Consider the following 56403-nt stretch of genomic DNA (forward strand, 5'->3'; position numbering starts at 1 on the left):
AGATTGGCCCGATCAGCATCATAAAGATCGAAAATAAGGGGAAGCAGAACCGCCGCGTGGTGCTGGGCTTCCGGGATTAAGGGACAGTTTGCATTCCAATCGCCTATAAAGGACAGATGGATATTACGTTTCCTCCCTCTGTCCCGATAGGAACGAACATGGCCGTGCCCGCGCTGACCGATCCGCTGGTGTCCCCCCTCTGGCTGTTGGGGGTGCTGGGCCGGCCTGATGTGAAACTGGTGGATGCCTCCTGGCACATGCCGGCGGCCAAGCGCGATGCCAAGGCCGAATTTGCGGCCCAGCGCATTCCCGGTGCCGTGTTCTTCGATATTGACGGGATTTCCGATCCGGATACCGACCTGCCGCACATGCTGCCCAGCCCGCAGGGCTTCGCCAACGCCGTCTCGGCCCTGGGAATCGGCTCAGCGGATACGGTGGTGGTCTATGACAGCGCCGGCCTGTTCAGTGCGGCCCGCGCCTGGTGGATGTTCCGCGTCTTCGGCCATGATGCAGTCTATGTGCTGGATGGCGGCCTGCCCGGCTGGATCGCCGCCGGCGGCGAACTGGCCAGCGGGGAACCCGAAGCCCCCACCCCCACCACCTTCCGCGCCCAGTACCGGGCGGACATGGTGCGCAGCGCCGATGATCTGAAAACCAACCTGGAAACCGGGGCGGAACAGGTGCTGGATGCCAGGGCTGCCGCGCGCTTCACCGGCTCTGTGCCGGAACCGCGCGCCGGCCTGCGCAGCGGCCATATACCCGGTGCCCGCAACCTGCCCTTCAATGAGCTTTTGGTCAGTGAGACCCAGCAGATGCTGGAGGGGGAGGCGCTGCGCGCCCGCTATCTGGCCGCCGGGATCGACCTGTCGCGGCCCGTGGTCACCTCCTGCGGCAGCGGCGTCACCGCGGCCGTGCTGGCGCTGGGGCTGCACCGGCTGGGCGTCAGTGATGTGGCGCTTTACGACGGCTCCTGGACCGAATGGGGTGGACGCAACGATCTGCCGCTGGCAACGGGGGCGGCCGCATGAACAACGCCGCCCCCCTGGATGGCCCCGTACCGCCGGGCCGGATGCGCACCACCGTCACCTATCTGGAAATGACGGCCAAGCCAGCCCGCCGCCAGCGCCCGCATCCGCATGAAAAGCTGGCCCTGATGCGGGCGGAAAACTGCACGCTCTCCTTCTACCGCTATCTTTATGACCATGTCGGGCAGGACTGGCTGTGGTGGGCCCGCCGGGCCATGGATGACGCCACGCTGAATGCCATCATCAAAGACCCGGCGGTGGAAATCTATGTGCCCTATGTCAGCGGCGTGCCCGCCGGCTATGTGGAACTGGACCGTCGCACACCGGGGCAGTGTGAGATCAATTACCTGGGTCTGCTGCCGGATTTCATCGGCCATGGCATTGGCGGCTGGCTGCTGGATTGGGCGATTGAGGCGGCCTGGAATGCAGCTGGCATGGAAAAGCTGCTGGTGAATACCTGCACGCTGGACCATCCCCATGCCCTGATGACCTATCAGAAAGCCGGCTTCCACCCCGTGGGCCAGGTGGAGAAGGAAGAGGATGACCCCCGCGTCACCGGCCTGATCCCCCGCCATGCCGCCCCGCATGTTCCCCTGATCCTGCCGACCGAAGGCTGAGAGCGTTCCCGATGAGCACCGATAACAGCGCCAAGCAGACGACCCGCCTGATCCATGCCGGACGCCACCCGGAACGCCATGCCGGGGCGGTGAATGTGCCGCCCTTCCGCGTGTCCACCGTGCTGTTCCCCGATCTGGCGGCGTTGGATGATTACGATCCCTATTACCGCTCCATCCGCTATGGCCGTACCGGCAACCCCAGCAGCCACGCCTTTGAAGAGGCGGTGACGGTGCTGGAAGGCGGCCATGGCGCGGTTGCTTATGGTTCTGGCGTGCAGGCCATCAGCTCGGCCCTGCTGGCCTTCACCAAGGCCGGCGATCATATCCTGATGGTGGATACCGCCTATGGCCCCAGCCGAACCTTCTGCGACGGCATCCTGAAGCGGGCGGGGGTGGAGACGGAATATTATGATCCCGCCCTCAGCGCTGCGGACTTGAAGGCGCTGCTGCGCCCCAATACCAGCGTGCTGTTCATGGAATCGCCCGGTTCCCAGACATTTGAGCTGCAGGACGTGCCGGCCCTGGCCGCCGTGGCGCGCGAAGCCGGCATTGTCAGCATGATCGACAATACCTGGGCCGCCGGCATCCTGTTCCAGCCGCTGGCCCATGGGGTGGATATCTCCATCCAGTCGGCCACCAAATATATTGGCGGCCATGCCGATGCCAGCCTGGGCGTCACCGTCACCGCCAGCGAGGCCCATTGGCTGAAGCTGAAGAAGGCATCGGTGGAACTGGGCGCCGTGGCCGGGCCGGATGATCTGTTCATGGGGCTGCGCGGCCTGCGCACCCTGCCCACCCGGATGCGCCAGCATCAGGAAACCGGCCTGATCCTGGCCAGCTGGCTGGCCGAACAGCCAGAGGTGACGCGGATGCGCCATCCAGCCCTGCCCGGCTGCCCCGGTCACGCGATCTGGCAGCGGGATTTCAGCGGCGCCTGCGGTCTGTTCGCCTTTGAAATGAACCCGGTGCCGAGGGCGGCGCTCGCCGCCATGGTGGATGGGATGCGCCTGTTCGGCATGGGCTATAGCTGGGGTGGCTTTGAAAGCCTGATCCTGCCCTGCGACCCCAGCCGCATCCGCACGGCCACCCGCTGGCAGGGCGGCCAGCTGATCCGCATTCATGCCGGGCTGGAAGATCCGGCCGACCTGATCGCCGACATGAATGATGGTTTCAACCGCCTGCGCAAGGCCCTGTAATCATGACCACCGCTTTCACCCCTCTGCCCGACTCCGCCATCGATGCCGTGCTGGCCAAGGTGCGCTTCACCGCTGATGGGCTGGTGCCCGCCATCGCCCAGCAGCATGACAGTGGCGAGGTGCTGATGATGGCCTGGATGAACGCGGACACCATCCGCGAAACCCTGCGCAGCGGGCGGGCCTGTTACTGGTCCCGCTCCCGCCAGGCCTTCTGGCGCAAGGGCGACACCTCGGGCCAGGTGCAAAATCTGGTGGCGCTGCGGGTGGATTGTGATGGCGACACGCTGCTGCTGCTGGTCGACCAGCTGGGTGTCGCCTGCCATACTGGCCGGCGCTCCTGTTTTTACATCGAAGCGCAGGCAACGGGGCCGGAAACCATCGCCCCGGTGCTGATGGACCCCAACGCGCTATACGGCACCACCCCCAGCGGCAGCAGCTTCTGATATGTGCAAAAGGATAGGGTGAGAGCGGGGCCGGCCCTGGCAACTGGCGGCGAAGGGCCCGAGACCCTATGCTGTTTCCGCTACGACCATGCCCAGGTGTTGAGACCCGATGAAAGAGCTGCGCTGCATCCTGTTCACCGATCTGGAGGTGCTGGCGGCGATCCTGGACCGCCGCCGCAAGCTGAACGAGCCGCTGCCCGACGGGCAAGTGACCGGGCTGCGCCTGGAAATGAACCAGGGCACCCGCTGCACCTTGCTGGTCGATGGCGGCAAGCACAGCCTGACCATCCCGGAAGCAGAGCTTCAGGCCGCCTTGCTGGCCCATTGTATGACGAAGAAAGTGCCGCTGCCGGCAGAGGCCGATAAAAGCGTCTACCTGATCCGGGGGCGCGCTACCTTGATGATGACGATGAATTTCAACAAGAGTGCACGGCTGGTCAGCATGGTGGAAGAACGCGCCGACAGCCTTCCGCACTGACGGCCACCCTGACGCGGCCGATACCCCCTGATCAATCCCGCCCGCCGCCGGAAGGCCCCCGCCGCCGCCAGAGCCGGGGCAGCACGCTGATCAGCGCAATCGGCACCACGATCACCGCCCCTGTTGCCACATAGGGCCAGGCCCAACCAAACAGGTCGGCCAGCATCTCCGGCAGGGCGGCAACGGAATGCAGCGCACCGCGCAGCAGGTCGTACGGATCGATCCGCAGCCAGGCCAGCAACAGCCCCACCAGCAGGGACCAGATCAGGATATTGACGATCAGTCTCATGCCTTCGCTGTACCCCAAGGGCCGACGGACCGCAACAGCGCGGCGGGATCACCCCTTCCGAAATAGATCGAATTTTACTGTAATTTGCATTGCAGATTATTTTGCAAAAAGAAAGAGGCGGCGACCTTGCGGCCGCCGCCTCCCCCATCTTTCATAAACCGTGCGGCTGTTCTTAGAACAGACGCAGGATGGCCTGCTGCGACTGGTTGGCCAGCGAGAGGCTGATGGTGCCCAGCTGCTGACGCGTCTGCAACAGCAGCAGGTTTGCACCTTCCTCGTTCTGGTCGGCCTGGACCAGCTTGTTCCCACCTTCGGTCAGAACGTTGGAGAACTCGCTGGTGAAGTTCTCGCGGTTCTGGATGATGTTCAGGTTGGTGCTCAACCCCTGCGAAGCCGACCGCAGGGTCGCCGTGGCATAGGTCAGGCTTTCCACTGCCTTGTCGATGTCCGTCCGGTCGAGGAAGTTGTTCTGGGCATAGTCCAGACGCAAACCCTGGCCGTCGGTCTGCACATTCACCGACTGAACGGTGATGTTGTTGGTGTTGGATTCGTTCAGCTGAACGTTCAGGTCATTCTCGGTATTGGCATCGGTGCGCTGTACCGTGGTGATATTGGCCGAGTCCTGGCGCGCCGCAGACTGCATCAGCGTGGACGGATCAACATCGAAGCGAACCGTACCGGAGGCAAAGCTCAGCGCATTCTCACCGTCGGACAGCTTGGCGTTACCCCGGGCATTGCTGCCGGAGCGGCTGACCGTCACACCATTGAGGTTGGTCGCCGACACTTCGATATCGACATTCTTCTGAATGACCGATGTACCATTGGCAGCTGTTTCCAGCTTGTCCAGATCGGCCCGGTTCACGTTGAAGGAAACAACCGTACCCGAAGTGAAGCTGACAGAGATGGCCTTGTCCGCCGCGTTGGTCGTAGAAGCACCGACCTGGAAGCTGACGGCCGTGCCGGTGTTGACCACCCCGGTAATCGTAAAGCTGCCATTATCAGCCGAGGCATCAACGGTAAAGCGCGTCGAGTCAAGACCCGCCTGAACAGCAGCAGCCAGCTTGTTTGCCACAGACCGACGCCGGGCCTCCGGGCTCAAGTCCAGATTGGTGGCGCTGTCTACAACATCTTCTTGGGTTGCCTTGTAGGTGAAGGTCTGACCATTCACCGCTGTGGTGAAAGTATCACCCGCCTCAATCGCCCCATCAATCTTGATCTTGGAGACCTGAGGGTTACCCTCCGTCCCCGGCTTTTCGGTGCTTGCCGTTGCCGACTGGCTGTTATCAAAGAACCGAATGGTGCGGCTTTCAGAGCCTTCCGTGACCACCACGGTGCGTTCACGTCCCGCCTTGCCACGCATTTCCACCGAAACGTCGGCGAAGTTACCGGCGGTGCTGGACAGCTTGCCCGATACTTTCAGAGAGCTGAGGCCGCGCTTGTCTTCTGCGGTGGAAATATCGGCCAGATCGGCACTGATATTGCCGGTACCGCTGACCCGCACGGAATAGGTATCGGCGGAGATCACGTTGGTGACGCGGCTGGCCGACAGGCCGGCGATGGTATCGACCTGCTGGCGGCTGGTGGCCGTGCTGTCCAGCGTGCGACCATTGCCGACCAGCAGGTTCTTACCGGCATAACCGCTGTCGCGGGCGATCTTGTCGATCTGGTCCTTGATGGTGTTGAACTGGGTGGCCAGCGACTTGCGGGTGGCGATGGACTGCGGGTCGGTGCCCAGGCTGTTATAGGCAGAGGTGGTCAGACCTTTGGCCTGTTCGACCAGCTTTTCGATGGCAGTGATGCCCTTGTCGCCCGCCTGGATGGTGCTGATCGACTGGCCCATGCTTTCTTTCAGCTTGGTCAGGTCGCCCGCACGGGTGCTCAGGCTCTTGGCGGCAAAGAAGTTCGTGGGGCCATCCAGGGCGCTGTTGATCTTGTTGCCGGTGGACAACCGGGTCTGGATTTCCTGGACGCCCTTGTTGGTCTTCTGCAACAGCAGCAGGTTGTTGCGCATACCTGCGGTCAGCTGGACATCACTGCTCGACATGGTCATCTCCTTTTGAGCGCTACCGAGGGGCCGTTTAGGCCCCTAATCGATTCTCGTGGACACCGTAGGGCGCAGGGTGAGAGCCGTTACCGTGGAAGACGCCGGGTGCGATGCAGGACCGGCAGTTTCGGTGCGGATCGGGCTATCCGTCGTGCTGATCGCGGCAATCAGGCTTGGCACAGGCATTGCGCCTGGAGGCTGTTCCTGCACCGCTGTCCGCTCGACGCCATTGTCCAGAGTTACGGCTCTTCCTATGCTTTGGTGGACACGAAGGGTTCGCCCCGATCAAAGCAGGAAGCGTGCCAAGTGCCGAAGAGCCGGGATTTCCATACTTTTGGGTAGGGTTTCGGCCCAAAGCCGTCCCCAAACGGGGGAGAGGGGGAAAATGAGTCCCAGTTCCAGGCCCCCAGCCCAATGGGATTTTTCTGCCTAGCCCGGCATTTCCTGCCGGGGGGGCCAATGGAAACCGGGTCGCTTATGCCCAACAAAAAGGGCCCCGCCATCGGCTGATGGCGGGGCCCTTTTTGTTGGATGCGGAACGCTCAGCTGCCCAGCAACGTGTGAACAGCCTCCACCAGATTGCGCAGGCTCAGCAGCATGATGATGATCGCCACCAGGATCATCATCGGCTTATCGGGCAGCTTCTGCGTTACCATGGCGGCAAAGGGGGCGGCGATAACGCCGCCCAGGATCAGGCCCAGGATGGCCGGCCAGAGATCCAGACCGATGGTCAGGATGAAGGTGCAGGAAATCACCGTGGTGACAAAAAACTCCGCCAGATTGGTGGAGCCGATGGCATAGCGCGGCGTGGTGCCGGCCCCGATCAGGGTGCTGGCCACCATCGGCCCCCAGCCCCCGCCGCCCACGGCATCCAGAAAACCACCGCCCACGCCCAGCGCGCGCACCTTGTTGGCCGACAGCTCCGTCGCTGGCGGCGGGTGCAGCGCCTTCCACAGGATCAACCCGCCCATCCCCACCAGATAGATGGACACGATGGGGCGGATCAGTTCGCCCGACACGCCAGACAGCACATAGGCCCCCAGCCCCCCGCCAACCATGCCGGGAATCGCCAGACGCCAGACCAGTTCCGGGCGGATATTGCGGCGGCGCCAATGGGCAAAGCCCGACGCCCCGGTGGTGAACATCTCCGCCACATGCACGCTGGCGCTGGCGGTGGCGGGCGGAATGCCCAGGGACATCATCACACTGCTGGCGGTAACGCCATAGGCCATGCCAATGGCCCCATCCACCATCTGGGCAGCAAACCCCACGGCCATGAACAGCAGGATGTCTTCAATCATCAGAATGCGTTCCGCCTTGATTATCCGCCCAGGCCTGCCCCTGGCGCAACCAGCAGCGGCTATCCCTTAACAATCTTCGCCAAGGTCTGTGCCATATGCGGTGGCGGTTCCGCCACCGCCGATACAGGTGCCTCAGCGGAAAAGTTGAATTGAACGGCGCGGGCCAGCAGATGCAACCCGGTTTGCGGCGGCATCTGCGCCCCATAGATCGGGTCACCCAGCAGCGGCATTCCCATATAGGCGCAATGGGCGCGAATCTGGTGCATCCGGCCGGTGCGGGGATGCAGTTCCAACCAGGAAAGCCCGCCATGGCTGGCCAGCAGGCGCCAATCGGTCAAAGCCGGCTTGCCGGCAAGATCGACCACCACCTTCGATGTGCCGGGGATGCGTACCTTCAGCAGGGGCATATCGATGCTGCCGGTATCGCCCTTCGGCCGCCCCTCCACCACCGCCCAATAGGTCTTCGCCACCTTGCCGGCCAGGAACAGGTCACCGATGCGGGCGGCGGCGGCGGCATCGCGGGCCAGCACCAGACAACCCGCCGTATCCTTGTCCAGCCGGTGGGCCAGACGCGGCGGTTCGTCCCGATCATCGGTCAGATGCGGCAGGTACAGTTCCAGATGGTCGGTGGTTTTGGTCCCGTAATGCACCGGCAACCCATAGGGTTTGTCGATCACCAGCACATGATCGTCACGGTAAAGCACGCGGGCGCGCATATCCGCCGCTGTCAAAGCCATGGCTGCGGCACTCATTCCGTGGCCAGCCGCGCCTCGGCCATCTCGGCAAATTGCTGCAAGGCGGGGTCGCGCCAATGTTTGGTGCGGCGCAACTCCTCCATGGCCAGTTCCAGCACGGAACGGGCCAGCGCGGCCTCCCCGCCGGACAGCGGCTCCGGCTCCTTCAGCCGCTGGGCGACGGTACGGGTCAGGCCTGGATCCATCAGCCCCATCCAGCTGCCGGCCTCCGCCCCCAGCCGGTTGCCCAGCTGCGCCAGCCGAATGGCATGGGCCAGCCGCTGCGAGGCCGAGGCGTAACCATTGCGGGAGAAGCAGCCGCGATAGGCATCCCGCAGCCCGGCCACAACATTATCATGGAAGGAGGAAAAGCCGGTGCCCCAGAACAGGCTGCGCTTCAGCACCGCGCGCCAGCGGCTGCAAAAGGCCAGGGTCCAGTCCAGTGCCTCAAAATCGGGAATCGGGCGGCTGGCGCTGCGCCCTTCCATCAAGCAGCGCTCCTCCAGCATGGGATAAAGCTCCGCCTCCACCCGGCGGACCATGCGGTCCAGGAAATCACGCGCCAGGCTGCCATAGCGCATATGGTTGATCAGGTCCAAATCCTCAAACAAGGACAGGATCACATCCAGATTGCCCAGTTCCCGGTCCAGCAGATCGCGCCGCGCCAGCGGCAGCGACAGGCCCGGCCGCACCAGTTGGCCCACCCCCATGGCGCCCAGAATCTCCTCCGTCAGGGCAAAGCAGGTGCGGCCCAGATGACGGGTCAGGGCCATCACCGTCGGTTCCTGCCAGGGCTGTGGCCCATGCAGCAGGATCATCCGGCCAGCAATATAGTTGCGATCAACATGCAGCAGGGCCAGGGGCGCCAGCACCCCGACGCCCGGCACCAGGGCTGCCACCCGCCCGTCCAGCCCCTGCGCCGGGTTGCCCACCATGGCGGCCAGGGCATCCGGGTCGCGGGCGGCGCGGCGCAGCTGTTCATGCAGCTCCCCCATCGCCCGACCCTGTGCCAGCACCCCCTGCATCAGGCGCAAATCGTCAATGGTCAGCGGCCTTGGATCAAAGCCCAGGCGAGTCCGCTTGGCCTCCAGCCCGCGCCAGCGGTTGGTCTCCTCCAGAAAGGGGCGAACAGCGCCGGCCGTGCCCAGGGTGGCTGTCAGCACCTCTGCCGCGCGCTTGGCCAGGTCCGCCTGCAGGGCCACCACCTCCGGCAGGCCGAACACGGCGCGCAGCGGGCGGGACTGGGCGCGTTCGGCCAGCATGGCATCTGCCTGCCGGGCGAATGGCCCGATGGATTTATCGACCAGCCTGATCCACAAGGCCCCCACATCCAGCGGATGCAGGGTGCCGGGGCTGGCAAATTCCGGCCGCAGCAGGGTGGAATCACGGGTCATGTAGCGCTGAAACAGCTCTGTGAACAGGCGGCGGGCGTGCTGCTGGCGCAGGGCGTTCAGCTTGGCCACCAGGGCACGGCGCACCGCCTGCCGGCGGGCCGTATCCCCCTCCAGCTGTTCCAGTTCCTCGAACAGCCGGTCGGCCTCTTCCGTCGGCAGACGGGCGACCAGATCGTTAATGGTACTTTCAGAGACGTTCATGGCGCTTCTGGCAAAAGCCGTCCTGTTCATTATCTAGCGCGCTTTCGTGTATGCCACACCAACTTCCTGAACACCCTATGCAATTGCACCCATCGGGAAAATCGACAGGCCAAGGGGCCGGCACTCCTGCTGAGTTGCGGACAGCCCCATGCCCCTTGGTATGACCAATTTCCCTCAAGCGCCGGGCGCTGCCTCCGGCAGCTTGGCTTACGCGCCCATGGGGCACGGGCCGGCGGTCGCCGGCCTCCAAGGGGCATGGAACATGCCCCTTGGTATCAGATGGACAGGCACCGGCTTCACGCGGCATTCTGTCCCGCATGACAGCCGCGCCCGGTGCCCCCACCATGTCCACACCCGCCCCCGCCCCGTTCGTGTTCCGCTGGCGCGATGAGGCGGGCCAGTGGACAGAGGTAAATTGCTGGGCCGCCAGCCGGCGCGAGGCGGAAATCTATGCCAGCCGCGCCGGCTGGCCGGGTCATGATGGCACAAGGTTGGGCCGCTACCGCGCCTGGCTGGAACAGACGATCAAGGGCACGGAAGAAAACTAAAAAAGAGACTTGACGAAAGCAGCTGTTTTATCTACACAGCGGCTCCCGATCGGAATGGCGGTCGATGGCACTGTAGCTCAGCGGTAGAGCAGGGGACTCATAAGCCCTTGGTCGCGTGTTCAAATCACGCCAGTGCCACCATCCCTTCCCGACGACAGGATATACGCCGTATTTTCTACATCACGGCATTCGGCCCTCTGGGCCCGGGTTTCGGCACTGTAGCTCAGCGGTAGAGCAGGGGACTCATAAGCCCTTGGTCGCGTGTTCAAATCACGCCAGTGCCACCATTCAGTCGCCCCGCCGGCCCCAGTGCCCGGCGGGGCGTTTTGTTTTGGCCCCTCCCCCTCACCACCCCTTTGAATGATTTCCTCACCGAATGGATAGAGGGAACGCCGTTTGCACCGGCGGAAGGCTCGGTTAATTACGGGTAAACCTTCCCCTCGTGTGGCGGCCCGCGATCCCGGCGGTGGCGCTTCGTCCCCTGGAACCGCCCCCGGAGCATCACCCATGCTCAGCCTGCGCAGCATCATCGGCCTGTCTTTCCTGATTCTGACAGCGACGACCACAGCCCTGTGTGGCGCCTATATGGAGCGGGAGGCCCAGATCACCCTGCGACGGGAGGTGGGCAGCATGTTGGCCAGCATCGCCGATGGCATGGCCGACAAGATCAATGGCGATATGCGCCACCGGGCCAGCCAGGCCCTGCTGTTGACCCAGTTCGGTGGGCTGACCGATCCGGTCCATGCCCAGCGCACGGTGGATGAGATCGTCTCCCTGGACCCAACCGCCTCCTGGATCGGCATCACCGACGCGCAGGGCAATGTGATTGCCGGCAGCCGGGGCATCCTGACCGGCAAGAGCATCGCCAGCCGGCCGGTTTTTCTGGAAGGACGCAAGGGCCTGTTTCTCGGCGATGTGCATGATGCCGTCATGCTGGCTTCCCTGCTGCCCAACCCGACCGGGGAACCGATGAAATTCGTTGATGTCGCCGCGCCGATTCCGGGGCCGGATGGCGCAGTCGTCGGTGTGCTGGCCATGCATTACAGCTGGACCTGGGTGCGCGATCTGGCCCGCAACCTGCTGCGGCCTGTCTCCAACCATGAGGGGATGGAGGTGATTGTCGTCGCCCGCGAAGGCACTGTGCTGCTGGGGCCAGCGACGATGATCGGCCATCCGCTGGCCTTCACCCCCCGCCCCGGACAACGGGGGTGGGAGGAACGGCGTTGGCCGGATGATCATGCCTATCTCACAGGCTATTCCACCGGGGTGGAGGGGGCAATGGTCAAGGATCTGGGCTGGACGGTGATTGTCCGCCAGCCCATGGACAAGGCCATGCAGGCTGTCCAGCATATGCGGAACCGGGTCTATCTGGTGGGGATGCTGCTGGCCGCCCTGCTGGGCGGCATTGGCTGGCTGACCGCCGGCATCATCACCCGCCCCCTGCGCGCCATCACCAAGGCGGCGGAACGCATCCGCCAGGGTGACAAGGATGCCGCCATCCCCATGGTGGGCGGGGCCCACGAAACCCGCATCCTGTCGCAGACCCTGGGCGATCTGATCAATAATCTGGTGACCAGCAACGGTGCCCTGATCGCCTCCGAAAAGGCGCTGGCCCAGATGGAGGATATTGCCTATCAGGACAAGGTGACGGCCCTGCCCAACCGGCATTTTTTCGACCATTATCTGGGACTGGCGCTGGCCCGCGCCCAGGCCACAGATGAACAGCTGGTCGCCCTTTATATTGATCTGGACGGGTTCAAGCCAGTGAATGACCTATATGGTCATGATGCCGGCGATGCGGTGCTGTGGCAGGTGGGGGCACGGTTTTCCGCCGTGCTGCGCCAGAATGACCTGATCGCCCGCATCGGCGGCGACGAGTTCGCCGCCTTGCTGCCCTGTGACGGGGCGGATGGCCATGCGGAGGGGGCGGCGGTGGCCGCCCGCCTGCTGGCCGCCGTGGCACAGCCGGTCAGCATCCAGGATGGGGGTGTGACGGTGAACGTGGGCTGCAGTATCGGCATCGCCGTCTGGCCGCTGGACGGAGAGGATGCCGAGACATTGCTGAAACATGCCGATGCCGCACTTTATGAAGCCAAGAAGCGCGGTAAGAACCGGGCGGTGCATTATCCGGCCCTGGTGTCTGAACTGACGCTGGGCCCGCCCTGTCACGATTGAACTGGCGGGTCATCACCCCTACCATGGCGGGCATCGGAGGCGCCAAAGCCTTCCCCAGGGAGTGTCCCCATGGCCCGCAACCGCCGCCCGTCGCTTTACCTGATCCCCGCCATCCTGCTGGCCTTTGCCTTCGTGGTGGTGCCCGGCCTGCCCTTCGATTTCCTGCCCGATGGCGTGCGCAGCGTCTGGGACGGGCTGGTTGCCCCCCTTCGCACCCCCGTCACCCAATTCTGGTGGGGCTATATCCGGGGGGCAACGCAGCAGCCCTTGTTCAATCTGGTCAGCTATCTGACCCAGGTGGCGATTCTGGTCACACCCTGGGTCATCATCCGCCTTCTCTGGATCAGGCGGCAGCGCGCCGCTGGGCCGTTCCGCTGATCCAGCCACCGCCCAGCATCCGCTCCCCATCATAGAAAACGGCGGCCTGACCGGGGGAGATGCCATACTGCGCCTCCTCCAGATCCAAAGTGGCATTGCCGTCGCCATGCAGCAGCAGCACGGCCGGCGCCGGGTTCTGGGCGGAGCGCAGCTTCACCATCACCGGCATCGGTACGCCCACAGCCGGGTTACCCAGCCAATTGACCTCCCGCACCTGCACCCGGTCACGGGCGAGTGCGGCGCGCGGGCCGACAATCACCTGATTGGCCACGGGGTCGACACGCACGACATAGAGCGGATCAGCCTCGTCCCCGCCCTCCCCCTTGCGGCCGCCGATGCCAAGGCCCCGGCGCTGGCCGACAGTGTAGTTGATCACCCCGTCATGCCGGCCCATCAATGTGCCATCGACATGCACAATCTCCCCCGGCCGCACGGCACCGGGGCGCAGCTTTTCCACCACCTTGGCGTAACCGCCGGTGGGCACGAAGCAGATATCCTGGCTGTCCGGCTTGTCCGCCACGGCCAGACCCAGCTCATCCGCGATGGCGCGGGTTTCCGTCTTCGGCTTCATGCCCAGGGGGAAGCGCAGGAAATCCAGCTGTTCCTGGGTGGTGGCAAACAGGAAATAAGACTGGTCGCGGCTATGGTCCGCCCCGCGCAGCATCTGCGCCTTGCCATCATCGCCCACAAAGCGGCGGGCATAATGGCCGGTGGCCATGCAGTCGGCCCCCAGTTCGCGCGCCTGATCCAGCAGATCCTTGAACTTGACCGTCTGGTTGCAGCGCACGCAGGGGATGGGGGTTTCGCCCTTCAGATAGGTATCGACGAAATCATCCATCACCGAATTGCGAAACCGGCTTTCGTAATCCAGCACATAATGCGGGATCTCGATCTGGTCGGCCACGCGGCGGGCATCATAGATATCTTGGCCCGCACAGCAGGCCCCCTTTTTGCCCACCGTCATCCCGTAATCATAAAGCTGCAGGGTGATGCCGACGACATCATAGCCCTCCCGCTTCAACATGGCGGCGGCAACGGAACTGTCGACGCCGCCGGACATGGCGACGACGACGCGGGTGTCGGCGGGCGACTTATCGAGACCAAGGCTGTTCATGGGCGCAAATATAGGCCGCCCCCCGCCCCGCCGCCACGGGGATGCAAAGCAAAGCGGCTATGAAGGGGCGGTGGGGGACATGCGCCTTGGAGGCCAGCGACCGCTGGCCCGCGCCCGCATGGGCGCGTAAGCCAAGGCGGCGGATGCCGCCGCCCGGCGTCTGCATGATCCATAGCTTCAGGGATTACTGCCAGATATTGATCTGGCCGCCGCTGCAGCGATAGTTCCAGCGCTGGCCTTCCCACCAGATGTTGCCCTCATACTCATTGCCGGTGAAGCGCGAACTGCCGCTCAAGCCATAGCGCTGGATGAAGGCTTTCTGCACCTCCCGCTGGCAGCTGTTGGTGGGGTTGGGATTGGCATCCCACGGGTCGCCCCGATCCTTGTTGCCGCGATTATCCCAGATGATCCCATCATCATCGGCGCGCCGATCTGGCCGGCGATTATCCTCCCACGGGTCGCGCTGGCCCCAGCCCGGCCGGCGATCATCCTCCCACCGCCGGTTATCCCAGCGCCGGTCATCCCAATCGCGGTCGCGCCCGTCGCGCCAGTTATCCTGCACCTCCCGCAGGGAGCTGATGCCACCGCGCAGGTTCTTCACCTCCGCCGTATTGGCGATGCGGGCGCCGCCGGCGAAGGTCTGGCAATGATCGTAGCGCTTATCCTTGCAGATTTCCCAGACACCCGAATGCACGATGACGGAGCGGGCCCGGTCATTCCAAGGCGGAATCTTGGCCAGCGAATCGACATCATCGCGGATGGTGATGCGATCCCCCCGGAAGTCCGGTTCGGCATAAAGCGTCACCGCCCCGGCCAGGGCCGCCCCCGACCAAGCCATGCTTGCCAACCCAAGGGTGATCGCACCGATCTTCTTCATCTTCTGTCCAAGGGGCCAACCTACCCACCATGGGCCGCCTGCCCCCCTCCCATCCTGCTGTCTTCCGGCCATCGCCGGACAGATCATCAATGTCACGTGGCTTTATGGCGCAGCAAGGGCACAGGCGCGGCACAATTTCGGTGTGGATTGAGGATGGACAGAGGGCACCTGACCAGACAGTCTGTGCCGCCGATTGCGCAGACCGGGAGATAGTGCAACCCCCATGACCAACATCACACGGCGCAGCATTATGGGCGGCGGCCTGTCCCTGGGGCTGGCCCTTGGCCTGCCAGGGACGGCCAGTCTGGCGGCAACGCCAACGATCCTGAATATCGGCCTTGGCCCCGATATCGACACGGCCGACCCGCACCGTTCCACCACCATTGTGGCCGGTGCCTTGTTCGTGGAACTCTGGGAGGGGCTGACCAGCTTCGACGCCGCTGGCAATGTGGTTGCCGGTGTCGCCACCTCCTGGGAAACCAGCGCTGACGGGCTGCGCTGGAATTTCACCCTGCGCCAGGATGCTAAATGGTCTGATGGCAGCCCGGTGACAGCCGATGATTTTGTGTTCGCCTGGCGCCGCGCCGTGACGCCTGCCACCCGGCTGGGCCTGCCGGAATGGATCGCCCCCATCCGCAACGCCATGCCGATCATGCGGGGGGAAAAGCCGCCGGCGGAACTGGGCGTGCGGGCTGTCGGTCCCTATCAGCTGGAAGTACTGCTGGAACATCCCAAGCCGGATCTGACCGTCTATACCGCCTATTGGGTGCTGAGCCCCCTGCACCGCGCCTCGGTGGAAAAGCATGGCGACAGCTTCCCCCAGCCGGGCAAGCTGGTGGGCAATGGCCCCTTTATCCTGGATGCCGCCATCCCGCAGAGCCATTATGCCCTGAAGCGCAACCCGCATTACCATGGCGCGGCCAGCATCGCCGCCAGTGCGGTGAATTACCATGTCACCGAAGACTTGCAGACGGAGATGAAGCGTTTCCGCAGCGGGGAACTGGTGGCCACCAAGGAGGTGCCGCCCACCCAGCTGGATTGGGCGCGCAGCAATCTGGCCGACAGTCTGCGGCTGGCGCCCCGCGCCTCCACCTTCTTCCTGGTGCCCAACCTGACCCGTGCGCCTTGGAAGGAGAATGCCAAGCTGCGCCAAGCCCTGGCGATTGCCATCGACCGCAAGACCATTGTGGAGAAGATCGCCCGGGGGAATGAGCCGCCAGCCTACAGCATGACGCCGCCGGGGCTGGTCGGCTATCAGCCGCCGGAGCCGGACTGGGCAAAGCTGGGCGATGCTGACCGGGTGGCCCTGGCCCGCCGCCTGTTCGCGGAGGCTGGTTACGGCGCCGGCGGCCAGACCCTGCCCCCCGTCGAACTGCTGTACAACACCAACGAACTGAACCGGCAGGTCGCCGTGGCGGTGGCCGCCATGTGGCAACAGGTGCTGGGCGTGAAGACCACCCTATCCAACCAGGAATTCAAGGTGGTGGTCAGCCGGATGAAGGAACATTCCTATCCGGATTTCGCCCGCATTTCCTGGGCGGTGGGGTTGGTGACCGAATATCTCAACCTGCTGCGCTCCCGTGCGGAGGCGTTGGGGCCGGGTTATCGCAACCCGGTGTTCGATAAGGCGATGGAAGCGGTGGATGCCAGCCTGAGCCTGGAGGGATTCAGGGCGGCCCTGGCGGCGGCAGAAAACATCGCCATGGCCGATATGCCGATGATCCCGATCATGCGGCAATCCAGCCGCCGCCTGGTCAATCCGGCGCTGAAAGGTTGGGTGGATAATCCACTGGATTTGCACCCAGCCAAATTCCTATCCCTTTGATCGCAGCGCAGGCGCGACGGGCCAGCGACATTGTCGCATGATGGTTGCCAGCACCCCGGCCGGTTGGAAACCCCGCCGGGGTGCTGCAACCATCTTGGAAAGGCAAGTACATGGCCCGCTCCTGGCCATTGGTCTTGATGCTGATTCTGGTGCTGCCCGGTCTTCCCGCCAATGTGCGGGGGGAGGTCGTGCGGTTCGGCCTGCGGGAAGCGGCGCCGATGGTGGAAATGCAGCCGGACGGACGGCTGGCCGGGCTGGAATATGAGATTATCCAGGCCGTGATGCAGGCGGCGGGCATGGAGCTGGTGCCCTATCTGGGGTCCAATGCGCGGCTGGCCGTGGCCGCCGATGGCAAGGCGGTGGAGGCATTCGCCCCGGTGGTCGGCCAGCCGCCGCAGGGCGTGACCCTGACCGACAGCTATCTCACCTATCAAAACGTGGCCATGAGCCTGCGGGAGCGACGGATAAAGCTGGAGCGGATGGCCGATCTTGGCCGTTACCGGGTGCTGGCCTTCCAGCGTGCCACCCAGACCCTGGGGCCGGAATTCGCCGCCGCCGTCGCGGGCTGTCCTTTCTATCGGGAGGAGCCCAAACAGGCGCTGCAGGCGGCGGGCCTGCTCTATGAACGCTATGATGTGCTGATCGCCGATGCCCGCATCCTGCGTCACCATCTGGGGCCAACGCCGGTGACAGAACACCGGCTGTTTGCACCCAGCCCCTACAGCGCCGGCTTTCGCGACCCGGCCCAGGCTGCCCGCTTTAACGAGGGGCTGCAGCGGATCAAGGCCGATGGCACCTATGCGGCGATTCTTGCCCGCTATCCAGCCCTGCCGGACGATCCGACCATTAATTGATCCGCCGGCTATCCAGCCGCGCCGCCCGCACCCGATTGATGATCGACCAGCGGTCGGCAATCTCCCCCACCGGGGCAACGGTCCAATCCCATTCGGGACCGGGGGGCAGGCTGGCGCCGAACAGCGGGTCTTCCACCTCCACCACTACCCCCTGATCATTCAGCACATGGCGGCGTATATCGCCAACCAGCAGGGTCGGGCAGGCAAAGCCGCGCAGATGGGCCAGATGGGCTTCCACAATGGCCCGGCCCAGGGCCGCCCTGTCGGTTTCCGGCTGCCGCCGCAGGGCCTGACGCAAGGGCACCAGCGGCAATTGCGAGACCAGATTGGCGGAAACGACAAGGCCGATGCGCGGATCATCCCAAAAAGCGGTGATCGGGGGCGCCGCCTTTGTGCCCCCCTCTCCGGCTTTCCAGGCGTCGGCCATGCCGGTCAGTTCCTGTGTCACCAGCTCTATCCCCGGATGGCGTGCCGCCAGGTGCCGGGCCGGCGGTGGATGGGCCACATCCACCAGCAACAAACGGGGGAAGCGGGCCAGCAGTTCCGCCATGGGTAAATCCAGGCAGGGACCAGAACCCAGGATCAAGGCCGTATCCCGATCCGGCGATGTATCGGCCATGGCCTTGATGATGGCGTTGCGGGTCTGTCGCTGATGGGGGGCCCAGGCCGCCGCACAACGTTCGGCGCGGCTGAGGCAGGCCACCGCCGCATAACGATAGCCCAGCGCCACCAAGCCCTTGGGGCATCGGGTTCTGAGGCTGATCAGCCATTCACGCAGCATGGGGCCATCCGCCGGAGATGGAAATGGCCCGCCGGAGAGAGACCGGCGGGCCATGGAAAAACAGGGGATAAGCTAAAGGCCTTACGGGGTGGCAGCCGCCGGATGGCTGATGCGCTGGCGCAGCGCTTCCAGCAGGGCGTCGAACTTGCCGCCATTATTCTCAATCACGGAGGCGAATTCCGAACGCTGGGTCTGGCTCATGGAGACATTCTCCACCACCACGTCGACGATCTTGTAACCGCCACCATCCTTGGCCCGCACGCGCCAAGCCACATTCACCGGCGGGCCGCTGGGGCGCAGCACCTGGCTGACCACCACCGCGTCACGCTGGCCGGCCGGCTGGGCGCCGCTGACCTTGAAGCTCTCACCCGCATACTGGCTGAAACGCTCGGCATAGACCTCCACGATCATCTGCTCGAACAGGTCCATATATTCCTTGCGCTGCGGCTCCGTCGCCGTGTTCCAGTACCGGCCCAGCACGAAACGGCCGATGGTGGCGACGTCGAAATTATCATTCAGCAGCTTGCGGAAAATCTCCTTGGTCTGTTCCTTGGAGACCTTGGAATCCGCCAGCGTGGCGATGGCCTTGTCACCCAGCGACTGCACGAAATCGGCGGCTGCCTTCGCCCCCTGGTCCGCCTGGGCCTGCGCCGGCAGCACCGCCACAACAGGCATGATCGCGGCACCAAAACCCGCCATCAGCATGAAAGCGGCACCAGAGAGAAGAGAACGGCGATTATTGGTCATGGTCATCACGGGGTTCAGTCCTTGTTTCTGGCGTCAGCATCGTTCTTTACCGCGAGGCAAACAGTGATGGACGTCACGGGGAGTGGTGATAGGCCGGTTCCTATCGTTTGACATCCCCATAGTCCGGTATAGCTGGCAATTGGGACGGATCTGGGGCGCCATCGCGGATCAGGCCATCACGCCGCTGACGGTAAAGCGACCGCATCGCGGCATAGTAATCGAGACTATTACGCTTCAGATCATCCAAAGGTTCCAGAAGTTCGGCGCGTGTGTTGAGACCGACCAGCCCGGTACGGGTATAGACGATCCAGTCCCGATCCGTGTTCTGGGCCCAGTTCGTCACCGGATCAGCATAGGCCTCCCCGGTAAGGCCCACGGCATCGCGCACGGAAGAGGGCCCCAGCAGCGGCAATACCAGATAGGGGCCCTCCGGCACGCCCCAGACCGCCAGGGTCTGGTCCAGGCTTTCATATTCGTAATTGAGCCCCTTCTCCGCCGCGACATCGATCAGGCCGCCCAGGCCGACGGTGGTGTTGATGACAAAACGCCCCAGCACGGTGCCGGCCCCATCCACATCGCCCTGCAAAAGCTGGTTGGCGAAATCCAGCGGGCTGCGCAGGTTGCGCATGACATTGCGCACACCCGTGCGGGCCGGCGTCGGCACCACCGCCTTATAGGCCACGGCAAGCGGGCGGATCAGCACCGTATCCACCCCGTCATTGAACCAGAAGACGGCCCGGTTGAAACCTTCCAGCGGATCATTGGTCGACGGGGGGCGGGTAGCAGCCCCCTGCCCCGGTGCATTGCCCTGCAGCGCCGTGGTGGCCGGGTCACCGCCCACCGGGGTGCTGCCGCCGGGGCCGGCATAAAGGTTGCCACCCATGCCATATTGGTCCGCCCGGTCAGGGCCGGTACCGCAGGCGGTCAGCGCAAGGGCAAGAAAAGGCAGGGCCAGCCAGCCCCGGGCACGGCGGATCATCGGCATCGTCGGCTGCATCGGCTTCGCCATCTCCAATCAGGGCACCCCGGCAAAGGGGCGGATCAGCCCTTAACGCTTTCGCACGACGATCGGATCACCGGCCCATCCACCTGATGGATGCACGGCAGCCATTTACAGCGCATAAAGATATCTTTATATATTGATACAGAGAATGAAAGGTCAGGTGCCATGGATTTTCTGTTGAATGCGCTGAAGGCCGCGGCGGAGCCGACAAGGCTGCGGATGCTGTCCCTGTGCGCCCATGGCGAATTGTCTGTGACTGAGCTTACCCAGATTCTGGGGCAGAGCCAGCCACGTGTGTCCCGTCACCTGAAATTGCTCTGCGAGGCGGGGTTGCTGGAACGGTTCCGTGAAGGCATCTGGGCCTATTACCGGCTGGCGGAGCGCGGCAATGTGGCGGAACTGGCCCGCACCCTGGTGGATGCGATTCCCGCCGACGATGCCGGCCTGTCGCTGGATCTGGAGCGGCTGGAGACGATCAAGGAAAGCCGCCGCGCCGCCGCCCAGCTTTATTTCAGCGAGAATGCCGCCCGCTGGCACCAGATTCGCAGCCTGCATGTCCCGGAACGGGAGGTGGAGCAGGCGCTGCTGTCGCTGCTGCCGGCTGAGGGCGTGCATGATCTGCTGGATGTCGGCACCGGCACCGGCCGGATGCTGGAACTGTTCGGCCCGCGCATCAGCCATGGGCTGGGCATCGACAGTTCACGCGAAATGCTGGCGGTGGCGCGGGTAAACCTGGAAAAGGCCGGGCTGCGCCATTGCCAGGTGCGGCTGGGCGACATGTACCAGTTGGCCCTGCCGGGCCAGAGCCAGGATGCGGTGATCTTCCATCAGGTGCTGCATTTCGCCGAAACCCCGGCCGAGGCGCTGGCGGAAGCGGCACGCCTGCTGCGCCCAGGCGGCACCATGCTGGTGGTGGATTTCGACCGCCATGAACAGGAATCGCTGCGCACCGATCATGCCCACCGCCGTCTGGGCTTCACCGATGCGGAAATACGCAGCTGGCTGAAACGGGCGGGGCTGGACCCCGCACCTGTCACCCAATTGCCGGGCGATCCGCTGACTGTCTGCATCTGGCGCGCCGTGCGCCGGGCTGAAACCCCTTCTTTGTCCAACCGCCAAGCCGCCCTGTCTGGAGCCGCGCCATGAGCCTGCCCGTTGCCGATCTTTCGGCCCCCCTGATCACAGCCCCCGGCGACCTGACGGTCAGTTTCGAATTCTTCCCGCCCAAGACGGAGAAGATGCATGAAAATCTCTGGGCGGCCATCCATCGGCTGGCCCCGCTGAAGCCGGCCTTCATGTCCGTCACCTATGGGGCCGGCGGTTCCACCCGCGAACGCACCCATGCCACGGTGACGGCCATCCAGGACCAGACCGGAATTCCCGCCGCCGCCCATCTGACCTGTGTGGCGGCGACCAAGGAAGAGATTGACGAGATCGCGCGCGCCTATTGGGATGCCGGCATCCGCCATATCGTGGCCCTGCGCGGTGATCCGCCGCCGCGGGCCGATGGCAGCGGCGGCCTGGGCGGGCGCGGCTATGAACCGCATCCGGGCGGCTATGCCTATGCCGCCGATCTGGTGGCCGGGCTGAAACGTATCGGCGATTTCGACATTTCCGTCGCCTGCTTCCCGGAAGTACATCCGGAGGCACCCAGCGCCCAGGTGGATCTGGATAATCTGAAACGCAAGGTGGATGCCGGGGCCAACCGGGCCATCAGCCAGTTCTTCTTCGATGCCGACGCCTTCCTGCGCTTCCGCGACAAGACGGCCGCCGCTGGCATCGATGTGCCCATGGTGCCCGGCATCCTGCCGATCCTGAATTTCAAGAAGGCGGTGGAGATGGGGGAGAAGTGCAATACCGCCATCCCCGCCTGGATGCGCGAGCTGTTTGAGGGGCTGGACGAGGCGCCGGAAACCCGTCACCTCGTCGCTGCCACCGTCGCCATCGAACAGTGCCGTTATCTGGCGCGGCATGGTGTGAAGCAGTTCCACTTCTACACCATGAACCGGGCTGATCTGACGGTTGCCATCTGTCACATGCTGGGCGTGCGGGCCCGCGGCTGAGCTGATGCACCCAAGGGATGGGTGGTTGGCATTCTGGCAACAGGACGGTGACGTCCTGTTTGCCGACGAGCGTCACCAGCGCGAACATGCCCGGTTGCTGGCGCAGGATTACAAGGCGTTATTGCCCTGTACCACCGCGGCGGTGTTGGAATTCGGCCCCGGCCGGGCGGACACTGCTCCGCTGATTGCCCCACATTGTGCGCGGCTTATTCTCTCCTAGGCGGCGGATCAGGCCCGGACGGGACTTGCCCAGCGGTTCGCCGGCCACGCCAGCATTCAGGTGATCAGCCCGACGGAGATGCGCGCATTGCCGCCCGCCAGCATCGATCTGATGCTGGTGCATTCTGTTGTGCAATATCTGTCACCCGATGAACTTCCAGCCCTGATCGGCGGGTTTGGCCAGCTCCTCTCCCCCCGGGAGGATTCTCCTGATCGGTGATGTGCTGCCGCGCCGACAGGCTATGCTGGCGGATGTCAGCGACCTGTTGGCCTTCGCATGTCCAGCAGCCGGGTCGCCTATCTCGCCGCAAAAACCGACGAAGCCCTGACATCTGCACGTCACCGGTACAATATCCACCGGTCAGAATGACCGCGTCTTACGGCTGAGGCTCACGTTGCAACAAGCGCCGGGCGTCATCTGCCTCCCGGCGGGCACGTTCCTCATGCTCCCGCGCTTCCTGCTGTTGTGCCTGACGGCGGGCCTCATCCGCATCACGGCGGGCGCGATCCTCACGCTCCCGCGCCTCCTGCTGTTGAGCTTGACGGCGCCCCTCTTCCTCCGCCTGACGACGGGCCTCATCGGCCTCCCGGCGGGCGCGGTCCTCACGCTCCCGCGCTTCCTGCTGTTGAGCCTGACGGCGTCCCTCCTCCTCCGCACGGCGGCGGGCCTCGTCCGCATCGCGCCGGGCACGATCTTCACGCTCCCGCGCTTCCTGCTGTTGGGCCTGACGGCGCCCCTCCTCTTGCACGCGGCGGCGGGCCTCGTCCGCATCGCGCCGGGCACGGTCGTCACGCTCCCGCGCCTCCTGCTGTTGAGCAGCCTGACGGCGCCCCTCCTCCTCCACGCGGCGGCGGGTTTCGACCGCATCACGGCGGGCGCGCTCCTCACGCTCCCGCACCGCATCCATCATGGACGAGTTGGACGAGCCGCCCAGGCCCCGCGCTGCCCGTTCAGCCGCCGCCCGCTCTTCCGCCCGCCGCTGCGCCTCAAACTGCGCCCGCTGGCGCTGAAACTCACGTTCCCGGTCGGCCCGTTCATCGCGTGGGGGCGGCAGCCAGCGTTTGTCCTTATCCCGACGATAATAGTCACGATCATCGTCGTAGCGGTCACGATAACGGCGATCGCGCTCATATTCCCAATAGCGATCACGGCGCCAGGCCGGTTCGCTCCAATATTCCTCTTCCCAGATCACCCGCCCATAGCTTGGTTTGGTGGTGACCGAACCAGTCGTATAGCTGCCTTCCGGGTTGGGCGGATAAAGAATGGCGAGAACCTCCTGCCATTCAGCCGGGCTCATGGCGCGGCCGGGGAGATTGCGCGCCGGATCGCCAGCACAGACGACCCGCATCGCCTCCACACGGGGGTGGAACAGGGGCACCTGCGGCCAGATATCCGGGGCGAGTGACTTGAGGCGCAGGATGTTGCTTGTCTGCTCCAGCGCCTCATCCGGGGTCAGTGCCCGCCCCGGAACCTGCGGCGTGCCGGCGCAGATGGCCCGTAACTCAGCCAGCCGCACTACCCTTTCACTGATTTCCTGATTGCGCAGCCTGCCCTCTTCCAGGAATGGATCAGACGCGCAGGCCGACAGCAACAGAACGGCACCAAGCGGGATCACTGCCAGTCGCATGATTGGGCATCCTTTTGGGGCGGTTTCGCCCGTGTTCTTCTATGCTGGTATTAATCCCATTGGCTTATGGCAGAACGGCGGCAAAACCGGGCAGGAAAAATGCCATTATCGGGAGAGTCTGGCGACGTTGATAGCCACCATGACAAAGCGAAAAAGGGGCCGGTCAGCGCCCTGCCGACCGGCCCCTTTGCCAATCCTCAACAACCTCCAGACATCGGCGACAAGACCCGTCGCCGGCATCAGATCAATCGGCAAACGCCTCTTCCCAACTGCCCTTGGTGGCGGCGCGGGAATATTCGGTGGCGCGATTTTCAAAGAAGTTGGTGTGCTCAATCCCGTTCAGGATGGCATCCATCCAGGGCAGCGGGTTCTTGCCGACATGATAGACATTGTTCAGCCCCAGCTGCTCCAGCCGGCGGTCGGCGATATAGCGGATATAGCGCTTCACATCCTCTGCCGTCAGCCCGTCAATCGGTCCCATTTCAAAGGCCAGATCGATGAAGGCATCCTCATGCTCCACAATCGTCTGGCAGGCCTTGTACAGATCCTGCTGCAATTGTTCGGTCCAGACCTCCGGATTCTCGGCGATGAAGGTCTTGAACAGGCGGATGATGGATTGGGTGTGCAGCGTCTCATCCCGCACCGACCAAGTGACGATCTGGCCCATCCCCTTCAGCTTGTTATGCCGGGGGAAATTCATCAGGATGGCGAAGCTGGCGAACAGTTGCAGGCCTTCGGTGAAGGCGCCGAACACGGCCAGGGTCTTGGCAATGTCGGTCAGGCTGTCGACATTGAATTCATGCATATAATCATACTTGTCCTTCATCTCCTTGTAATGGAGGAAGGCCGAGTATTCCGCTTCCGGCATCCCGATCGTATCGAGCAGGTGGCTATAGGCGGCGATATGCACCGTCTCCATGGAGGAGAAGGCAGCCAGCATCATACATACCTCGGTGGGTGTGAAGACGCGGCTGTAATGGCGCATATAGCAGTTATTCACCTCGACATCCGCCTGGGTGAAGAAGCGGAAAATCTGGGTGACGAGGTTCTGTTCCCCCGCCGTCAGATTGTTGCGCCAATCCTTCACATCATCGGCCAGCGGCACTTCTTCCGGCAGCCAATGCAGGCGCTGCTGGGTCAGCCAGGCTTCATAGGCCCAGGGATAACGGAAGGGCTTGTAGACCGGATTCGGTGTCAACAAGGGAGAAGCCATGGCGGTGCAACGCTATATTTTGTGGTGATGGCGCCAACCTAACACAATAGCCGGATCAGGGAAGCGCCTTCGATGCGGATTGATGTAGAGAAAAGGGGGCATCCCGGCAAGGGGGCCGGCAAAGGGCCAGGAATGCCCGGATTTCCTTACTCCTCCCGCCAGGCCCGCATCGGGCCGTCGGCGAAGGCCAGGAACTCCTCGCGGGAGACGACGCCATCGCCGTTGCGGTCCATCTGCCCATGGCGGATGGCCATTTGCGCCAGGAATTCCGCCAATGTCACCCGGAAATCCGCATTGGCATCGGCCGACATCACCGGGTCGATGCCCATCCGATATTGCGGCCGGCCCTGCGAATCACGGCTGGCCGTATCCGCCTCGTCGGCCGTCAGATTGAGGCGGCCGGGGCGGATGCGCCCGCCGCCCTGCACCGGCGGGACGCGATAGGGGGAATTGACGCGATAAGCCGTCATCTCCGCCGAGGTGACGAAGCCATCGCCATTCTGGTCATAGAGTTTGAAGGCGCGCCCGGCATCGGCGCGCATCTCCGCCGCGTCCAGCCGGCCATCATGGTTGGTATCGGCCCGGTCGAACCAGCCCAGCATGGCGGCGCGATAGGCATCGGCATCCATGGTGGGGGCGGCCAGCAGCTCACCCGCCGGGCTGACCGCCGCATAGCGGATATTGGGCAGCTTGTCCCTGCCGCCACCGCAGCCCGTCAGGGAAAGCGCCAGGGGGAGCAACAGCAAAGCCCGTGATAAGACACCAGCCACAAGAAACCCCCGCCTTTGCACCAGAACCGAGCCGCCACAGCGGCCACACCGCGATCAAAGGCTTAACCGATGACAGGCAAAGCCGAAAGCGCAAAGGCCCTTCCGGTTCCGGTTCTGGTTACATCCCGCCGGACGACCGGCGGTGACCGCCGCCGCCACCACGCCCACGGCTGGGCTTCTCATCATAGGCTTGCTCCGCCCAGGCCTGCACCTCCGCCAGGGTGACGCGGCCATCGTGATCGGCATCCATGGCGGCCAGCCGTTCCAGCGCCTTGTGGGTCAATTCCTCAAGCGTGACGCGGAAATCCAGATTGGTGTCGGCCGCCATGACGACATCCCCCCCGCCGACACCGCCGGCCGGCAAAGGAAGGTCGGGTGGCGGTCCCTGTCGGCGGGGCTGGCGGCCCCCTTCCCCGTCATCGGGCCGGGGCGGACGCAGCGCCGCCAGCCGGGCTTGGCGATATTCCGCCAGTTCGCGGGTATTGACGGCATGGTCGCCATCCTTGTCCATGGCCTGGAAGAAACGGGCCGTGTCCGCCTGCATCTCCGCCCGCGACAGCACGCCATCCTTATCCAGATCGGCCGCCTGAAACCATTGGGTGACGGCGGCGACATAGGCAGCCTCATCATGCGCGGGCAGGCCTAGCGGCTCCCCCGCCGGGCTGACCGCCACCCGCCCGCCCCGCATCCCGGCAAACCCGCCACCATGGCCGGAGGGGGCATCGGGACGCGATGAACAACCGGCCTGCACCAGAAGAAGCGCCAGCGCCGAACAGGTAAACCAGAGATGCCGCATCGTTCCATTCCATGGCTATGCCCCGGCCTTACACGGGGTGGGGGCATAAGCCTGTCGGGCCTGCGGCTGGATCAGGCGGCGCGGACGCCCTCGATAAAGCGGCTGATCCCCTGGCGCATATCGACCGTCTTATGTGCCAGCTCCCCGGCGGAGGCCAGAACCTGCCCCGCCGCCGATGCCGTGGTGCCGGCGGCTTCACGCACCTGATGGATGGTGCTGGAGACCTCTTGCGTGCCGCGGGCGGCTTCCGAGGCATTGCGGCCGATTTCCGCCGTGGCGGCGGCCTGCTGTTCGGCCGCACTGGCCACACTGGCCGCGACCCGGTTCAGGCGATCCACCACCCCCGCCACATGGCCGATCTTGTCGGCCGCCGCCTTGATGGAGGTGCGCATCGCTTCCACCTGGCCGCGAATTTCATCGGTGGCGCGGGCGGTCTGGTTGGCCAATTGCTTGACCTCGCTGGCCACCACGGCAAAACCCTTGCCGGCCTCCCCTGCCCGCGCCGCTTCGATGGTGGCATTCAGCGCCAGCAGATTGGTCTGGCCGGCCACATCCTGGATCAGGGCGACAACATCGCCAATCCGTTCCCCGGCGGTTTCCAGCGCTTCGACATAGTCGCGGCTGCTGGCGGCCTCCATGGCGGCCTCATCGGCAATGGCGCGGGCATCATGCATCTGGCGGGTCACCTCCTGCACTGTTGCCGCCAGTTCTTCGGTTGCCGCCGCCATGGTCTCCACATTCGCGGTCGCCTGTTCGGAAGCGGAAGCCACCGCGCTGGACTGCTGCTCCGTCTGCTCTGCCGTGCTGGACATGGAATTGGCCGTGGCTTCCAGTTCGGTGGTGGCCGACGCAATCACCTCCAACACATTGCCCATCGTGCTTTCAAATTCCTGCACCAGATCCTGGATGCGGGCGGCACGGGCCAGCCGCTGCTGCTGTTCGGCTTCCTGCTGCTCCTGCAATTTCTGGCGCTGCACCGCGTTTTCCTGGAACACCAGCATGGCCCCGGCCATATCGCCGATCTCATCCCGGCGGCCCTTGCCAATGATCGTGAGGTTCAACTCCCCATTGGCCAGACGGCGCAGGCAGTCCAAGGCCGCCGTCAGCGGCTTCACCACACCGAAATTGGAAATGGCCCAGGCACCGCCCGCCCCCACGGCAATGCCGAAACCAGCCACCAGCATCAGTATCCAGCCGACACGATCACCAGTTTCGGTGGCCTTGTCAGCGATCAAGTCAGCTTTATTATTGGTGTAATTGGCGAAATCCGTCATGCCCTCGCGCAGCTTGTCGGCCACCACACGGCTGGAAAGCACCTCGCCATAAATAATCTTTTGCGCATCGCTCATCGTCACCGTACCGACGCTTTTGGTGCGTGTGATCGTGCTTTGCAGTTCATTCTCATAACGATCATAACTCTGGCGGATATTGGCCAGCATCGCTGCCTGCTTGTCGTCGATCAGATTTTCCAGCTGGCTGAAATTGTCGCGGGCTTGTTTTTTGATCTCAATGACGTTCTTTTCAATATCCGCCACCTCTGCCGGATTGGCGGCCAGGGCATATTCCGCCCGGTTCATCATCACCACATAACGGTTAACCTGCGCCGCCAGGCGTGCTGCGCGCGTCGCCTTGTTGGATTCCTGGGCCATATCTTCCATCTGGCCCGTACCATTCATGCCCACCCCGGCAATGGCCATAGAGACAAGGCAAAGAAAGCCCACCACTGCAAATATTTTGGTGGCGATCTTAAAATTCGAAAGCACGATACTTCCCCCAAATATGGATATTTGAGGGGAAATTAAATTTTACAGAATGGAAAAGCGAATCAAAATTAAGCTTGGATGCCTTAACGCATCTTAACATTAAATCGTATACTTAAAATATGGTAAAAACTAAAAATTATTTCTTTATACTTATTGGAAACTATTTAAATAATAAAATATCTAATTATAAAACATTTGGAAACCCAATTTTAAATTGCCATGTAACATATAAATATAATGAAAATAATAACTTGATTAAAATTTAGGCAAAAGCAGGGGTGCCTTGAAACATACTGGCTCCTTTTCCTGAGCGAAGACTAACTTCATCATAAAATGGTATGCATCCTTTTGGTGACCTTTTTGGAGCCAAACAAAAAACCCCGCCGCTGTTCAAACAGCGGCGGGGCATGATTTTAATCAGATGCGATTTTTTTGAATGGCTCACTGGCAGGCGAGGCATTCCTCGTACTTATTGGTTTCCACCGGGGCTACGGGCGCCGGCTTGTCGGAACCAATGGTCTTGGTCATGTTACTTTCCGCCCGCTGCACCGACAGGGAGCGCAGATAGTAGAGGCTCTTCACGCCCTTCTTCCAGGCCAGCATATGGATCTGGTGCAGGTCGCGCTTATGCACATCGGCCGGCAGGAAGACGTTGAGCGACTGGCTCTGGCAGACATAGGGCGTGCGGTCGGCAGCATGTTCGATCAACCAGCGCTGATCCAGTTCGAACGCCGTCTTGAACACATCCTTCTCTTCCTGGGTCAGGAAGTCCAGATGCTGGACGGAGCCACCGGTCAGCGTGATGTCGGACCAGGTATCCTCATCATTGCGGCCCTTCTGTTCCAGCAGCTTTTCCAGGTACGGGTTGCGCACCGAATGGCTGCCCGACAGGGTCTTATGGGTGAAGGCATTGGCGGCGTTCGGCTCAATCCCCGGCGAAGCGCCGCCGGTGATGATGGAGATGGACGCCGTCGGCGCAATGGCGATCTTGTTGGAGAAGCGCTCCATGATGCCATATTCGGCGGCATCCGGGCACGGCCCCCGCTCATGCGCCAGCTTCACCGAAGCGGCGTCGGCCTGGCGCTTGATCAGCGCGAACATGCGCTTGTTCCACACCTTGGCCATCACCCCTTCCAGCGGGATCATCTGGCTTTGCAGGAAGCTGTGGAAGCCCATGACGCCCAGCCCGACGGAGCGTTCGCGCATGGCAGAATATTTGGCGCGTTCCATGTCCGACGGGGCCTTCTGGATGAAGTCCGTCATGACATTATCCAGGAAGCGCAGCGTATCCTCGATAAAGGTCGGGTGATCCTGCCATTCCAGGAAATATTCCAGGTTCAGGGAGGAGAGGCAGCAGACGGCAGTGCGCTGCTTGCCCCAGGGGTCCAGACCCGTCGGCAGCGTGATTTCGCTGCACAGGTTGGACATCTTCACATTCAGCCCGGCCAGCTTGTGATGCTGCGGGATGGCGCGGTTCACATGGTCGATGAACAACAGGTAGGGCTCACCCGTCTCCACCCGCGCCGTCAGGATGCGGATCCACAGGTCGCGCGCCTTCACCCGGCGCAGGATGCGGCCATCCTTCGGGCTGGTCAGGCCCCATTCCTCGTCATTCTCCACCGCACGCATGAAGGCGTCGGTGATGGAGATGCCATGGTGCAGGTTCAGCGCCTTGCGGTTGGGGTCGCCGCCGGTGGGGCGGCGCATCTCGATGAATTCCTCCACCTCCGGATGGGTGATCGGCAGATAGCAGGCGGCCGAACCCCGGCGGAGCGAGCCCTGAGAAATGGCCAGCGTCAGGCTGTCCATCACCCGGATGAAGGGGATGACGCCGCTGGTCTTGCCGCTATCCTTCACCTGCTCCCCGATGGAGCGCAGATTGCCCCAGTAGGAACCAATGCCGCCACCCTTGGCCGCCAGCCACACATTCTCGTTCCACAGGCCGACAATGCCTTCCAGGCTGTCGCTGGCCTCGTTCAGGAAGCAGGAAATGGGCAGGCCACGGCTGGTGCCGCCATTGGACAGCACCGGCGTGGCCGGCATGAACCAGAGGCGGGAGATATAGTCATACAGGCGCTGGGCGTGGGCCTGATCATCCGCATAATAGCTGGCGACGCGGGCAAACAGATCCTGATAGGATTCGCCCGGCATCAGATAGCGGTCGTTCAGCGTGGCCTTGCCGAAGGCGGTCAACAGCTCATCGCGGGAGCGATCGACGACCACGGCGGGATGTTTGACCATCTGCACCTGACCGAACACATCGCCACCCTGCGGAACCCATTCATTCACTTCGCCGTCGCGCATGACCTATACCCCGTTTTCCCCAGTGCAGACGCTGTGGATAACTTGCAGTGGACACAATATCTTGTTTGCTGAGAGGCCGGATCGTACCAAATCCCGTCCCCACCACAAGCGCTTTTTGCCGGTCTACGCCGCAAGAATAGGGTTGACTGGCGGTGTTGCAGGGCTTTTGGCCGATGCGGTCCGGCCATGCGTTACTGCGCCCTTGACCCGGAGGGGTCGCTTGCCGCAGCCGCGCCAATGGGCGTATCAACAGGTTCATACCCAACGGGTTCATCTGGCAGGGGACGGTGATGTTCATCGAATGCTCCAACCTGATTTCCGGCAATGTTCCGGCGCTGCATTACGGTGTGGCGGTGGCCGATCTGGATGGCGATGGGCATGACGAGATTATGGTGGCCGGCTATGGCGGCCCGAATCGTCTGCTGAAATGGGATGGCCATCGGCTGGTCGACATCACCGACCCGCTGATCGCCGATGCCAGGCGGCGCGCCGTGGGGCTGGCCTGCGGCGATCTGGATGGCGATGGGCGGGAAGAGCTTTATATCCTCAACAATGACGGCCATTCCGGGCCCAAACAGGTCAGCGACCGGCTGTTTGCCTGTTTCGGCCAGCGCTGGATCGACCTGTTCGCCCTGCCGGAGAATTTCGCCGCCGCCAACCGCTTCGCCGGCCGCAGCGTGGGCGTGATCGACCGCACCGGCAGCGGGCGCTATGGCTTCATCGTCGCCAATCATGGCGGCCCGCTGCGGCTGTATGAGATGGGGGCGCGGGGACGGCTGCAGGATATGGCCGATGATTGCGGGCTGGATGGGCCGGGGGCCGGCCGGTCCCTGCTGGCGGCCCCGCTGCTGGGCGGGCGGCCGGATATTTTCATCGGCATGGAAGCGGGCTCCAACCTGCTGTTCCGCAATGATGGCAGCGGGCATTTTCTGGAGATGGCGGAGGCCCTGGGGCTGGCCGATCCGGCCCAGGCGGCACGCGGCGTGGCCCTGCTGGATGGGGAGGATGGGCGCTTTGATCTGGTGCTTGCCAATTGGGAAGGCCGCCACCGGCTGTACCAGCAGGGCGGCGGCGGTGGATTCGCTGATGTCGCCCCGCCGGAAATGGCGCAGACCGCGCGCACCCGCACAATCATCGTCGCTGATTTCGATAATGACGGGTACGAGGAGATTTTCTTCAACAATCTGGGCCAGCCCAACCGGCTGTTCGGCTGGCGGGACCAGCGCTGGGTCTTGCTGGATGCCGGCGACGCCACCCTGCCCCAGGGCCTGGGCACCGGGGCCGCCGTCGCCGATCTGGATGGCGACGGCCAGTTGGAATTGCTGGTGGCCCATGGGGAACAGGCGGCCCAGCCGCTGTCCCTGTTCATTGCGGAGCCGCGCGGCCATCATTGGCTGCGGGTGCGGCCGCTGACCCGCGCCGGGGCCCCGGCACGCGGGGCACTGGTGCGGCTGTGGGCCGGCGGGCGGCAGCAGATGCGATCCATCTGCGCCGGTTCAGGCTATCTCTGCCAGATGGAACCAGTGGCCCATTTCGGGCTGGGGGCCACCCATCAGGTGGATCAGCTGGAAATCATCTGGCCGGACGGGGCCAGTCTGCGCGTGGACCGGCCGCAAAGCTGCCAGACGCTGACCATCCGCCATCCGTGAACCAGGGTCATGGAATGACCCTGGTTTTTAGCGGTCGCTGACCACCAAGGGTCATTCCGCCTCATCATCCGTGCGCACAGGGCGGGGCTTGATATAGGGGCCGATGGCCACACCATAGATGCGGGCCCAGAGCAGGGCAGAGGCAGCCACCACCAACGGCTGGGTCAGCGACATCACCAGATTGGTGACCAGCAGCAGCAACACATTGCCGCTGGCCAGCGAACCGAACACCAGCAGCACGGAAGGGATCTGCAGCGGCACACTGACCAGCAGCAGGGCCAGGCAGGCCGGCAGACCGCCCAGCCGCGCGGTGGCCTTCCAGCTGCCGCCCAGCGCCATCGGCTGATCCTGCACCACGGCGCCGATGCCGGGCGCCAGCCGCGCCACCGGCCACAGCATCATCAGCAGACAGACCAGAATCGCCAGCAGATGGAACCAGTCCGGCAGCATGGCGGCCAGGGCCGGCGCGTCCACCGCCGGCCCGCCCTTCGGCAAGCCGCCGACCAGCCCGGTCAGCAAGGCCATGACCAGAGAGGCCGGAATGATCGCCGCCAGCAGGGAGCCCAGAATCAAGGCCAGCACAATGCCACCGGTGCGCCAGATACGCCCCTCGAACGGCATGTCCCAGAACTGCACTTGATCTTCCCCCAGCAGCAGAAAGCGCGCCCAGCGCACCGTCCACACCCCCACGCTCCAGATCGTGCCCAGCAGCGACAGCAGCAGCAGCAGATTGCCGGTACTGCCCTGCAGCCCCGTCATCTGGGCCACACCCAGCACGGTCAGCACCAGGGCCGGCGCCCCGGCAAAGCGGATGACGCGGCCGGGATCGGCCAGCAACAGCAGGTAGACCGCCAGCGATTCACGCCAGGCAACGCGGAAATCCATCTTTTCCCCATTCCATCAGGCCGCCCTTCGGCGTCGGGCGCCAACGGTCTATCACATGGGAAGCCTGCTGCGCGACCACCATGGCAATGCAACAGAATCTGTCGCATTGCGACCGGGGTGGGAAAGTGATGGCAACGGGTTTAGGATGATTACCCTTCTTTGCCAGCCTGGAAACCCGCCCGCACCATGACAGAGAATGCCCCCTCCCTTGCCCTGGCGGTGGAAAGCACCGCCTTCCCCATCCGGGGCAGTTTCCGCATCGCCCGTGGTGCCAAGACCGAGGCGCGGGTGGTGACGGCCACGTTGAGGGCCGATGATGGCAGCATCGGCCGGGGGGAATGTGTGCCCTATGCCCGCTATGGCGAAAGCGTGGAAGGGGTGATGGCGGCGATCCAGGCGCTTGCCCCCGCCCTGGCGTCCGGGCGGCTGGACCGGGGCACGCTGCAACAGGCGCTGCCACCGGGGGCCGCCCGCAATGCCCTGGATTGCGCGCTCTGGGATCTGGCCGCCAAGCGCACCGCCCAGCCGGCCTGGCGGCTGGCTGGGCTGGCCGAACCGCTGCCAGTGACCACCGCCTTCACCCTGTCCATCGACACGCCGCAGGCCATGGCGGAAGCGGCACGCGCGCTGGCGGGCACAAGGCCGCTGCTGAAACTGAAACTGGCCGGCGACGGGGCCGATCTGGCCCGCGTGGCCGCCGTGCGGGCCGCCGCCCCCGCCGCCCGGCTGATCGTGGATGCCAATGAAGGCTGGAGCCTGGACGATCTGGCCCACCTGCCCCGGCAGTTCGCCGATCTGGGGGTGGAGATGATTGAACAACCCCTGCCCGCCGGCCAGGATGCCGCCCTGGCCGATATCGACCACCCCTTGCTCATCGGTGCAGATGAAAGCGCGCATGGGCTGGAGGGGCTGGAGGAACTGGCCCACCGCTATGACGTGATCAACATTAAGCTGGACAAGACCGGCGGGCTGACCGAAGCGCTGATGCTGAAGGCACGGGCGGAGGTGCTGGGCCTGCGCACCATGATCGGCTGCATGGTGGCCAGTTCCCTGTCCATGGCCCCTGCCCTGCTGCTGGCCCAGGGGGCCGATTATGTCGATCTGGACGGGCCGCTGCTGCTGGCCCGCGACCGGGAGCCGGGCCTGCGCTACGAGGGGGCCCTGGCCTATCCGCCCATCAGTGCCGTCTGGGGTTGAGGTGCCACCAAAGGACATAATCCTTTTGGTGGGCGCGGGGCGCGCGCTTGGTGGCTTACCGGGGCGTCATTGTATGGCATGATCGGCATTCACGGCAGAGAACAGATACAGAAACCTTGATGAACACCGCCCGCGGCGCCCACTCCCTGCCCTCGCATGACATGCAGGTCATGCTGGCCCAGCACACTTTGTTTGCCCGCGGCCATGCCGGCAAGCGGCTGGAGATGCGGCTGCAGAACCTTTCCGGGATGCGGCTGCATAATTTCGACCTGTCCCAATGCCTGCTGCTGGCCTGCAACCTGTCCCATACCGATCTGGAAGGCTGCCATTTCCAAGCCGCCAACCTGTCCAACAGCCTGTTCATCGGCGCCAATCTGCGCCATTGCGATTTCACCCGCGCCGACCTGCGCGGCACCCGATTCTATAAATCGGACCTGCAGCAGGCCAATATGACCGGCAGCGACATGCGCATCGGTTCCATCACCCTGAACAGCGGGGGGGTGCCAACGCAGCGGGAATTCACCACCGACCTTTCCTATTGCAACATGGAAGAGGCGACATTGCGCGATGCCGTGCTGCACAAGGTGCGGCTGCGCGGCGTCAATATGCGCAATGCCGATCTGGCCGGGGCTGATCTCTCAGGCGCGGATCTGCAGGGCGTCGTGCTGCTGGGCACCACGATGGACCGGGCAATCTTCACCGGGGCCAATATCAAGAACGCCGTTTTCACGGTGAATGACGAAACCCGGCGCCTGTTCTCCGGCAACCCTGCCTTTGAAGAACATCTGTCCAACCTGCGGGAGACCGACCGCGCTGTCGCCTCGCATGAGGAATGGGTGAATTCCGGCGGGCGCGCCGGCCAGCGGGCGGATTTTGCCGGCAAGGCCCTGCGCGGGGTTGATCTGCGCGGCCGGGAATTGTCGGCCGTCTCCTTCCGGGGCGCGGACCTGACCGGGGCCAAGCTGGCCCATGCACGGCTGGCCGCTGCCGATTTCAACGGGGCCACCCTGGCCTATGCCGAACTGGCCAGCGCCGATCTGCGCGGCGCCAGCCTGGAAAATGCCCGCCTGCTGCACACAAACGTGGATGCGGCCGATTTCGGCGATCTGGATTTGCGCGGCGGCGGCAAGCTGGCCACCCGCTTTGCCGGGGCCAGCGTGGAATGGACCAGCTTCAGCCTGTGCAACATCACGCCGGAACAGATGGCCGGTGCCGTGCTGCGGGAATGCAGCTTCGCCGAGATCGATGCCTGACCACAGGTGAATGATGGGCCATCGAAATCTATTAATAAGTTAATTATTTGTATTTTTAAAAAAAGGCTGCAGGATAGCGTCAACCAGTCGTCGCACACATAGGCATTCGGTTTGCGCGCTGACTTTTATACTCTGCTGGCTGACTGACCGCTATCATGACCGACCTTTCCGGATCATCCACCCGTTCCAAGCAAGACCTTACATTGCTGCTGGCCCAGCATTCGCTTTTCCTGAGAAAGCGCAGCGGGAAACGGCTGGAATTGCGGCTAGCCAATCTGGAACGCACCAAGCTGCGGGGTTTTGATCTCTCCCAGAGTATCCTGCTGGCCTGCAACCTGTCGCAATGCGATATGGAAGGGTGCGGTTTTCGGGAGGCTGATCTTTCCAACAGCCTGTTCATCGGCGCCAATCTGAAACATTGCGACTTCACCCGCGCCAACCTGCGCGGGGCCAGGCTCTACAAGACCGATCTGGCCCAGGCCAAGCTGGATGGCAGCGACATGCGCATGGGCAACCTGACCATGCATCGCCGCAACAGCGAGGGGGAGCGCGACGTCATCAGCCGGGAATATGTCACCGACCTTTCCTTCTGCAATATGGAGGAGGCCTCCCTGGAAGATGCGGTGATGCGCAAGGTGAAGCTGCGCGGCGTCAACCTGCGCAATGCCAATCTGGCCAAGGCCGATTTCAGCGAGGCCGACCTGCAGGGCGTAGTGCTGCTGGGCGCCAATATGGATGGCGCCAATTTTTATAATGCCGATATCAAGGATGCCACCTTCACGGTCAATGACACGACGCGGCGCATGTTCCAGGGCCTGTCAGCCTTCACCGAGCATCTGAACAATCTGGCGGAGATCGACCGGCTGGTGGCTTCCCATGAAGAATGGGTGGATAGTGGTGGGCGCAGCGGCGCGCGGGCGGATTTCACCGGCCGCAAGATGAAGGGCGTTGATCTGCGCGGCCGCGAACTGTCCGCGATCTCGTTCCGGGGTGCCGACCTGTCGGGCGCCCTGCTCTCCCATGCCAAGCTGGCGGCCGCCGATTTCAACGGCGCCAACCTGCCCTATGCCGACCTGTCCAGCGCCGACCTGCGCGGTGCTGGCTTTGAGGGGGCGACGCTGCGTCACGCGCTGCTGGAGGCCGCCGATCTGGCACCACTGGAACTGCGCGGTGGCGGCAGCCTGCCGCTGCGCCTGCGCGATGCGACGGTGGAATGGGTGGATTTCACCAAGACAGCGGTGCCCGACGGCCTGTTCAAGGGCGCCAGCGTGCGCAACTGCGTGCTGCCTGAAGGGATGGCGGAAGACTGACCGCCACCCCGTCGGTTTGTCGTCATATCAAGAACCATGGATCATGGCTCTTGATATGACCAATTTCCCTCAATCGCCGGGCGCTGCCTCCGGCAGCTTGGCTTGCGCGGGCACGGGCCCGCGGGCCAGCAGTCGCTGGCCTCCAAGGGGCATGTCCCATGCCCCTTGCGTCACACCAGACGCAGCAGCCGGTCGATCAGCAGATCGAAGAAACCATCGGCATCGGCCTGCATCATGTAATGCACATTGGCCGGGCGGCCGGTCTTCAGATATTTATCCACCACCGTCTGGCCGATGGTCAGCGGGCTGGCCGTTTCCACCGCCACATTGCACAGCTTGCCGCTGAACAGTTCCGGCTTCAGCAGCCAGGCGATGGTGCAGGGATCGTGCAGCGGGCCGCCATCGGTGCCGTATTTCGCCTCATCATAGCGACGATAGAAATCCAGCATCTCATACGTCACCTGCCCGATCGGGCCGGGAATGGCCTTCACCCGCGCCATCTGCCGCTGCGACGTCAACACCTGATGCGTCACATCCAGCGGGAACATCACGATGGGCGCGCCGCAGCGCAGGACGATATCGGCCGCGTGCGGATCAACAAAAATATTGAACTCCGCCACCGGGCTGCTGTTGCCGCCCTCGGTCTGCGCGCCGCCCATCAGCACGATCTGCTTGATGCGCGGCGCGATATCCGGCGCGCGGGTCAGCGCCGTGGCGATGTTCGTCAGCGGCCCGATGGGGCACAGCGTCACTGTGCCGGCATCGTGGCTGCGCAGCGTCTCAATGATGAAATCGACGGCGTGCTGTTCCTGCAGGGGCATGGTGGGCATGGGCAGATGCGGGCCGTCCAGCCCGGTTTCCCCATGCACTTCCGGGGCGGTGTGCAGGTCCAGGAACAGCGGGCGGTCGCAGCCGGCAAACACCTTCACATCGGTGCGCCGCGCCAACTCGCAAATCTTGCGGGCATTCACCTCTGTCAGGTGCAGCGGCGCATTGCCGGCCACGGCGGTGATGCCCAGCACCTCAATCTCTTCCGGCGCGCCAAAGGCCAACAACATGGCCACGGCATCATCCTGGCCGGGATCGGTATCAATGATGATCTTTTCGCGCGCCATAATCCTTGGTCCTTCCAGCTGGAACGATACAGATGCCAGCCTTTACCCGGAAAGGGCTTGAGAGAAAAGCGCCAACCGGCTTTGATGGCCGCGGGTTATCCGGGGGGAGGCGACACTGTTCGCGCGTATTTTCAGCCATCTGGCCAATGGCGTGCTGCTCTATGCCATCTTCTATGCGCTGGTCTGGCTGTTGATGCTGAAGGCCGGGGCGGTGATGAGTGCGACCTGGGGCGATGGCGTGCCCGATCTGGTGGATGGGGCGCTGGTGCCCTTTTTGATGAGCACGCTGGCCGCCTTTCTGGCCCATGCCGGCCTGCGGCTGACGCTGAAACGGCTGCGCCTGCGCCTGTCGACCCCGGAATCCACGGCCAGTTCCGTCTTTCTCGGCGTGCTGACCCTGCTGGCCTTCACCGGGGTGATGGGCGAAATTTTCCAGACCCCCGATTCGGTCTGGTGGTCGCCGCTTTGCGTTATCGTTGGGGCATGGGTAGGGGCGGCCATCCGCCGCCGCCTGCCCCTTTGAATCCGGTTCACAGGTTCCAGGGATCATGAGCAAGGGCATCGCCATTTTTGATTTCGACGGCACGCTGGTTGCCGGCGACAGTCTGCTGCCCTTCCTGGAACGGGTGGTGGGCAAGCGCAAGGCACGCTTTGCCATGGTGCGGTCGCTGCGCGCCGCCGTGATGCGGGCCAGCCGGGGCAAGGGCGGGGATATCCGCACCCAGGTGAAGGCCGGCCTTCTGGCCCGCACCCTGAAGGGGGTGCCGGCCGACAAGGCAAAGGCTGCCGCCGACGATCTGGCCGGCTGGCTGCGCTGGCACCCGCCCATGCTGGATGCCCTGCGCCGCCATGCCGACAAGGGCCACCGGGTGATTGTCGCCACCGGCGCGCTGGCGCTTTACATGCCGCGCCTGCTGGCCGATCTGCCGGTGGATGGCTTGATGGCAACGGAAATGGAATGTGTGAATGGGGTGCTGACCGGCCATATGCAGGGCGGTAATTGTGTGCGCGATGAAAAGGCCCGCCGGGTGGCCGAACTGCTGGAAAGCGACGGCCCCTTCACCGCCACCTATGGCTATGGCAACCGCCCGTCCGACCTGCCCTTCCTGGCACTGATGCAGCACCCGACCATCGTGCCCACGGTGGGAAGGCGCGGAAAGCCGAAACCCGGAACCGACGATGCCGAATAGCCGCAGGCATCCCGCAACCGTTTCAGCCATGGAACTGTTATAAACCACGGCTTGCACCCGCCCATGGGCGGTTTATATGATAATCTGGAATCATTCCAAGGACGAAGCCTGACCGTGAGCCGCCGCAGCGCCCCCCTGTCCCGTCGCCATCTGCTGGCCCTTGCCGGTGCCGCCAGCCTGTTGCCGGCCTCAGCAAGGGCGGCGGCGGGCAAGCCCGGCCTGCTGGCCACCACGGGCCAGGTGGCGGAATTGCTGCGCGCCGTGGCCGGCGACACGGCCGAGATTTCCAGCCTGATGGGCGAAGGCATCGACCCGCATTCCTATAAGCTGACGCGCAGCGACACGGTGGCGATGATGCGCGCCGATGCCGTGTTCCCCAGCGGGCTGTTCCTGGAAGGCAAGATGACGGAGACGCTGGACAAGCTGGCGGCGGGCGGCAAGCCCGTCCACCCCGCCGCCAGCGCGCTGCCCGCCAGCCTGCTGCTGCACCCGGAAGGGGCGGAGGGGCATCCCGATCCGCATGTCTGGATGGATGTGTCGCTGTGGAAGCGGGCACTGGAAGGGGTGCGCGACAAGCTTTCCACCCTCTATCCCGCCCATGCCGACACCTATCGCAGCCGCACCGCCATTGCGGCGGCAGAATATGACCGGCTGCACGCCTATGCGCGCGATGTGCTGGCCACTGTGCCGGCTGAACGGCGGGTGCTGGTGACGGCGCATGATGCCTTCTCCTATCTCGGCCGCGCCTATGGGCTGACGGTGGTGGGCATCCAGGGCATCAGCACGGAATCAGAGGCCGGGCTGCAACGCATCGAGTCCGTGGTGACCATGCTGGCATCGCGGAAAATCCCGGCGGTGTTCGTGGAAAGCAGCGTCTCGGACCGCAATGTCCAGGCCCTGGTGCAGGGTGCTGCTGCCAAGGGGCACAAGGTGGCCATTGGCGGCCAGCTTTATTCCGATGCCATGGGGGCTGCCGGCACCTATGAGGGCACCTATATCGGCATGATCGACCATAATGTCACGCTGATGGCCCAGGCCCTGGGCGGGTCGCCGCCGGCAGGCGGCTTCCAGGGCCGATTGGCCTTGGCACAACCGGGACGGTGATGGCCATGCTGCAACGGCTGCGCACCCGCAATTTCATCCCCCCCGCCGATGCCGGCGTCAGCCCGCTGTCGGTCACCGGGCTTTCCGTCGCCTATCATCGGCAACTGGCCTTGCGGGATGTCAGTTGGGCGGCGCCGACCGGCGGGCTGGTGGCCGTGGTCGGCCCCAACGGGGCCGGCAAATCCACCTTTCTGAAGGCGGTGCTGGGGCTGGTGCCCGCCTTGGCCGGGACGGTGGAGGTCTATGGCCGTCCGCTGGCCCAACAACGCGGGCTGATCGGCTATGTGCCGCAGCGGGAAAGCGTGGATTGGGATTTCCCCGTCAATGCGCTGGATGTGGTGACGATGGGCCGCTACGGCATGATCGGCTGGGGCCGGCGCATTACGGGTGCGCATAAGCGCGCCGGGATGGAAGCGCTGGACCGGGTGGGCATGGCCGATTATGCCCGCCGCCAGATCGGCCAGCTTTCCGGCGGTCAGCAGCAGCGCGTCTTCCTGGCCCGCGCTCTGGCCCAGGAAGCGCGGCTTTATTTCATGGATGAACCGCTGGCCGGCGTGGATGCCGCCACCGAACAGACCATCCTGGCCGTGCTGCGGGAGCTGGAGGCGGAGGGACGCACCGTCATCTGTGTGCATCATGATCTGCAGACGGTGGCCGCCACCTTCGACCATGTGCTGATGCTGAACCGCACCCTGGTGGCCGCCGGGCCGGTGGCCAGCACGCTGACGGATGCCAACCTGCGTCTGGCCTATGGTCAGCGGGCCTCCGGCCTGTCGCTGCTGTCATGATGGAAGGGTTGCCCTTCGCCGGCATGGGCCATAATACCGCCATGGTGCTGGCAGGCACCACGGCGCTGGGCATCGCCGCCGGCACGGTGGGCTGTTTCATGGTACTGCGCCGCCGCGCCCTGGTCAGCGATGCCTTAAGCCACGCCACCCTGCCCGGCATCGTCATCGCCTTTCTGGTCGGGCTGGCGCTGGGGGTGGAGGGGCGATCGCTGCCCCTGCTGCTGCTGGGGGCCGCACTCAGCGGCGCGCTGGCCGTGGCCTGCATCCAGGCCATCACCCGCTGGACCCGCCTGCCCGAAGATGCCGCCATCGGGGCGGTGCTGTCCTGTTTCTTCGGGCTGGGGGTGGTGCTGCTGTCGGTGGTGCAGGCCCTGCCGGCCGCCAATGCGGCGGGGCTGAAGGGCTTCATCTTTGGCCAGACCGCCGCCATGCGCAGCGGGGAGGCCGCCACCCTGGCCGTGCTGGCCCTGGCGGCCCTGGCCGGTGTTGCCCTGTTTTTCAAGGAATTGCGCCTGCTGGCCTTTGATGAAGGCTTTGCCCGCGCCGCCGGCTGGCCAACCGGCCGGTTCGACCTGGGCCTGATGGCGCTGGTCACACTGGTGACGGTGGCCGGCTTGCAGACGGTGGGGCTGGTGCTGATCATCGCCCTGCTGATCACGCCTGCCGCCGCCGCCCGGTTCTGGACCGACCGGCTGGGCATCATGCTGCTGGTGGCCGGCTTGATCGGTGGCCTGTCGGGCGGCATCGGCGCCCTGCTCTCCGCCCGGTTCCAGAACCTGCCGGCGGGGGCCATCATCGTGCTGGTCGCCTCCTGCTTCTTCATGGCCAGCCTGTTTTTCGCACCGGCCCGCGGGTTGCTGGCCCGCACGCTGCGCCGCGCCCGGCTGCGCGCCTCCCTGGGGGCGGCGCCATGACCCTGCCGGATACACAAACCTTTCTGTCGGTTGACCTGCCGGCCATGCTGGCGGCCCTGTTCGCCTGTCTTTCCTGTGCGCTGGTGGGTAATTTCCTGGTGCTGCGGCGGCAAAGCCTGATGGGCGATGCCATCAGCCATGCCGTGCTGCCCGGCATCGTCGCCGGCTTTCTGGTGGCTGGCACGCGCGACACGCTGCCCATGCTGACCGGCGCCCTGGTGGCCGCCGTCACCGCCGGCCTGTTGATTGAGCTGGTGCGCCGCCTGGGCAAGGTGGAGGCGGGGGCCGCCATGGGCGTGGTCTTCACCAGCCTGTTCGCACTGGGCGTCATCCTGATCGAACAGGGGCCGGCGCGGCAGGTCGATCTGGATGCTGATTGTGTGCTGTATGGCCAGTTGGAGGGCATCCTCTGGTTCGGGCCTGCCGGCTGGTCCAGCCTGCTGGACCCCGGCACCTGGGCCAGCCTGCCGCGACAGGTGGTGCAACTGGCCGCCGTCTTTGCCTTCTGTCTGGCCATCGTGCTGATTTTCCTGAAAGAACTGACGCTGGTGAGTTTCGATCCGGCACTGGCCGACACGCTGGGCCTGCGCTCCGCCCTGGTGCAGCATGGCATCGTGGCGCTGGCGGCCCTGTGTGCGATTGCGGCGTTTGAGGCGGTGGGGTCCATCCTGGTCATCGCCATGCTGATCTGCCCGGCCGCCACCGCGCGCCTGTTGTGCGACCGGATGCCGGCGCAGATCGCCCTGTCCCTGCTGGCGGGGGCTATGGCCGCCATTGGCGGCTATGCGCTGGGGGCTTTCGGGCCGGCTTTGGTCGGGTTTGACCATTCGGTGGGGGCGGCGGGCAGCATTGCCACGCTTTCCGGCCTGATCCTGGCCGTCGCCATCCTGTTCGCCCCGCGCTATGGCGTGCTGGCCCGCCGCCGGCTGGCGCAGGTGAAACAACCGCTGGCCGTGGGGTAACCCCTGTCCGCATCAGCTTGGGAGCGACCCGATGCGCGATCAGGATCAGAAGCTGGCCGATCACGCCGCCGCCTTGGGCCATGCCCTGGTGGGTGGCGTGGAAGAGCCGCTTTACGACGCCGCTCTGTGGCGGCAATGCGAGCAACTGCTGGAACAGATGCGGGAAGCGCTGGCCGCAGGGGCCGACCCGGCCCCGGTGACCCGGATGCTGGCAGCCCTGCCCGCGCCGGAGAATCGCCGGGCGCAGACCCTGGCCCTGCTGCTGCGCGCCAACCTGTTGCAGGACGGGGCCGCCACCACGCAAGCGCTGGACGGCACCGCCGCCGATCTGGCCAGCGCCACACCATCGCACAGCCTGGCCCAGGCGGATTATCTGTTGCGCGCGGTGGTTTTCGGCTGCTGGTCCAACCGGCTGCCCGTAGCCGACCCCACAGCGCATGACATGGCCCTGCGGCGGCTCTGGCAGGCGATCATGGCCCGCTACCGGGCGGGAACCCCTTTGCCGCCGCCCCTGCCCCGTGCCGAACGGGAACGCGATCTGGTGCTGGTCATCACCGGCCAGTTCATGCAGGGGATGCACCAGCCCTCCCTGGATATCATCGATTTCCTGTCAACGCTGGTGCTGCGCCTGGGCCGGCGGGTGGCCTTGATCAACACAGCCGACGGGCCGGCCAGTGCCCATTTGCCCTTCCTGGGCGGCATGGTCGGTTCAGCCGACGCCGCATTGCAGGGGCTGGACAGTCTGTCGGTGAACGGGCTGCCCGTGCCCTTCCTGCATTTGCCCCCCGGTTTCACCGGCCCCACCCTGGCTGGGGCAACCCTGGAACATGTCCGCGCCCTGCGCCCGGATATGGTGCTGGCCTTCGGCACCATGAACCCGGTGGCCGATCTCTGCCGCGATCTGCTGGATGTTGTCGCCATCCCGTTTGGCAGTTACATGCCCCTGGCCGAGCCGGGCTTTCTGGCCCTGCCCCGCCCGCTCCTGCCAGGCGATGCGCCGGCGCTGGCCATGGGCGGGCTGAGGCCGGAGCGGGTAATCCCCATCCAGTACAGCTACGCCCCACCGCCCGCGCAGCAGAGGCGCAGCCGGGCCGATCTGGGCGTGCCGGCGGATGCCATCCTGACCCTGATCATCGGCCTGCGGCTGGGGCAGGAGGTGACGCCGGCCTTCGCCGAAGCGCTGGATCAGGCCATTCAGCAGGAACCGCGCCTGTTCTTCCTGTTCGTCGGTCCCCTGGATGGCGATGATTGGGCAGCGCGCTTCCCCTCCCTGGCGGCACGGTCGCGCCAGCATGGCTATGATGCGGATGTGATGTCCATCCTGCCACTGGCCGACCTCTATCTCAATCCGCCGCGCCTGGGCGGGGGCAGTTCGGCGGCCTTTGCCCTGTCCTGCGGGGTACCGGCCCTTGGCCTGCCACAGGGCGATGTGGCGACGGTGATCGGCGCTGATTTCCAGCTGGCCGATTACAGCCATCTCGTCCCCTTCGCCCGCCGCTGGGCCGATGACCCGGCATGGCGGGAGGTGCAGCGGCTGAAAGCCAAGGCCCGTTTCAGCGAAATCTCATCACGGGAGACCATGCTGCGGTCCATTCTGGACGGGGTGAGGGCAAGGCGGAACCGCTAGAGCGGATCGCGGAAAAGCGGAATCGCTTTGGAGCGTGAATCCGCTCGCTGAACAAGGACTTAGTGCCGGGTGCGTTTCCGGTTAAACGCAGACGGCGCTAATATACTCAAAGGTCGCAAGAATTCCTGCCTGCTGGAGGCGACGGGCACCATCGTCCATCCCGCTTTGCTGGCGCAGGCCCTGTTAATGCGCCAGCCCCGCGAAGGCCCGGATCAGGCCGCTGCTGTCGTCACCTGCTTGTTCTGCTCGCGCGTCTTCAACAGGCGGATTTCCGGGAAATCTTCCTGTGCGCGGTTCAACTGCCAGCCATTGCGGGCCAGATAGACCAGCGCGCCATCATGGTCTTCCGCCATATCGGCGCGGCGGCTGTCGATGAAGGCTTTCAGCTTCACCGGATCGTCGCATTCCACCCAGCGGGCGGCATCATAACCCGCCGTCTCAAACCGGGCCTTCATGCCATATTCAGCCTCAATGCGCGAGGCCAGCACCTCGAACTGCAGCTGACCGACGACGCCGACCACCCAGTCGGCACCGACGATCGGCTTGAACACCTGCGAAGCACCCTCTTCAGCGAAATGTTCCAGCGCCTTGCGCAGATGCTTCACCTTCATCGGGTCATCCAGGCGCACGCGCTGCAACAGTTCCGGCGCGAAGCTGGGAACGCCGGTGAAGCGCAAATCCTCGCCTTCCGTCAGCGTGTCGCCGATGCGCAGGGTGCCATGGTTGGGAATGCCGATAATGTCGCCGGGGAAGGCATCTTCCGCCAGTTCCCGGTCGCGCGCCAGGAACAGCACGGCATTATTGACCGCCAGCAGCTTGCCCGACCGCATATGTTTCAGCTTGGTGCCACGCTTGAAATGACCCGAGCAGAGGCGGAAAAAGGCGATACGGTCGCGGTGGTTGGGGTCCATATTGGCCTGGACCTTGAACACAAAGCCCGTGACCTTGCCCTCATCCGGCTCGACTTCACGGCCATCGGCCTTCTGCGGGCGCGGCGGCGGGGCATATTCGGCCAGCCCCAGCAGCAATTCGCGCACGCCGAAATTATTGATGGCGGAACCGAAGAAGACCGGCGTCTGGTGGCCTTCGCGGTAGGTTTCCATGTTGAAGGGCGGGCAAAGCTCCCGCACCATCATCACATCCTCGCGCAGCTTGGCCGCCTGATCGGCGGGGATCAACTGGTCGATCTTGGGATCATCAATGCCGTTGCATTCAATGCCGTCGGTCGCCACATCGCCAGAACGGCGATCCATCAGGATCAGCCGGTCGCGGATCAGATCATAACAGCCCCGGAAATCGGAGCCGGAACCGATGGGCCAGGAGGCCGGCGTGACCTCCAGCTGCAAATCGCGCTCCACCTCATCCATCAGCTCGAACGGATCGCGCGCCTCGCGGTCCATCTTGTTGACGAAGGTGATGATGGGCACGTCGCGCATCCGGCACACCTCAAACAGCTTGCGCGTCTGTGCCTCGATACCCTTGGCGGCGTCGATCACCATGACGGCGCTGTCCACGGCGGTCAGCGTGCGATAGGTATCTTCGGAGAAATCCTCGTGGCCCGGCGTATCCACCAGGTTGAAGGTACGGCCGGCATAATCGAAATTCATCACCGATGCGGTGACGGAGATGCCGCGCTCCCGCTCCACCTTCATCCAGTCCGACCGGGCGCGCCGCTGTTCCCCGCGCGCCTTCACGGCACCCGCCATCTGGATCGCACCACCGAACAGCAGCAGCTTTTCCGTCAAGGTCGTCTTACCCGCGTCAGGGTGGGCGATGATGGCAAAGGTGCGGCGCTTGGCGACTTCTTCTTCAAGGATATTGGCGGGCATGGACGATACTCTGCTGCTTGGAATGCGGCGTGCCGGGTGACTTAACGGAACCCTGGCCGGGCAGGCAATGAAAAACCCCTCCCCCGCTGGCAGGCGGGAGAGGGGGAGAACTTACAACAAATCAGCCCTGGCGGAACGGGCGGCGCGTGGCAGCACCGGCACCGGCTTCGCGGGCCTCACCACGGCGTTCGCCGCGGAATTCCCGCCGGCCTTCGCCACCAGCATTACCACCCTGGTCGCGGAAATCGGCACGGCCTTCACCACCATGGCCGTGCGGACGGCCCTTGCTGGCGTGGGGCTTGTAGGGGTTGGTCTTGTGCGGGTGCGGACCACGGGCCGGACGCTCACCAGCCACCTCACCGCCCACCGGGGCGGCATCGGGGGACCAGCCACGGCGTTCACCGCCATGATGCGGACGGTCGCCATGCTGTTCGTGCTGGCGGGGCTGATGGCCTTCACCGGCCGGACGCTCGCCACCGGCGGCAAAACGGTCCTCGCGGCGTTCACGGCGCTCACCGTTCCAGCCACCCTGGCCACCCTGCTCACCCTCACGGCGCGGACCGCCGCGATAGCCGCCGCCCTGGCCATAGCCACCACGGTTGCCACCAAAGGACTTGCCACCGCCATAGCCGCCCTTGCCGAACGGCTTGCCACCGGCACCGGCGGGGCGGAACTTGCGCTCCTGCTCCGGCATCGGCTCCAGGCCCGGCAGGGTGGTCTGCACATGCGGCTGACCGGTATATTGTTCAATCGCACGGACCAGATTGCGGTCCTGGCGGGTGAACAGGCTGTAGGAAATGCCGGTGGCGCCAGCGCGGCCGGTACGACCGATGCGGTGAACGTAATCTTCCGCCACGCGCGGCAGGTCGAAATTGATGACGTGGCTGATGTCGGAAATGTCAATGCCGCGGGCAGCCACGTCAGTGGCGACCAGAACATTGATCCGGCCATCACGCATCCACTGCACCACGCGGTTACGCTCGCGCTGCTGCATGTCGCCGTGCAGCGGCATGGCGCGGTGGCCCTTGTCGGAAAGCTGATCGGCCATCACATCGCAATCGGCCTTGGTGGCCATGAACACGATGCCCTTGCCGAAAGCCTCATCCTCCAGCAGGCGGGCCAGCAGCTTGTGCTTATGGTCCAACCCGTCGGCGCGCAGCCAATGCTGGGTGATGGAAATGTTGGTGACGGTCTTGCCGGCCACGTCCACGCGGACGGGATTCTTGGTCAGGCTGCTGGCCAGCTTTTCCGCCGTGCGGTCCAGCGTGGCGGTGAACAGCATGGTCTGGCGGGCTTCCGGGCAGGCGCCGGCAATCTGTTCCACCGCATCGCGGAAGCCCATGTCCAGCATCCGGTCAGCTTCGTCCAGCACCAGCATTTCAACGCAGCTGAGATCGACCTTGCCATTTTCCAAATGGTCGATCAGGCGGCCCGGCGTGGCGACGATCAGGTCGGCGCGGCGGCGCAGCATTTCGATCTGGGCGCGATAGGGCATACCGCCCAGCACCGAACCGGTTTGGATACGGCCAAACTTGGACAGGATGCGCACCTGATCCAGCACCTGGGTCGCCAGTTCGCGGGTCGGCGTCAGCACCAGGACGCGGGGGCCCCAGGAACCGGCGTCACGCGGGGTGGCGGCGATACGGGCCAGCGCCGGCAGCACGAAGGCCGCCGTCTTGCCGGTACCGGTATTAGCAGAGGCCACAACGTCGCGGCCTTCCAATGCTGCCGGAATGGCCTGGGCCTGAATGGGGGTAGGATTGACATAACCCAGTTCTTCCACGGCCTGCAGCAGGGTGGACGGAAGGGCGAGTTCGGCAAAGGTAATGGTCACGGTCAAAGCGATATCTTCTCAAGCAGACGACCCAAGGCTTCGCCCACCGCCGCAATCAAGCGGCGGGGCACGGGCAAAGCGCAAAGGCTGCGGGGTGCCGGACTTTGCGGCACCAACGCGATTGCGCATGAGCGGCTTGACTTGTTCGGAGAGCGAAGGGGGCAGCCATCCACCGGGGACAGGCACCTTGAAACGACCCGACTCAATCTCGGGGCGTTCAATAGGGCGGCACATAGGTCCGCCGGGGCCCCTCAGCCACTCGGTGATGGCGGATAGATAGGGGCATTGCCGCCGCAACGCCAGACAATTCCACCACAGGGCTGGGCAGCGCCCGGCGCAGGGCGTGGCCCGTCACCGTCAGATATGCTGATAAATCTCTTCCAGGGAAATTTCAGCGCCCAGGCTGGTCAATGGCAGGGTGGCATCGGCGATGAAGTCGCGCTGCAGCCAGCCCTGCGGCACCCGGCTGACCAGTTGCACCCGGCGTTCATCGGACCAGACCAGCAGCACGTCGCGCAGCGTTTCGATGAACTGATAATCATGCAGCTTGCGGCCACGGTCATGGTCCATGGTGCCGTCCGACAAGACCTCCACCAGCAGACAGGGTGGGGTGCCGTCCCCCACCTTGCCGCCGCAGATCACCGCAATGTCTGCCTGATAATAATTGCGCTGCGGGCGGTTGGGCGGGCGGATGCCGGCTTCCACCGCAACGCGGCAGCCGGCGGGCAGCCCCCGCCGCAGCGCCGCCACCAGATTGCCGACAATAACGGAATGTGCCTCTGACGGCGGGGCCATTGCGACCGGGTGCCCATCGACCAGTTCATGGCGCGTATCGGTGCCCGCCCCCCAGGTCAGGAAGGTTTCAACATCCATCAGCGCCTGTGCCGCCTCACCTGCCATGCCGATCCCTTTCCAGGCCGGGGCCTGTCAGGATGATGATACCGCCGACGCCCCTGATCAAGCCCATGGCTGATTGAAGGGCCGGCCTGTTGCACTATACTCCGCCAGCATTTCGCCTGATGGGCGAAGGAAACGGAGGTTCCATGCACCAGACCGACGCCGAAGCCCAGTGCCTGCTGGGTGCTGTCAACACCCCCCTGACCCGCCGGATGTTTGCCGTGACCAGCCTTGCCACCGGATTCGCCCTGTCCACCCTGCCCGTCTCCGCCCAGACCATCACCACGCCCGCCGACGGGCTGCTGGCCGGTGAAGTGAAAATCCCCGTGGGCGACGGCGAACTGCCCGCCTATCGCGCCCAGCCGGCGGGCAAGGGCCCGTTCCCCGTGGTGCTGGTGGTGCAGGAAATTTTCGGGGTGCATGAACATATCAAGGATGTCTGCCGCCGCTTTGCCCGGCAAGGCTATCTGGCCATCGCGCCGGAGCTTTATGCCCGCCAGGGCAATCCCGCCGGGATCAGCGACATTCAGGCCCTGATCAAGGATATCGTCAACAAGGTGCCCGATGCGCAGGTGATGGCCGACCTGGACAGCACCGTCGCCTGGGCCAAGGCCCATGGCGGCGATACGGCGCGGCTGGGGGTGACCGGTTTCTGCTGGGGCGGGCGCATCACCTGGCTTTATGCCACCCACAATCCGGCCGTGAAGGCCGGTGTCGCCTGGTATGGAAGGCTGGTCACGCCAGGGACGGCGCTGCAGCCCATGGTGCCGGTGGATCTGGTGCAGAAGCTGAATGCCCCGGTGCTGGGGCTTTATGGCGGCAAGGATAGCGGCATCCCGCTGGAGGATGTGGAACGGATGCGCGCCGCCCTGAAGGCGGCGGGCAAGACCAGCAGCGACATCCATGTCTATCCCGAAGCACCGCACGGCTTTTATGCCGATTACCGGCCGAGCTATCGCCCGGAAGAGGCGGCGGACGCCTGGAAACGCTGCATCGGCTGGTTCAAGGCCAATGATATCAGCGGCACGAAATCATGACCGATGGTCACGCTTTCATGCCCCTCAATCGCCGGCGCCAGCATCCGCTGGCTTGGCTACGCGGCATGGGCCGCGCGGCGGCAGTCGCCGCCGTACCAACGGTCATGAATGATGACCGTTGGTGTAAGGTCGGGTAATCATGCCACCCTTTCTGGCGGCCATCGCCCTGGTGCTGTTCTGCCAGTTGCTGGGGGAGGCGCTGGCGCGGGCCAGTACCCTGCCTTTGCCGGGCCCGGTGCTGGGGGCGGTGCTGTTGTTCGCGCTGATCGTCTGGCGCGGCGGGCCGGGGGAGGCGTTGCGCAGCTTCGCCGACGGCCTGCTGCGCCATCTTTCCCTGCTGTTCGTGCCGGCGGGGGTGGGGCTGATTCAGCATCTGGACCGGTTGGCGGCGGAATGGCTGGCCGTGGGGGTGGCGCTGGTCGGCTCCACCATCCTGACCCTGCTGGTCACCGGGGGTGTCTTCACCCTGGTGGCCCGCTGGCAGGAAAGGCGGCGGGGGAACATACGCTTATGAATCTCTGGGTCTATCTGGCGACCACGCCGCTTTTCTGGCTGACTGCAACGATTCTGGCCTTTCTGATTGCTGGCTGGGTGCATGAAAAGGCCGGGCGGCCGCCCTGGGCCAACCCGGTGGCGCTGTCCATCCTGTTGCTGATGGGGGTGCTGTTCGCCACCCACACCCCCTACCCCACCTATTTTGCCGGCGCGCAGTTCGTGCATTTCATGCTGGGGCCGGCGACCGTCTGTCTGGCCGTGCCGTTCTGGACGCACCGGCATGATGTGCGCGCCATGGCCCTGCCCTTGCTGGTCGCCATCCTGGCCGGTGTCATCACGGCGATCAGCAGTGCGGTGGGGCTGGCTTGGTGGCTGGGGGCGGATCGACTGACCGTCGCCTCCATCGTGCCGAAATCGGTGACGGCACCCGTGGCCATGGGCATTGCCGAACAGATCGGCGGCCTGCCCTCGCTGACCGCCGCCCTGGTGCTGGGCACCGGCATCCTGGGGGCGATGATCGGCCCCGGTGTGCTGCGGCTGGCGGGCCTGCGCGACCCGCGCGCCATGGGCACGGCCATGGGCTGCGCCGCCCATGGCATCGCCACGGCTGCCGCCTTCCAGATCGATCCCAAGGCTGGAACCTATGGCGGCATCGCCATGGCCTTGTCCGGCCTGTTGACCGCCGTGCTGGTATCGCTGGCGGTGTTGGTGATGGGTTAAATCATGCTTGTTGCGCCAGGCAGATCAGCCCTGGCACCGGCTGGCCCCGGTCAATGCGGGTGCTGTGATGGCGCAGGGTCAGAATGCTGAAACCCGCCTGCGCCAGGGCCTGCCGCACATGTGCCTCCGCATGGGCGAAGCGGCGGCCTTCATGCAGCAGGAAGCCATCCGGCTGGTCCACCCGTTCACAGGTAAAGGCAAACAGCCCGCCCGGCCGCAGAACAGTGGCCGCCGCCGCCATCACCGGCCGCAGATCGCCCAAGTAAACCAGCACATCGGCCGCCAGCAGCAGATCGGCGCTGGCGGGGCGCTGCGTCAGGCTTTCCACCAGCTCGCCCACCCACAACTCATGATAGATGTCCCGCGCGCGGGCCTTCTCCACCATGCGGGGGGAGAGGTCGAATCCGGCCAGATGGCGCGCCATGTCGCGCACGGCCAGCCCTGCCAGCCCGGTGCCACAGCCGGCATCCAGCACATCGCGCCCACCGCCGATACCCTGTTCATCCAGCACGGCGCGCAATGCCGCCGGCGCGTCATAATGCAGGCGGCCGACCAGTTCGCGGTCAAACCGGTCGGCATAGGTATCGAACAGGGCGCGCACAAAGGTGGCCGGCAGGTCGGCCGGGGCATCGGCCGCTGCCAACTGGTCCAGCAATCCCTGGGCACCTGCCGAATCGTCGGGGTCGGGGTCCAGTTCCAGCGCCCGGCGCAGGCTGGCGCTGGCCTTGGCCGGTTCGGCCAGCGCCAGCCAGCCGCGCGCCTGGGCCACGGCAGCAAAGGGAAGGGCCGGGTCGGCCGGATGGGCCTGGGCCAGGGCTGCGGCCAGGGCCTCCACCGCTGGCAACGGCTCCCCGGCGGGGATCAGGATGGTGGTAATGTCGGTCAGCGATTCCAGATCATGCGGGGCCAGGAAGATGGCCTCGCGCGCATGAGCAATCGCCGTCTCGCTCTCCCCCGCCTCCAGGCAGAGCCGGGCCATATGGCGATGGGCGGCCGGGTCATCGCCCCGCTGGGCCAATATCTCCGCACAGAAGCGCCGCGCCTCCCCCCGCCGTTCCGGCAATTGCATCAGCGATGTCAGGCAGGCCCGCCGCCATGGTCCATGGCCAGGGTCATCGGCCAGCGCGCGGGTGAACAGGGCGACGGCCTGTTCATGTTCCCCCTGTTCAGCCCTTAATTCGGCCAGCAGGCCGGCGATCTCCCCCCCTGCCCCCTGTTCTGTTGCCTGATACAGGATGGCGATGGCGCCGCCGCGATCTCCCTGGTCCAGCAGTTCGAAGGCGCGCGCGAGGGTGTCTGTCATGATCGTCTTGTGGGCAGGAAGGGCGGATGGCGCTGCTATATCACGCCGCTTTTCCGGCGAGAGCCGGCGGCCCACGCTGGTCAGACCCGGCCCTTTTGCCGAAAAAGGAGTCTTTCTGTGCTTTTGCCGCACCAGTTACAGTTTTTTCTGGTTGACCCAATGCGCGGCATCTGGGATTGATATGCGGCCGGCGCATGGAGCCGGTGTTCGATATAGGGAGCGGTCACCGCATTTCGTAACGGTGGCCTGATTGCGGCGCCCGCGCACAAGCGGGCAGATGGCGGAAAGAACCGGATTGGCCGGACCTGACGCCACCAACGGACTGGAGCCTGGGATGACCGATACGACGATGCGTGAGCACCGCAAGGCCAAGCCCAGCCGATTTGCGTCCGGTCGCCTCATCTCCCGCATCGCCGCTGGCGCCTTTGCCTTTATCGGTCTCGGTCTCGTCGCCGGGCAGGCCCAGGCCGGCTGCACCGATAATATCCTGGCCGCCGAAAAAGAATTCAACATCCCCAAGGGCATGTTGCTGGCCGTCTCCCTGGTGGAGAGCGGTGGCGGCGGTACGCCCAGCCCCTACATTATGAACGTGCGCGGTCGTGCCGTGTTCCCGGGGAATGAGACGGAAGCCGCCCGTTACCTGCGTGACAGCAAGGGCAACCTGCGCGACGGCGTTTTCGCCGGCTGTATGCAGCTCTCCCTGGCCCATCACAAGCAGGCCTTCCGCCCGGTCGAAAAGATCGTCAATCCGGAAGCCAATGTCCGCTACGCTGCCAAATATCTGGTGCAGCTGCGTCAGGAACTGGGCAGCTGGGCTGGTGCTGTCGCCCGTTACAATGGCTCTGCCGGCTTCAAGGCCGCTGCCTACCAGTGCAAGGTTCAGCGCCAGCTGGTCAGCCTGGGCGCGGAGCAGAGCGCGTCGCTGATTGATGCCCGCAATTGCGGTGCCGCTGATGCCCCGTCCATCGCCCCGCGTACCCGCCGCGCCTTTGAACAGCACAGCAATACGCCGGTTGGCTGATCCCTTTTCCTCTATCTGAGCGCTTCAAAAGGCCCGGCAGCGACATCGCTGCCGGGCCTTGTTGTTTTTGCCCCTCACAAAAGGCGGGGTTGCGTCGCTTTACCGGCACCCGGCAGCAATTCCGGCACGGCTTCGGCCAGCATGTCGCTGGCCGCCTCATCCAGCAGCGCATCCAGGGCGCTGCCATAGACCTGCTCCCGCCCGATTTCCAGCAGCACCGGCACCGCCAGGGGGGAGATGCGATCCAGTCGGCGATGCTGAATACGGCCCTTCACCCGGCCCAGCATGTCGGACAGGCGGCGCACATCGGTCAGCCCGGCCGCCGCATCGGCACGGGTGGCACGCAGCAGCACATGGCCGGGCTCGTGTTTTCGCAGTACGTCATAGATCAAATCGGCGCTGAAGGTGACCTGCCGCCCCGTCTTCTCCAATCCCGGATGTCGGCGTTCGATCAATCCAGCAATGATGGCGACGTTGCGGAACAGCCGTTTCAGCATGGAGGATTCCTCCATCCAGGCTTCCAGATCGTCGCCCATCATGTCCTGATCGAACAGGAAATCCAGGTCCGTGGCCGGCTTCAGCGCCCAGGTGGCCAACACATAATCGGTCGCCACGAAGCCCAGCGGCTGCAGCCCCGCCCGCTCCATCCGCCGTGTCAGCAACATGCCCAGCGTCTGGTGGGCATTGCGCCCTTCAAAGCAATAGGCAACCAGGAATTCCTTGCCGGCACGCGGAAAACTCTCCACCAGCAGGCCCGACCGGTCCGGCAGGGTGGAGCGGTATTGCTGCAGCCGCAGCCATTCCTGCACCGTTTCCGGCAGCCGGTCCCAATGGTGGGGATTTTCCAGCAGCCCGCGCACCCTTTCGGCCAGATGGGTGGAAAGCGGCAGCCGCCCGCCGGCATAGGCGGGCACCTTGGGCGTGCCCTCCCCGCCCTTGGCGACAATCACCTCCGTCTCCCGCACACCAACGAATTTCAGCAACTGGCCGGCGAAGACGAAACTGTCGCCAGGCACCAGTCCATTGACGAAATATTCCTCCACCCGGCCCAGTACCGCCCCGCGGTTCAGCCGGACATTCAGCATGATCTCTTCAACAATGGTGCCGACATTCAGCCGATATTGCCGGCTCACCTGCGGGTTGGCGGCGCGCCACAACCCATCCTCATCCCGCGTCAGCCGCTTGAAGCGATCATAGGCCCCCAGCGCATAGCCTCCGCTGGCCACGAAATCGAACACATCGTCAAACTCATCGCGTGACAGGTCGGCATAGGGCGATGCCCGCACCACCTCGGCATAAAGCGCATCGGCGCTGAAGGGGGCGGAACAGGCGGTGCCGGTAATGTGCTGCGCCAGCACATCCAGGGCGCCCGGCCGCATCGGGTCGCCGTCCAGGGTGCCGTCGGCAATGGCCTCCACCGCCGCCTCGCATTCCAGCACCTCGAACCGGTTGCCGGGCACCAGCAGCGCCTTGGAAGGCTCATCCAGCCGATGGTTAGCGCGGCCGATGCGTTGCAGCAGTCGGGACACGCCCTTGGGCGCGCCAACCTGCACCACCAGATCAATCCCCGCCCAGTCGATCCCCAGATCCAGGGAAGAGGTGGCAACAACAGCACGGAGTTTTCCGGCTGCCATGGCCGCTTCCACCTTGCGGCGCTGCTCCACCGCCAAACTGCCATGATGCAGGGCGATGGGCAGGTTCTCCGTATTCAGCCGCCAGAGTTCTTGAAAGGCCAGTTCTGCCTGGGCGCGGGTATTGACGAAAACCAGCGTCGTGCCATGGTCGCGGATGCGCTGATAGACCTCCGCCAGGGCGTGCAGCGCCATATGGCCGGCCCAGGGCAGATATTCCTTCGTCGCCAATATCTCCACCGTCGGCCGTGCGCCGGCACGGCCCAGCACCGTGCGCACCGGGGCCAGCTCCCCCTCATCATCATGCAGCCGGCCGGTGGGGGAGAGATAGGCCACCAGCGCATCCGGATCGGCCACCGTGGCCGACAAGCCCGCCCGCAAGGCACCGGGCGCCAGGGTGGAAAGCCGCGCCAGGCCCAGCGCCAGCAGGTCACCCCGCTTGCTGCCGGCCAGCGCGTGCAGCTCATCAATCACGATCCGACGCAGCGGCCGGAAAATATCCGCCGCTTCGGGGTAGGAGAGCATCAGCGCCAGACTCTCCACCGTCGTCATCAGGATATGCGGTGGTTTGCTGCGCTGGCGGGCACGTTTGGCCTCCGGCGTGTCGCCGGTACGGGTTTCGGCCCGGATGGGCAGGCGCAGGCTGGCAATCGGCGTTTCCAGATTGCGCTGGATGTCCACCGCCAGCGCCTTCAGCGGCGAGATATAAAGCGTGTGCAGCCCCTCACGCGGGCGTTCCGACAGGTCGATCAGGGTCGGCAGAAAGCCAGCCAGCGTCTTGCCCGCCCCGGTCGGCGCGATCAACAGCGCGTGCTGCCCATCCGCCGCCGCGCGGACCATCGCCACCTGATGGTCGCGCGGG

53 protein-coding genes and 2 tRNA genes (2 of these 55 running past the window's edge) are annotated in these 56403 nt (G+C 64.6%); 32 read left to right on the top strand and 23 right to left on the bottom strand.

Going from position 1 to position 56403, the window contains the following annotated elements:
• From PCJ49_RS05760 to PCJ49_RS05785, 6 genes are all read left to right on the top strand, one after another.
• On the top strand, positions 1 to 80 hold the 3' end of the coding sequence (locus tag PCJ49_RS05760) for an alanyl-tRNA editing protein (protein WP_269910119.1). It extends 649 nt beyond the left edge of the window; the window shows 80 of its 729 coding nt (coding positions 650-729); its start codon lies beyond the left edge, outside the window; it ends in the stop codon at positions 78 to 80.
• A 78-nt stretch (positions 81 to 158) separates the two neighbouring features.
• Entirely contained in the window at positions 159 to 1028 is an 870-nt protein-coding gene (sseA, locus tag PCJ49_RS05765; protein WP_269910120.1) for a 3-mercaptopyruvate sulfurtransferase, read from the top strand.
• Complete coding sequence (locus tag PCJ49_RS05770; protein WP_269910121.1) at positions 1025 to 1642, top strand: GNAT family N-acetyltransferase; 618 nt, start codon at positions 1025 to 1027, stop codon at positions 1640 to 1642. The genes sseA and PCJ49_RS05770 overlap by 4 nt, the downstream gene beginning before the upstream one ends.
• An 11-nt stretch (positions 1643 to 1653) precedes the next feature.
• Positions 1654 to 2838, top strand: coding sequence for a cystathionine beta-lyase (gene metC / locus PCJ49_RS05775; RefSeq protein ID WP_269910122.1), 1185 nt, complete (start codon positions 1654 to 1656; stop codon positions 2836 to 2838).
• Positions 2839 to 2840: 2 nt separating this feature from the next.
• On the top strand, positions 2841 to 3281 hold the full coding sequence (gene hisI / locus PCJ49_RS05780) for a phosphoribosyl-AMP cyclohydrolase (RefSeq protein WP_269910123.1): 441 nt from the start codon (positions 2841 to 2843) through the stop codon (positions 3279 to 3281).
• Between the two features lie 109 nt (positions 3282 to 3390).
• Positions 3391 to 3759 (top strand): hypothetical protein, encoded by a 369-nt coding sequence (locus PCJ49_RS05785; protein ID WP_269910124.1) that lies wholly within the window; start codon positions 3391 to 3393, stop codon positions 3757 to 3759.
• Between the two features lie 31 nt (positions 3760 to 3790).
• On the opposite strand, the gene PCJ49_RS05790 is transcribed toward PCJ49_RS05785, so the two are convergent.
• The 5 genes from PCJ49_RS05790 to PCJ49_RS05810 form a co-directional block, all read right to left on the bottom strand.
• Positions 3791 to 4048, bottom strand: a complete 258-nt coding sequence (locus tag PCJ49_RS05790) for a DUF6460 domain-containing protein (protein WP_269910125.1) — start codon at positions 4046 to 4048, stop codon at positions 3791 to 3793.
• Positions 4049 to 4220: 172 nt separating this feature from the next.
• Entirely contained in the window at positions 4221 to 6092 is a 1872-nt protein-coding gene (locus tag PCJ49_RS05795) for a flagellin (RefSeq protein WP_269910126.1), read from the bottom strand.
• Between the two features lie 542 nt (positions 6093 to 6634).
• The gene (locus tag PCJ49_RS05800) at positions 6635 to 7393 is read right to left on the bottom strand and encodes a sulfite exporter TauE/SafE family protein (RefSeq protein WP_269910127.1); all 759 of its coding nucleotides are present in this window, start codon (positions 7391 to 7393) and stop codon (positions 6635 to 6637) included.
• A gap of 59 nt (positions 7394 to 7452) precedes the next feature.
• Positions 7453 to 8130: an RNA pseudouridine synthase gene (locus tag PCJ49_RS05805; protein WP_269910128.1), complete on the bottom strand. Its 678-nt coding sequence runs from the start codon at positions 8128 to 8130 to the stop codon at positions 7453 to 7455.
• A gap of 11 nt (positions 8131 to 8141) precedes the next feature.
• Complete coding sequence (locus PCJ49_RS05810) at positions 8142 to 9722, bottom strand: hypothetical protein (RefSeq protein ID WP_269910129.1); 1581 nt, start codon at positions 9720 to 9722, stop codon at positions 8142 to 8144.
• A gap of 344 nt (positions 9723 to 10066) precedes the next feature.
• On the opposite strand from PCJ49_RS05810, the gene PCJ49_RS05815 reads away from it, so the two are divergent.
• The 5 genes from PCJ49_RS05815 (at position 10067) to PCJ49_RS05835 (ending at position 12823) form a co-directional block, all read left to right on the top strand.
• Positions 10067 to 10270 carry a hypothetical protein gene (locus PCJ49_RS05815; RefSeq protein ID WP_143270702.1) on the top strand — a complete coding sequence of 68 codons (204 nt, stop codon included), beginning with the start codon at positions 10067 to 10069 and terminating at the stop codon, positions 10268 to 10270.
• Positions 10271 to 10336: 66 nt separating this feature from the next.
• Positions 10337 to 10411, top strand: a tRNA-Met gene (locus PCJ49_RS05820).
• A 71-nt stretch (positions 10412 to 10482) separates the two neighbouring features.
• Positions 10483 to 10557, top strand: a tRNA-Met gene (locus PCJ49_RS05825).
• A gap of 220 nt (positions 10558 to 10777) precedes the next feature.
• The gene (locus PCJ49_RS05830; protein ID WP_269910130.1) at positions 10778 to 12445 is read left to right on the top strand and encodes a GGDEF domain-containing protein; all 1668 of its coding nucleotides are present in this window, start codon (positions 10778 to 10780) and stop codon (positions 12443 to 12445) included.
• 69 nt (positions 12446 to 12514) lie between these two features.
• Complete coding sequence (locus tag PCJ49_RS05835; protein WP_269910131.1) at positions 12515 to 12823, top strand: hypothetical protein; 309 nt, start codon at positions 12515 to 12517, stop codon at positions 12821 to 12823.
• On the opposite strand, the gene mnmA is transcribed toward PCJ49_RS05835, so the two are convergent.
• Together mnmA and PCJ49_RS05845 are read right to left on the bottom strand one after the other, a co-directional pair.
• A complete protein-coding gene (gene mnmA / locus PCJ49_RS05840; protein WP_269910132.1) occupies positions 12789 to 13937 on the bottom strand; it encodes a tRNA 2-thiouridine(34) synthase MnmA in 1149 nt (382 codons plus the stop codon). The genes PCJ49_RS05835 and mnmA overlap by 35 nt on opposite strands.
• A gap of 184 nt (positions 13938 to 14121) precedes the next feature.
• The gene (locus tag PCJ49_RS05845; RefSeq protein WP_269910133.1) at positions 14122 to 14814 is read right to left on the bottom strand and encodes a beta/gamma crystallin-related protein; all 693 of its coding nucleotides are present in this window, start codon (positions 14812 to 14814) and stop codon (positions 14122 to 14124) included.
• A gap of 223 nt (positions 14815 to 15037) precedes the next feature.
• Between PCJ49_RS05845 and PCJ49_RS05850 the strand changes: the two genes are divergently transcribed.
• Both PCJ49_RS05850 and PCJ49_RS05855 read left to right on the top strand, forming a co-directional pair.
• Positions 15038 to 16639 carry a peptide ABC transporter substrate-binding protein gene (locus PCJ49_RS05850; protein ID WP_269910134.1) on the top strand — a complete coding sequence of 534 codons (1602 nt, stop codon included), beginning with the start codon at positions 15038 to 15040 and terminating at the stop codon, positions 16637 to 16639.
• 110 nt (positions 16640 to 16749) lie between these two features.
• Positions 16750 to 17493, top strand: coding sequence for a transporter substrate-binding domain-containing protein (locus PCJ49_RS05855; protein ID WP_269910135.1), 744 nt, complete (start codon positions 16750 to 16752; stop codon positions 17491 to 17493).
• Here PCJ49_RS05855 and PCJ49_RS05860 read toward each other — a convergent pair.
• From PCJ49_RS05860 to PCJ49_RS05870, 3 genes are all read right to left on the bottom strand, one after another.
• Positions 17486 to 18274, bottom strand: coding sequence for a hypothetical protein (locus PCJ49_RS05860; RefSeq protein WP_269910136.1), 789 nt, complete (start codon positions 18272 to 18274; stop codon positions 17486 to 17488). The two genes, PCJ49_RS05855 and PCJ49_RS05860, sit on opposite strands and share 8 nt — an antisense overlap.
• A gap of 81 nt (positions 18275 to 18355) precedes the next feature.
• A complete protein-coding gene (locus PCJ49_RS05865) occupies positions 18356 to 19027 on the bottom strand; it encodes an ABC transporter substrate-binding protein (protein ID WP_269910137.1) in 672 nt (223 codons plus the stop codon).
• 94 nt (positions 19028 to 19121) lie between these two features.
• On the bottom strand, positions 19122 to 20030 hold the full coding sequence (locus PCJ49_RS05870; protein WP_269910138.1) for a VacJ family lipoprotein: 909 nt from the start codon (positions 20028 to 20030) through the stop codon (positions 19122 to 19124).
• A gap of 159 nt (positions 20031 to 20189) precedes the next feature.
• Between PCJ49_RS05870 and PCJ49_RS05875 the strand changes: the two genes are divergently transcribed.
• The 4 genes from PCJ49_RS05875 to PCJ49_RS05890 are packed head-to-tail and all read left to right on the top strand — an operon-like array spanning position 20190 to position 22526.
• Positions 20190 to 21170, top strand: a complete 981-nt coding sequence (locus PCJ49_RS05875) for a metalloregulator ArsR/SmtB family transcription factor (protein ID WP_269910139.1) — start codon at positions 20190 to 20192, stop codon at positions 21168 to 21170.
• Positions 21167 to 22087 (top strand): methylenetetrahydrofolate reductase, encoded by a 921-nt coding sequence (metF, locus tag PCJ49_RS05880; RefSeq protein ID WP_269910140.1) that lies wholly within the window; start codon positions 21167 to 21169, stop codon positions 22085 to 22087. The genes PCJ49_RS05875 and metF overlap by 4 nt, the downstream gene beginning before the upstream one ends.
• A 25-nt stretch (positions 22088 to 22112) precedes the next feature.
• Entirely contained in the window at positions 22113 to 22307 is a 195-nt protein-coding gene (locus PCJ49_RS05885) for a hypothetical protein (RefSeq protein ID WP_269910141.1), read from the top strand.
• Positions 22308 to 22367: 60 nt separating this feature from the next.
• Entirely contained in the window at positions 22368 to 22526 is a 159-nt protein-coding gene (locus tag PCJ49_RS05890) for a hypothetical protein (protein ID WP_269910142.1), read from the top strand.
• Between the two features lie 157 nt (positions 22527 to 22683).
• On the opposite strand, the gene PCJ49_RS05895 is transcribed toward PCJ49_RS05890, so the two are convergent.
• The 6 genes from PCJ49_RS05895 to PCJ49_RS05920 all read right to left on the bottom strand — a co-directional run bounded on the left by PCJ49_RS05895 (position 22684) and on the right by PCJ49_RS05920 (position 30717).
• Positions 22684 to 23934, bottom strand: coding sequence for a hypothetical protein (locus PCJ49_RS05895; protein ID WP_269910143.1), 1251 nt, complete (start codon positions 23932 to 23934; stop codon positions 22684 to 22686).
• Between the two features lie 244 nt (positions 23935 to 24178).
• Positions 24179 to 25147 (bottom strand): ribonucleotide-diphosphate reductase subunit beta, encoded by a 969-nt coding sequence (locus PCJ49_RS05900; protein WP_269910144.1) that lies wholly within the window; start codon positions 25145 to 25147, stop codon positions 24179 to 24181.
• Positions 25148 to 25293: 146 nt separating this feature from the next.
• Positions 25294 to 25887 carry an EF-hand domain-containing protein gene (locus PCJ49_RS05905; protein WP_269910145.1) on the bottom strand — a complete coding sequence of 198 codons (594 nt, stop codon included), beginning with the start codon at positions 25885 to 25887 and terminating at the stop codon, positions 25294 to 25296.
• Positions 25888 to 26035: 148 nt separating this feature from the next.
• Complete coding sequence (locus tag PCJ49_RS05910; RefSeq protein ID WP_269910146.1) at positions 26036 to 26713, bottom strand: hypothetical protein; 678 nt, start codon at positions 26711 to 26713, stop codon at positions 26036 to 26038.
• A gap of 71 nt (positions 26714 to 26784) precedes the next feature.
• A complete protein-coding gene (locus tag PCJ49_RS24745; protein WP_269910147.1) occupies positions 26785 to 28476 on the bottom strand; it encodes a methyl-accepting chemotaxis protein in 1692 nt (563 codons plus the stop codon).
• Positions 28477 to 28917: 441 nt separating this feature from the next.
• A complete protein-coding gene (locus PCJ49_RS05920; RefSeq protein ID WP_269910501.1) occupies positions 28918 to 30717 on the bottom strand; it encodes a ribonucleoside-diphosphate reductase subunit alpha in 1800 nt (599 codons plus the stop codon).
• A gap of 353 nt (positions 30718 to 31070) precedes the next feature.
• Here PCJ49_RS05920 and PCJ49_RS05925 point away from each other — a divergent pair, with 353 nt between their 5' ends.
• A complete protein-coding gene (locus PCJ49_RS05925) occupies positions 31071 to 32429 on the top strand; it encodes a CRTAC1 family protein (RefSeq protein ID WP_269910148.1) in 1359 nt (452 codons plus the stop codon).
• A gap of 51 nt (positions 32430 to 32480) precedes the next feature.
• Here the strand turns inward: PCJ49_RS05925 and PCJ49_RS05930 are convergent, their stop codons facing one another.
• Positions 32481 to 33314, bottom strand: a complete 834-nt coding sequence (locus PCJ49_RS05930) for a hypothetical protein (protein WP_269910149.1) — start codon at positions 33312 to 33314, stop codon at positions 32481 to 32483.
• A gap of 186 nt (positions 33315 to 33500) precedes the next feature.
• On the opposite strand from PCJ49_RS05930, the gene dgcA reads away from it, so the two are divergent.
• The 3 genes from dgcA (at position 33501) to PCJ49_RS05945 (ending at position 37074) form a co-directional block, all read left to right on the top strand.
• Positions 33501 to 34511, top strand: a complete 1011-nt coding sequence (gene dgcA / locus PCJ49_RS05935) for an N-acetyl-D-Glu racemase DgcA (protein WP_269910150.1) — start codon at positions 33501 to 33503, stop codon at positions 34509 to 34511.
• A 119-nt stretch (positions 34512 to 34630) separates the two neighbouring features.
• Entirely contained in the window at positions 34631 to 35764 is a 1134-nt protein-coding gene (locus PCJ49_RS05940; RefSeq protein ID WP_089286534.1) for a pentapeptide repeat-containing protein, read from the top strand.
• A gap of 155 nt (positions 35765 to 35919) precedes the next feature.
• Positions 35920 to 37074 (top strand): pentapeptide repeat-containing protein, encoded by a 1155-nt coding sequence (locus PCJ49_RS05945; RefSeq protein ID WP_269910151.1) that lies wholly within the window; start codon positions 35920 to 35922, stop codon positions 37072 to 37074.
• Positions 37075 to 37244: 170 nt separating this feature from the next.
• Here the strand turns inward: PCJ49_RS05945 and PCJ49_RS05950 are convergent, their stop codons facing one another.
• The gene (locus PCJ49_RS05950; protein ID WP_269910152.1) at positions 37245 to 38189 is read right to left on the bottom strand and encodes a nucleoside hydrolase; all 945 of its coding nucleotides are present in this window, start codon (positions 38187 to 38189) and stop codon (positions 37245 to 37247) included.
• A 151-nt stretch (positions 38190 to 38340) separates the two neighbouring features.
• On the opposite strand from PCJ49_RS05950, the gene PCJ49_RS05955 reads away from it, so the two are divergent.
• The 7 genes from PCJ49_RS05955 to PCJ49_RS05985 all read left to right on the top strand — a co-directional run bounded on the left by PCJ49_RS05955 (position 38341) and on the right by PCJ49_RS05985 (position 44774).
• Positions 38341 to 38712: a hypothetical protein gene (locus tag PCJ49_RS05955; protein ID WP_089286531.1), complete on the top strand. Its 372-nt coding sequence runs from the start codon at positions 38341 to 38343 to the stop codon at positions 38710 to 38712.
• A 25-nt stretch (positions 38713 to 38737) separates the two neighbouring features.
• Positions 38738 to 39379: an HAD-IB family hydrolase gene (locus PCJ49_RS05960; protein ID WP_269910153.1), complete on the top strand. Its 642-nt coding sequence runs from the start codon at positions 38738 to 38740 to the stop codon at positions 39377 to 39379.
• Between the two features lie 114 nt (positions 39380 to 39493).
• A complete protein-coding gene (locus PCJ49_RS05965; protein WP_269910154.1) occupies positions 39494 to 40483 on the top strand; it encodes a zinc ABC transporter substrate-binding protein in 990 nt (329 codons plus the stop codon).
• On the top strand, positions 40483 to 41271 hold the full coding sequence (locus tag PCJ49_RS05970; protein WP_347710422.1) for an ABC transporter ATP-binding protein: 789 nt from the start codon (positions 40483 to 40485) through the stop codon (positions 41269 to 41271). The genes PCJ49_RS05965 and PCJ49_RS05970 overlap by 1 nt, the downstream gene beginning before the upstream one ends.
• Positions 41268 to 42185: a metal ABC transporter permease gene (locus tag PCJ49_RS05975; protein WP_269910155.1), complete on the top strand. Its 918-nt coding sequence runs from the start codon at positions 41268 to 41270 to the stop codon at positions 42183 to 42185. Before PCJ49_RS05970 ends, PCJ49_RS05975 begins: the two co-directional genes overlap by 4 nt.
• A complete protein-coding gene (locus tag PCJ49_RS05980; protein WP_089286528.1) occupies positions 42182 to 43147 on the top strand; it encodes a metal ABC transporter permease in 966 nt (321 codons plus the stop codon). The genes PCJ49_RS05975 and PCJ49_RS05980 overlap by 4 nt, the downstream gene beginning before the upstream one ends.
• Before the next feature lie 31 nt (positions 43148 to 43178).
• Entirely contained in the window at positions 43179 to 44774 is a 1596-nt protein-coding gene (locus PCJ49_RS05985) for a hypothetical protein (RefSeq protein WP_269910156.1), read from the top strand.
• A 212-nt stretch (positions 44775 to 44986) separates the two neighbouring features.
• On the opposite strand, the gene PCJ49_RS05990 is transcribed toward PCJ49_RS05985, so the two are convergent.
• The 3 genes from PCJ49_RS05990 to PCJ49_RS06000 all read right to left on the bottom strand — a co-directional run bounded on the left by PCJ49_RS05990 (position 44987) and on the right by PCJ49_RS06000 (position 49337).
• Positions 44987 to 46603, bottom strand: a complete 1617-nt coding sequence (locus tag PCJ49_RS05990) for a peptide chain release factor 3 (RefSeq protein ID WP_089286661.1) — start codon at positions 46601 to 46603, stop codon at positions 44987 to 44989.
• 121 nt (positions 46604 to 46724) lie between these two features.
• Positions 46725 to 48437 (bottom strand): DEAD/DEAH box helicase, encoded by a 1713-nt coding sequence (locus PCJ49_RS05995; protein WP_269910503.1) that lies wholly within the window; start codon positions 48435 to 48437, stop codon positions 46725 to 46727.
• Positions 48438 to 48794: 357 nt separating this feature from the next.
• Positions 48795 to 49337, bottom strand: a complete 543-nt coding sequence (locus tag PCJ49_RS06000) for a Uma2 family endonuclease (protein ID WP_269910157.1) — start codon at positions 49335 to 49337, stop codon at positions 48795 to 48797.
• 143 nt (positions 49338 to 49480) lie between these two features.
• Here PCJ49_RS06000 and PCJ49_RS06005 point away from each other — a divergent pair, with 143 nt between their 5' ends.
• From PCJ49_RS06005 to PCJ49_RS06015, 3 genes are all read left to right on the top strand, one after another.
• Positions 49481 to 50371: a dienelactone hydrolase family protein gene (locus tag PCJ49_RS06005; RefSeq protein WP_269910158.1), complete on the top strand. Its 891-nt coding sequence runs from the start codon at positions 49481 to 49483 to the stop codon at positions 50369 to 50371.
• Between the two features lie 139 nt (positions 50372 to 50510).
• Positions 50511 to 50885, top strand: coding sequence for a CidA/LrgA family protein (locus tag PCJ49_RS06010; protein WP_269910159.1), 375 nt, complete (start codon positions 50511 to 50513; stop codon positions 50883 to 50885).
• Positions 50882 to 51586, top strand: a complete 705-nt coding sequence (locus tag PCJ49_RS06015) for an LrgB family protein (RefSeq protein WP_269910160.1) — start codon at positions 50882 to 50884, stop codon at positions 51584 to 51586. Before PCJ49_RS06010 ends, PCJ49_RS06015 begins: the two co-directional genes overlap by 4 nt.
• A gap of 1 nt (position 51587) precedes the next feature.
• Here the strand turns inward: PCJ49_RS06015 and PCJ49_RS06020 are convergent, their stop codons facing one another.
• On the bottom strand, positions 51588 to 52889 hold the full coding sequence (locus tag PCJ49_RS06020; protein ID WP_269910161.1) for a tetratricopeptide repeat protein: 1302 nt from the start codon (positions 52887 to 52889) through the stop codon (positions 51588 to 51590).
• Between the two features lie 334 nt (positions 52890 to 53223).
• Here PCJ49_RS06020 and PCJ49_RS06025 point away from each other — a divergent pair, with 334 nt between their 5' ends.
• A complete protein-coding gene (locus tag PCJ49_RS06025) occupies positions 53224 to 53910 on the top strand; it encodes a transglycosylase SLT domain-containing protein (RefSeq protein ID WP_269910162.1) in 687 nt (228 codons plus the stop codon).
• A 74-nt stretch (positions 53911 to 53984) separates the two neighbouring features.
• Here PCJ49_RS06025 and PCJ49_RS06030 read toward each other — a convergent pair whose 3' ends face one another.
• On the bottom strand, positions 53985 to 56403 hold the 3' portion of the coding sequence (locus PCJ49_RS06030) for a ligase-associated DNA damage response DEXH box helicase (RefSeq protein WP_269910163.1). It continues 74 nt past the right edge of the window; the window shows 2419 of its 2493 coding nt (coding positions 75-2493); its start codon lies beyond the right edge, outside the window; it ends in the stop codon at positions 53985 to 53987.

The organism is Niveispirillum sp. BGYR6, assembly GCF_027568365.1.
Lineage (GTDB): Bacteria > Pseudomonadota > Alphaproteobacteria > Azospirillales > Azospirillaceae > Niveispirillum.

Coding starts and splice junctions, on each gene's coding strand:
- sseA (WP_269910120.1), top strand. CDS start 159: ATGGCCGTGCCCGCGCTGACCGATCCGCTGGTGTCCCCCCTCTGGCTG.
- PCJ49_RS05770 (WP_269910121.1), top strand. CDS start 1,025: ATGAACAACGCCGCCCCCCTGGATGGCCCCGTACCGCCGGGCCGGATG.
- metC (WP_269910122.1), top strand. CDS start 1,654: ATGAGCACCGATAACAGCGCCAAGCAGACGACCCGCCTGATCCATGCC.
- hisI (WP_269910123.1), top strand. CDS start 2,841: ATGACCACCGCTTTCACCCCTCTGCCCGACTCCGCCATCGATGCCGTG.
- PCJ49_RS05785 (WP_269910124.1), top strand. CDS start 3,391: ATGAAAGAGCTGCGCTGCATCCTGTTCACCGATCTGGAGGTGCTGGCG.
- PCJ49_RS05790 (WP_269910125.1), bottom strand. CDS start 4,048: ATGAGACTGATCGTCAATATCCTGATCTGGTCCCTGCTGGTGGGGCTG.
- PCJ49_RS05795 (WP_269910126.1), bottom strand. CDS start 6,092: ATGTCGAGCAGTGATGTCCAGCTGACCGCAGGTATGCGCAACAACCTG.
- PCJ49_RS05800 (WP_269910127.1), bottom strand. CDS start 7,393: ATGATTGAAGACATCCTGCTGTTCATGGCCGTGGGGTTTGCTGCCCAG.
- PCJ49_RS05805 (WP_269910128.1), bottom strand. CDS start 8,130: ATGGCTTTGACAGCGGCGGATATGCGCGCCCGCGTGCTTTACCGTGAC.
- PCJ49_RS05810 (WP_269910129.1), bottom strand. CDS start 9,722: ATGAACGTCTCTGAAAGTACCATTAACGATCTGGTCGCCCGTCTGCCG.
- PCJ49_RS05815 (WP_143270702.1), top strand. CDS start 10,067: ATGTCCACACCCGCCCCCGCCCCGTTCGTGTTCCGCTGGCGCGATGAG.
- PCJ49_RS05830 (WP_269910130.1), top strand. CDS start 10,778: ATGCTCAGCCTGCGCAGCATCATCGGCCTGTCTTTCCTGATTCTGACA.
- PCJ49_RS05835 (WP_269910131.1), top strand. CDS start 12,515: ATGGCCCGCAACCGCCGCCCGTCGCTTTACCTGATCCCCGCCATCCTG.
- mnmA (WP_269910132.1), bottom strand. CDS start 13,937: ATGAACAGCCTTGGTCTCGATAAGTCGCCCGCCGACACCCGCGTCGTC.
- PCJ49_RS05845 (WP_269910133.1), bottom strand. CDS start 14,814: ATGAAGAAGATCGGTGCGATCACCCTTGGGTTGGCAAGCATGGCTTGG.
- PCJ49_RS05850 (WP_269910134.1), top strand. CDS start 15,038: ATGACCAACATCACACGGCGCAGCATTATGGGCGGCGGCCTGTCCCTG.
- PCJ49_RS05855 (WP_269910135.1), top strand. CDS start 16,750: ATGGCCCGCTCCTGGCCATTGGTCTTGATGCTGATTCTGGTGCTGCCC.
- PCJ49_RS05860 (WP_269910136.1), bottom strand. CDS start 18,274: ATGCTGCGTGAATGGCTGATCAGCCTCAGAACCCGATGCCCCAAGGGC.
- PCJ49_RS05865 (WP_269910137.1), bottom strand. CDS start 19,027: ATGACCATGACCAATAATCGCCGTTCTCTTCTCTCTGGTGCCGCTTTC.
- PCJ49_RS05870 (WP_269910138.1), bottom strand. CDS start 20,030: ATGGCGAAGCCGATGCAGCCGACGATGCCGATGATCCGCCGTGCCCGG.
- PCJ49_RS05875 (WP_269910139.1), top strand. CDS start 20,190: ATGGATTTTCTGTTGAATGCGCTGAAGGCCGCGGCGGAGCCGACAAGG.
- metF (WP_269910140.1), top strand. CDS start 21,167: ATGAGCCTGCCCGTTGCCGATCTTTCGGCCCCCCTGATCACAGCCCCC.
- PCJ49_RS05895 (WP_269910143.1), bottom strand. CDS start 23,934: ATGCGACTGGCAGTGATCCCGCTTGGTGCCGTTCTGTTGCTGTCGGCC.
- PCJ49_RS05900 (WP_269910144.1), bottom strand. CDS start 25,147: ATGGCTTCTCCCTTGTTGACACCGAATCCGGTCTACAAGCCCTTCCGT.
- PCJ49_RS05910 (WP_269910146.1), bottom strand. CDS start 26,713: ATGCGGCATCTCTGGTTTACCTGTTCGGCGCTGGCGCTTCTTCTGGTG.
- PCJ49_RS05920 (WP_269910501.1), bottom strand. CDS start 30,717: ATGGTCAAACATCCCGCCGTGGTCGTCGATCGCTCCCGCGATGAGCTG.
- PCJ49_RS05925 (WP_269910148.1), top strand. CDS start 31,071: ATGTTCATCGAATGCTCCAACCTGATTTCCGGCAATGTTCCGGCGCTG.
- PCJ49_RS05930 (WP_269910149.1), bottom strand. CDS start 33,314: ATGGATTTCCGCGTTGCCTGGCGTGAATCGCTGGCGGTCTACCTGCTG.
- dgcA (WP_269910150.1), top strand. CDS start 33,501: ATGACAGAGAATGCCCCCTCCCTTGCCCTGGCGGTGGAAAGCACCGCC.
- PCJ49_RS05940 (WP_089286534.1), top strand. CDS start 34,631: ATGAACACCGCCCGCGGCGCCCACTCCCTGCCCTCGCATGACATGCAG.
- PCJ49_RS05945 (WP_269910151.1), top strand. CDS start 35,920: ATGACCGACCTTTCCGGATCATCCACCCGTTCCAAGCAAGACCTTACA.
- PCJ49_RS05950 (WP_269910152.1), bottom strand. CDS start 38,189: ATGGCGCGCGAAAAGATCATCATTGATACCGATCCCGGCCAGGATGAT.
- PCJ49_RS05960 (WP_269910153.1), top strand. CDS start 38,738: ATGAGCAAGGGCATCGCCATTTTTGATTTCGACGGCACGCTGGTTGCC.
- PCJ49_RS05970 (WP_347710422.1), top strand. CDS start 40,483: ATGGCCATGCTGCAACGGCTGCGCACCCGCAATTTCATCCCCCCCGCC.
- PCJ49_RS05975 (WP_269910155.1), top strand. CDS start 41,268: ATGATGGAAGGGTTGCCCTTCGCCGGCATGGGCCATAATACCGCCATG.
- PCJ49_RS05980 (WP_089286528.1), top strand. CDS start 42,182: ATGACCCTGCCGGATACACAAACCTTTCTGTCGGTTGACCTGCCGGCC.
- PCJ49_RS05985 (WP_269910156.1), top strand. CDS start 43,179: ATGCGCGATCAGGATCAGAAGCTGGCCGATCACGCCGCCGCCTTGGGC.
- PCJ49_RS05990 (WP_089286661.1), bottom strand. CDS start 46,603: ATGCCCGCCAATATCCTTGAAGAAGAAGTCGCCAAGCGCCGCACCTTT.
- PCJ49_RS06000 (WP_269910157.1), bottom strand. CDS start 49,337: ATGGCAGGTGAGGCGGCACAGGCGCTGATGGATGTTGAAACCTTCCTG.
- PCJ49_RS06005 (WP_269910158.1), top strand. CDS start 49,481: ATGCACCAGACCGACGCCGAAGCCCAGTGCCTGCTGGGTGCTGTCAAC.
- PCJ49_RS06010 (WP_269910159.1), top strand. CDS start 50,511: ATGCCACCCTTTCTGGCGGCCATCGCCCTGGTGCTGTTCTGCCAGTTG.
- PCJ49_RS06015 (WP_269910160.1), top strand. CDS start 50,882: ATGAATCTCTGGGTCTATCTGGCGACCACGCCGCTTTTCTGGCTGACT.
- PCJ49_RS06020 (WP_269910161.1), bottom strand. CDS start 52,889: ATGACAGACACCCTCGCGCGCGCCTTCGAACTGCTGGACCAGGGAGAT.
- PCJ49_RS06025 (WP_269910162.1), top strand. CDS start 53,224: ATGACCGATACGACGATGCGTGAGCACCGCAAGGCCAAGCCCAGCCGA.